This is a genomic window from Opitutus sp. sgz309028 (assembly GCF_059821195.1).
The window spans coordinates 516,704-574,374 of sequence record NZ_JCAMRR010000002.1; the positions used below are offsets into that span (position 1 = coordinate 516,704).

The 57,671-nt window shown below is 65.3% G+C and carries 36 protein-coding genes and 1 riboswitch (2 of these 37 running past the window's edge); of the genes, 20 read left to right on the forward strand and 16 right to left on the reverse strand.

Going from position 1 to position 57,671, the window contains the following annotated elements:
- Window positions 1-289, reverse strand: partial view of a DUF1697 domain-containing protein gene (locus tag AC6RV7_RS07960; protein WP_500093418.1) — the 5' portion only. Its footprint begins 263 nt before the window's first position; the window shows 289 of its 552 coding nt (coding positions 1-289); it begins with the start codon at window positions 287-289; the stop codon falls past the left edge of the window.
- 89 nt (window positions 290-378) lie between these two features.
- On the opposite strand from AC6RV7_RS07960, the gene AC6RV7_RS07965 reads away from it, so the two are divergent.
- Complete coding sequence (locus AC6RV7_RS07965; protein ID WP_500093420.1) at window positions 379-618, forward strand: hypothetical protein; 240 nt, start codon at window positions 379-381, stop codon at window positions 616-618.
- Between the two features lie 32 nt (window positions 619-650).
- Here the strand turns inward: AC6RV7_RS07965 and AC6RV7_RS07970 are convergent, their stop codons facing one another.
- The gene (locus AC6RV7_RS07970) at window positions 651-1,202 is read right to left on the reverse strand and encodes an SET domain-containing protein (protein ID WP_500093422.1); all 552 of its coding nucleotides are present in this window, start codon (window positions 1,200-1,202) and stop codon (window positions 651-653) included.
- An 8-nt stretch (window positions 1,203-1,210) separates the two neighbouring features.
- Complete coding sequence (locus AC6RV7_RS07975; RefSeq protein ID WP_500093424.1) at window positions 1,211-1,942, reverse strand: SIMPL domain-containing protein; 732 nt, start codon at window positions 1,940-1,942, stop codon at window positions 1,211-1,213.
- Window positions 1,943-2,088: 146 nt separating this feature from the next.
- Between AC6RV7_RS07975 and rapA the strand changes: the two genes are divergently transcribed.
- The 3 genes from rapA (at window position 2,089) to AC6RV7_RS07990 (ending at window position 7,106) form a co-directional block, all read left to right on the forward strand.
- The gene (rapA, locus tag AC6RV7_RS07980) at window positions 2,089-4,947 is read left to right on the forward strand and encodes an RNA polymerase-associated protein RapA (RefSeq protein WP_500093426.1); all 2,859 of its coding nucleotides are present in this window, start codon (window positions 2,089-2,091) and stop codon (window positions 4,945-4,947) included.
- A 243-nt stretch (window positions 4,948-5,190) separates the two neighbouring features.
- Window positions 5,191-6,222 (forward strand): aldo/keto reductase, encoded by a 1,032-nt coding sequence (locus tag AC6RV7_RS07985; protein WP_500093428.1) that lies wholly within the window; start codon window positions 5,191-5,193, stop codon window positions 6,220-6,222.
- A gap of 110 nt (window positions 6,223-6,332) precedes the next feature.
- On the forward strand, window positions 6,333-7,106 hold the full coding sequence (locus AC6RV7_RS07990; RefSeq protein ID WP_500093430.1) for a ThuA domain-containing protein: 774 nt from the start codon (window positions 6,333-6,335) through the stop codon (window positions 7,104-7,106).
- A 17-nt stretch (window positions 7,107-7,123) separates the two neighbouring features.
- On the opposite strand, the gene AC6RV7_RS07995 is transcribed toward AC6RV7_RS07990, so the two are convergent.
- On the reverse strand, window positions 7,124-8,671 hold the full coding sequence (locus tag AC6RV7_RS07995) for an NAD-dependent epimerase/dehydratase family protein (RefSeq protein WP_500093432.1): 1,548 nt from the start codon (window positions 8,669-8,671) through the stop codon (window positions 7,124-7,126).
- Window positions 8,672-8,767: 96 nt separating this feature from the next.
- Between AC6RV7_RS07995 and AC6RV7_RS08000 the strand changes: the two genes are divergently transcribed.
- Together AC6RV7_RS08000 and AC6RV7_RS08005 are read left to right on the forward strand one after the other, a co-directional pair.
- Complete coding sequence (locus AC6RV7_RS08000; protein ID WP_500093434.1) at window positions 8,768-10,210, forward strand: phytoene desaturase family protein; 1,443 nt, start codon at window positions 8,768-8,770, stop codon at window positions 10,208-10,210.
- A gap of 227 nt (window positions 10,211-10,437) precedes the next feature.
- Entirely contained in the window at window positions 10,438-11,034 is a 597-nt protein-coding gene (locus tag AC6RV7_RS08005; RefSeq protein ID WP_500093436.1) for a hypothetical protein, read from the forward strand.
- 68 nt (window positions 11,035-11,102) lie between these two features.
- Here AC6RV7_RS08005 and AC6RV7_RS08010 read toward each other — a convergent pair whose 3' ends face one another.
- The 3 genes from AC6RV7_RS08010 to purL form a co-directional block, all read right to left on the reverse strand.
- Entirely contained in the window at window positions 11,103-11,522 is a 420-nt protein-coding gene (locus AC6RV7_RS08010) for a GNAT family N-acetyltransferase (RefSeq protein ID WP_500093439.1), read from the reverse strand.
- 296 nt (window positions 11,523-11,818) lie between these two features.
- Window positions 11,819-13,351 carry a glycoside hydrolase family 26 protein gene (locus AC6RV7_RS08015; protein WP_500093441.1) on the reverse strand — a complete coding sequence of 511 codons (1,533 nt, stop codon included), beginning with the start codon at window positions 13,349-13,351 and terminating at the stop codon, window positions 11,819-11,821.
- A gap of 87 nt (window positions 13,352-13,438) precedes the next feature.
- Entirely contained in the window at window positions 13,439-17,632 is a 4,194-nt protein-coding gene (gene purL / locus AC6RV7_RS08020; RefSeq protein ID WP_500093443.1) for a phosphoribosylformylglycinamidine synthase, read from the reverse strand.
- Between the two features lie 226 nt (window positions 17,633-17,858).
- Between purL and AC6RV7_RS08025 the strand changes: the two genes are divergently transcribed.
- The 3 genes from AC6RV7_RS08025 to AC6RV7_RS08035 all read left to right on the forward strand — a co-directional run bounded on the left by AC6RV7_RS08025 (window position 17,859) and on the right by AC6RV7_RS08035 (window position 21,831).
- On the forward strand, window positions 17,859-19,766 hold the full coding sequence (locus tag AC6RV7_RS08025) for an amidophosphoribosyltransferase (protein ID WP_500093445.1): 1,908 nt from the start codon (window positions 17,859-17,861) through the stop codon (window positions 19,764-19,766).
- 99 nt (window positions 19,767-19,865) lie between these two features.
- Window positions 19,866-20,972 carry an AIR synthase-related protein gene (locus tag AC6RV7_RS08030; protein ID WP_500093447.1) on the forward strand — a complete coding sequence of 369 codons (1,107 nt, stop codon included), beginning with the start codon at window positions 19,866-19,868 and terminating at the stop codon, window positions 20,970-20,972.
- A gap of 136 nt (window positions 20,973-21,108) precedes the next feature.
- Window positions 21,109-21,831 (forward strand): class I SAM-dependent methyltransferase, encoded by a 723-nt coding sequence (locus AC6RV7_RS08035; protein ID WP_500093449.1) that lies wholly within the window; start codon window positions 21,109-21,111, stop codon window positions 21,829-21,831.
- Window positions 21,832-21,870: 39 nt separating this feature from the next.
- Here the strand turns inward: AC6RV7_RS08035 and AC6RV7_RS08040 are convergent, their stop codons facing one another.
- Window positions 21,871-23,826, reverse strand: a complete 1,956-nt coding sequence (locus AC6RV7_RS08040) for an APC family permease (RefSeq protein ID WP_500093450.1) — start codon at window positions 23,824-23,826, stop codon at window positions 21,871-21,873.
- Between the two features lie 196 nt (window positions 23,827-24,022).
- Window positions 24,023-24,206: riboswitch (cyclic di-AMP (ydaO/yuaA leader) on the reverse strand.
- 141 nt (window positions 24,207-24,347) lie between these two features.
- On the opposite strand from AC6RV7_RS08040, the gene AC6RV7_RS08045 reads away from it, so the two are divergent.
- The 3 genes from AC6RV7_RS08045 to AC6RV7_RS08055 all read left to right on the forward strand — a co-directional run bounded on the left by AC6RV7_RS08045 (window position 24,348) and on the right by AC6RV7_RS08055 (window position 27,712).
- A complete protein-coding gene (locus AC6RV7_RS08045) occupies window positions 24,348-26,093 on the forward strand; it encodes a DEAD/DEAH box helicase (RefSeq protein ID WP_500093452.1) in 1,746 nt (581 codons plus the stop codon).
- A 194-nt stretch (window positions 26,094-26,287) separates the two neighbouring features.
- Window positions 26,288-26,905: an HNH endonuclease gene (locus AC6RV7_RS08050; protein ID WP_500093454.1), complete on the forward strand. Its 618-nt coding sequence runs from the start codon at window positions 26,288-26,290 to the stop codon at window positions 26,903-26,905.
- Between the two features lie 282 nt (window positions 26,906-27,187).
- Complete coding sequence (locus AC6RV7_RS08055) at window positions 27,188-27,712, forward strand: glycine cleavage system transcriptional repressor (protein WP_500093456.1); 525 nt, start codon at window positions 27,188-27,190, stop codon at window positions 27,710-27,712.
- A gap of 7 nt (window positions 27,713-27,719) precedes the next feature.
- Here the strand turns inward: AC6RV7_RS08055 and AC6RV7_RS08060 are convergent, their stop codons facing one another.
- The 3 genes from AC6RV7_RS08060 to glnD form a co-directional block, all read right to left on the reverse strand.
- A complete protein-coding gene (locus tag AC6RV7_RS08060) occupies window positions 27,720-27,944 on the reverse strand; it encodes a hypothetical protein (protein WP_500093458.1) in 225 nt (74 codons plus the stop codon).
- Window positions 27,941-29,650, reverse strand: a complete 1,710-nt coding sequence (locus AC6RV7_RS08065) for a GAF domain-containing protein (RefSeq protein ID WP_500093460.1) — start codon at window positions 29,648-29,650, stop codon at window positions 27,941-27,943. The genes AC6RV7_RS08060 and AC6RV7_RS08065 overlap by 4 nt, the downstream gene beginning before the upstream one ends.
- Window positions 29,651-29,846: 196 nt before the next feature.
- Entirely contained in the window at window positions 29,847-32,660 is a 2,814-nt protein-coding gene (gene glnD, locus AC6RV7_RS08070; protein WP_500093461.1) for a [protein-PII] uridylyltransferase, read from the reverse strand.
- 240 nt (window positions 32,661-32,900) lie between these two features.
- On the opposite strand from glnD, the gene AC6RV7_RS08075 reads away from it, so the two are divergent.
- Together AC6RV7_RS08075 and AC6RV7_RS08080 are read left to right on the forward strand one after the other, a co-directional pair.
- The gene (locus AC6RV7_RS08075; protein ID WP_500093462.1) at window positions 32,901-35,609 is read left to right on the forward strand and encodes a valine--tRNA ligase; all 2,709 of its coding nucleotides are present in this window, start codon (window positions 32,901-32,903) and stop codon (window positions 35,607-35,609) included.
- A 100-nt stretch (window positions 35,610-35,709) separates the two neighbouring features.
- Window positions 35,710-37,074 (forward strand): hydroxysqualene dehydroxylase, encoded by a 1,365-nt coding sequence (locus AC6RV7_RS08080; RefSeq protein ID WP_500093463.1) that lies wholly within the window; start codon window positions 35,710-35,712, stop codon window positions 37,072-37,074.
- Window positions 37,075-37,092: 18 nt separating this feature from the next.
- Here the strand turns inward: AC6RV7_RS08080 and AC6RV7_RS08085 are convergent, their stop codons facing one another.
- The 4 genes from AC6RV7_RS08085 to AC6RV7_RS08100 form a co-directional block, all read right to left on the reverse strand.
- On the reverse strand, window positions 37,093-38,973 hold the full coding sequence (locus AC6RV7_RS08085) for an ATP-binding protein (protein WP_500093464.1): 1,881 nt from the start codon (window positions 38,971-38,973) through the stop codon (window positions 37,093-37,095).
- Between the two features lie 103 nt (window positions 38,974-39,076).
- Entirely contained in the window at window positions 39,077-40,246 is a 1,170-nt protein-coding gene (locus AC6RV7_RS08090) for a glycoside hydrolase family 130 protein (RefSeq protein WP_500094193.1), read from the reverse strand.
- Between the two features lie 106 nt (window positions 40,247-40,352).
- Window positions 40,353-41,567, reverse strand: a complete 1,215-nt coding sequence (locus AC6RV7_RS08095; protein ID WP_500093465.1) for an AGE family epimerase/isomerase — start codon at window positions 41,565-41,567, stop codon at window positions 40,353-40,355.
- Between the two features lie 21 nt (window positions 41,568-41,588).
- Window positions 41,589-43,982 carry a glycoside hydrolase family 94 protein gene (locus tag AC6RV7_RS08100; RefSeq protein ID WP_500093466.1) on the reverse strand — a complete coding sequence of 798 codons (2,394 nt, stop codon included), beginning with the start codon at window positions 43,980-43,982 and terminating at the stop codon, window positions 41,589-41,591.
- 347 nt (window positions 43,983-44,329) lie between these two features.
- Between AC6RV7_RS08100 and AC6RV7_RS08105 the strand changes: the two genes are divergently transcribed.
- From AC6RV7_RS08105 to AC6RV7_RS08120, 4 genes are all read left to right on the forward strand, one after another.
- The gene (locus AC6RV7_RS08105) at window positions 44,330-45,313 is read left to right on the forward strand and encodes a glycoside hydrolase family 130 protein (protein ID WP_500093467.1); all 984 of its coding nucleotides are present in this window, start codon (window positions 44,330-44,332) and stop codon (window positions 45,311-45,313) included.
- 143 nt (window positions 45,314-45,456) lie between these two features.
- Window positions 45,457-47,988, forward strand: a complete 2,532-nt coding sequence (locus tag AC6RV7_RS08110; protein WP_500093468.1) for a beta-mannosidase — start codon at window positions 45,457-45,459, stop codon at window positions 47,986-47,988.
- A 116-nt stretch (window positions 47,989-48,104) separates the two neighbouring features.
- Window positions 48,105-49,643: an MFS transporter gene (locus AC6RV7_RS08115; RefSeq protein ID WP_500093469.1), complete on the forward strand. Its 1,539-nt coding sequence runs from the start codon at window positions 48,105-48,107 to the stop codon at window positions 49,641-49,643.
- 381 nt (window positions 49,644-50,024) lie between these two features.
- The gene (locus AC6RV7_RS08120) at window positions 50,025-53,498 is read left to right on the forward strand and encodes a TonB-dependent receptor plug domain-containing protein (protein ID WP_500093470.1); all 3,474 of its coding nucleotides are present in this window, start codon (window positions 50,025-50,027) and stop codon (window positions 53,496-53,498) included.
- Window positions 53,499-53,592: 94 nt separating this feature from the next.
- Here the strand turns inward: AC6RV7_RS08120 and AC6RV7_RS08125 are convergent, their stop codons facing one another.
- Complete coding sequence (locus tag AC6RV7_RS08125) at window positions 53,593-56,022, reverse strand: hypothetical protein (protein WP_500093471.1); 2,430 nt, start codon at window positions 56,020-56,022, stop codon at window positions 53,593-53,595.
- A 138-nt stretch (window positions 56,023-56,160) separates the two neighbouring features.
- On the opposite strand from AC6RV7_RS08125, the gene AC6RV7_RS08130 reads away from it, so the two are divergent.
- On the forward strand, window positions 56,161-57,468 hold the full coding sequence (locus tag AC6RV7_RS08130; RefSeq protein WP_500093472.1) for an FG-GAP repeat domain-containing protein: 1,308 nt from the start codon (window positions 56,161-56,163) through the stop codon (window positions 57,466-57,468).
- A 2-nt stretch (window positions 57,469-57,470) separates the two neighbouring features.
- Window positions 57,471-57,671: the start of a tetratricopeptide repeat protein gene (locus AC6RV7_RS08135; protein ID WP_500093473.1), read on the forward strand. The gene runs 1,227 nt beyond the window's last position; 201 of the gene's 1,428 nt are visible here — the first part of the coding sequence; the start codon lies at window positions 57,471-57,473; its stop codon lies off the right edge, out of view.

Genomic DNA, 57,671 nt, shown 5'->3' on the forward strand with positions numbered 1-57,671 from the left:
GGCCATCGATTTCCTTCGCGAAGGGCTGATCGTCCACGATCCGGGCGAGCTCCTCGCGCGTGCGGAGAAACGTGTCGACCTCATAGCCGAGTTCCTTCTGCAGATGCCGCTCGATCTGCGCGGTGAGCTTGGATTCGTCGCGCGCGGCGCTCTCGAAGGCGACGTTGCCGCTGGCGATGAACGTGGTGACTTGGCGGAATTTCAGCGCTTCGAAGAGGGCGCGGAGTTGCTCCATTTTGAGCCGCCGCCGACCCAGATTGATGCCGCGAAGGAACGCGAGATAGTGCATGGGGATGGCCGCGAGGTTGGCGTGACCGCGGTCGAAGGCAATCCGAGGAGGCGCTTGACCGGTGCGACGGAATCGGGGCGTGTTATCGCATGGCCACGCCTACCGAGGAAAACTTCCAGGACTACAAACGCGCGGAGAAGAAGGCGCTCGAGATTCTCGCGGCGATGAAAGCCGTGACGCCCAAGAAGGTGGACATCGAGCTCGCGCTGCTCGTCGCGATTTTCGAACTGCACAAAGGCTCGCTGCCCCCAGAGACCGTGGGCTCGATCGTGCAGGGACATCTGAAACAGCTGCTGCCGTTTTACGCGGGCAAACCGGCGGCGGGCTGAGTGACCGGAGGCGCGAAGCGATCGGGGCCGGCTCAGGCGGCGCGCAGACGTTTTTCGCGCTGCACGATCTTGCGCACGCGCCAGCGTTGCGGGGCATTCACGATGAAGCCCGGACAATTTTTCGCGCCGCAGCGGCACGGATGCAGCCGCCACTCGCTGAACGAGAAACCGTAATCGAACGTGATCTCCTCGCCGGCGGGAATGTCGCGGTTGGCAAGAATCCAGATCCGGCCGCGAATGATCTCCGAGCGGCTGTTCGGCGCGCAGGAGTGATTGATCATCCGGGCGATATTCTTCGCGCTCCGGCCGTCGATGTCGTGACGCTGGTTCAGCTCGAAGATCGTCACACAGCCGTCCTGACCGCGGCGCAGCCGCTCCAGTCGCGCGTCTTCACGGCGGCGGGATTCGGCCTTCGTGATCCGTTCGCCGATGTATTCGATCAGTCGCGTGCCGGCCGGGATGTCGGTGCGGGCGTAGACGCCGTTGCCGTGTATCCGGGAACGTGCGACGCGGATCCAGGGATTGGTGCGGGCGGCACGCGGCGTGGAGGAAGTGGAAAGGGCGGGCGGAGCGGAGCGCTTCATGCGGGAAATCAATAAGCGACTTCGAGCGTCACCGATCCGTTGACTTCGATCAGGCCGGGTTCCACGGCGGTCGCGGCGGAGTCCTGCGCCTTCGCATACGTCATCATCTCCGCGCGGCGAAACGGCATGATCGGCCCGCTGGAGTTGGCGTTGATGCGCACGACGTCCGCGGGCTGGTAGCCGAGGGCGTCGAGGACGGAGCGGGCATCCTCGCGCGCGCGCACGGCGGCGGCGCGAAGCGCGTCGCGTTGGGCCTGCGCCAGCGCCTCGTCGGTCGCGGTGAACTCGAACGACGCGATGCGGGTTGCGCCGGCCTTCACCAGACCGTCGGCGATTTCCCCCGCGCGTTCGGCGGGCGTCTCGAAGCTGGCGGACCATTGCGCGCGATAGGCGACGACCTCGGGGGCGCGTCGCGCGCCGGACGAATACGAGCCGGAGTCACTGTTGTAGATCGGCTGCAGCGCCATCGTGCCAGCTTGCAGGCGTTCGACCTTTTGGCGCTGGAGAAATTCGAGGACGGATTGCGAGCCCTGGCGCACGGCGTCCTGCGCGGCGGCGGAGGTCTTGGCCTGGACTTCGACCATGGCAGTGAGCCGCGCGCGGGTGGCGGGGATGCGGACATTTTCCTGGCCGGTCACGGTGATGACGCGACGCGTGGCGGCATCGTCGGCGGCGTGGAGGCTCGCGGCGGCGCCGGCGAGGCCGAGGAAGACGAGGCAGAGGCGGAAAGATGCGTTCATAAGGAGAGTGCGAGCTGAAGGTTGGCGAGCATGAGGACCACGGAAAGAAAGAACGGGTTGCGCGGAATTTTGCGTCAAACGCCACGATTTCGCCAGTGGCAGCGGGGATTCGTGTTTGGTTTGAAATGCCGCGAACGTGGGTCCTCATGTGCGCCATGCGTCTTGAGGTGGTTGGACAACGTTGCCTGAGTGAGCGCGAGCCGGAGCTCGGGCTCGGCATCGTCGCGAGCGTGGATGCCGCGGCGAAGCGGATCGCGGTGGAGTTCCCGGCGACGGCGGAGAAACGGCTCTACGCGCTCGGCACCAGCGTGCTGAAACGCGTGCAGTTTCGCGTCGGCGAAACGATCGCGGCGCGCGACGGCGGCAGCCTGGTCGTGGACGCGATCGAGGAATCCGGCGGACTGCTGACGTATCTCGGCGGCGGCCGCCGCGTGCGCGAGGATCAGATTTCGGATGTGACCAGTGTCGCGCTGCCGCAGGAGCGCTTGATGGCGGGCCAGGTGGACGAGGGCGAGGTGTTCGAGCTGCGTTATCGGGCGCTGCAGGCGCAGTGGAAGTTTCGCCAATCGGAGGTGCGCGGGTTTCTCGGCGGACGCGTCGAGTTGTTGCCCCATCAATTTTATATCCTGAACGAAGTGTCGTCGCGGCAGGTGCCGCGGGTGCTGCTCGCCGATGAAGTAGGACTCGGCAAGACGATCGAGGCATGCCTGATCGTGCAGCGACTGCTCGCGATCGGACGGGCGCGACGGGTGCTGATTCTAGTCCCGGAGACGCTCACGCATCAGTGGTTCGTGGAACTGCTGCGGCGTTTCAATCTGTGGTTCGGCATCTTCGACGAGGCGCGCTGCGCGGCGGCGGAGCAGAGCGATCCGGCGCAAAATCCGTTTCTCTCCTCGCAGCTCGTGTTGTGCAGCGTCGGATTTCTCGCGGCGAGCGAGCGGCGTCGGGAGCAGGCGGTGGCGGCGGGCTGGGACATCGTCGTGGTGGACGAGGCGCATCACCTCGCGTGGACGCCGGAGGTGCCGAGCGGCGAATATCGCATGGTCGAGGAATTGGCGCGGCGCACGCCAGGGTTGCTGCTGTTGACGGCGACGCCAACGCAGCTGGGCTTGGAAGGACATTTCGCGCGGCTGCGGCTGCTCGATCCGGATCGTTACGACGATTTCGGGCGCTTCTGCGAGGAGGCAGAAACCTTTGGCGAAGTGGCGGAGGTGGCGGAACGGATCGTCGAGCAAAAGCCGCTGAAGCCAAAAGATCGCGCGACGCTGACGCGGATCTTCGACAAGGATCCGGCGCGGCTGGCGCAGCACCTTGACGCGATGCAGCGCGGCGCACCCGGCGCGCGCGAGGCCTTGTTGCGGACGCTGCTGGATCAGCACGGGACCGGGCGCGTGATGTTTCGCAACACCCGCGCGCGGATGAGCGGATTTCCGCAGCGGAAGTTTTGCCCCGCGCGGGTCGAGTCGAACAACCTCACGCTCCTCGCACGGATCGCGCGCGAACTCGAGGCGGAGGAAACAGGCGCCGACGCGGAAATCCGGTATTCGTTCAAGGACGATCCGCGCGTCGACTGGCTGGTGCAGTTTTTGAAGGAGCACCGGCCGGCGAAGGTTTTGCTGATCTGCAAATCCGCGCGCAAGGCGCTCGCGCTCGAAGCGGCGTTGCAGGAGAAGACGGCGATCAACCGCGCGCTCTTTCACGAAGGGCTGCCGCTCGTGCAGCGCGATCGCAACGCGGCGTGGTTTGCGGAGCCGGACGGCGCGCAGCTGTTGATCTGCTCGGAGATCGGCAGCGAAGGGCGCAACTTCCAGTTTGCGCATCACCTCGTGCTCTTCGATCTGCCGCTCAATCCGGGATTGGTCGAGCAACGCATCGGCCGGCTCGACCGCATCGGCCAGACGCAGACGATCCGGATCCATGTGCCCTACGTCGCGGGCAGCGGCGACGAGTGCGTGGTCGAGTGGTATCACCGCGGCTTGGACGCCTTCGAGACGTCGCTGCACGGCGGCAACGAATATCAGACACGTTTCAAATCGCGCCTGCTTGAGGTCGCGACCGCGTTTCGCGCCGGTGGAAAAACCGGCGAGGCGGAACTCGAGCGCTTGATCGAGGAGACGGCGGCGTTTCGGCGCGAGTTGTCGTTGAAGATGAAAAAGGGGCGCGACCGGTTGCTGGAGTTGAACTCGTTCAATCCCGACGTGGCGCAACGCGTGATCGAGCGCGTGCGGGCGGCGGATGCCGACCGGTTTCTCCGCGACATCCTGCTCGCGCTGCTCGATCATTTCGGCGTGCGCGTAAAGGAGTTCGAGGAAGGCGACGTGCTGCTCGATCCGAGTCATGCCTATATCGAGAGTTTTCCGTCAATCCCGGCGGACGGGATGCTGGCGACGTTCGATCGCTCGCGCGCGACGACGCGCGAAGACATTCGTCTCCTCACGGCCGATCATCCGCTGGTGCAGGATGCGATCGACCTGCTGATCGAGTCGAAGGCGGGCACGACGGCGTTTGGCACCATCATCTCGGATACACCGAATCTGCTCGTCGAGGCGGTGTTCGTGCTGGAGACGATGGCCGATTCGCGCTGGCACGTGGATCAGTTTCTGGCGCCGACGCCGATCCGCGTCGTGGTGGACGCGGCGGGCGCGGATCTCACGGAGGAGCGCGACGCGAAGTCGATCGCGCGCGAGTTTGAGGATGCGGACATCCACCGGTTTCTCGAGCGACCGGGTTTCGATGGCGCGATGTTGAAGACGCTGCTCGAGGCGGCGGGCGAGCAGGCGGAGGCGCGGACCAATGCGATCAAGGCCAGCGCGAAACAGGCGGCGGTGACGGCGCTGGGGGCCGAGATGCAGCGGCTGGTGGCATTGAAGAAAGTGAACGACCACATCCGACCGGAAGAAATCGAACAGGCGCAGGAGCAGCTGGAGCGCGTTCTCGCCGCGATCGAGCAGGCGCGAGTGCGGCTCGATACAATTCGTCTCATCGTCGAAGGCGGAGACGACTAAGGGGAACCACGAACTCCACGAACGACACGAAAGGCTGAAACTTGGCGCACGGAAACCACGGGATCCGATGGGGGGCAATTTCAGCGATCTTTTCGTGTGTTTCGTGTTTTTCGTGGTTTCTGACTCCGCGTTCGTCCGGGTCCGTTTTCCGTGTGATCCGTGTATTCCGTGGGCGATTCTCCGACTCCGTGGTTGGCAGAGCCGCTTGCGCCCCGGGCAGTTCCGGATTCGTGTTTGCGTCCCATGGAATTTCGACAACTCGGACGTTCTGGTTTCAAGGTCCCGGTGCTGAGTCTCGGCACGGGCACCTTTGGCGGGAAAGGCAGTTTCTTCTCCGCTTGGGGTGAGAGCGATGTGAAGGAAGCGACACGGCTGGTCGATATCGCGCTCGAAGCGGGTATGACGATGTTCGACTCGGCGGACGTGTATTCCGACGGCGCCGCGGAGGAGATTTTGGGCGCGGCCATCAAAGGCCGGCGCGATCGGGTGATCGTTTCGACCAAGGGAACGTTTCGCGCTGGAGAAGGAGCCAATGACGTCGGCTCGTCGCGGTTTCACCTGTTGAAGGCGGTCGAGGGCAGCTTGCGCCGGCTCGGCACGGACTACATCGATCTGTATCAGTTACATGGATTCGATGCGACCACGCCGGTGGAGGAGACGCTCGGCACGCTCGACGATCTGGTGCGCGCAGGAAAGATCCGCTACCTCGGCGTCTCAAACTTTTCCGGCTGGCACCTGATGAAGTCGCTCGCGGTGTCGGAGCGGCACGGCTGGTCGCGCTACGTGGCGCATCAGGCGTACTATTCGCTGGTGGGGCGCGATTATGAGTGGGAGTTGATGCCGCTTGGGCTCGATCAGGGCGTCGGCGCGGTGGTGTGGAGTCCGCTCGGCTGGGGCCGGTTGACTGGCAAGATCCGACGTGACGCGGCCCGGCCCGAGGTCAGCCGGCTGAATTCGCCCGCCATGGTCGGCGCCGGACCGCAGGTCGACGACGAGTATCTTTTCCGCGTCGTGGAGGCGCTCGACGCGGTGGCGGCGGAAACGGGAAAAACCGTGCCGCAGGTGGCGCTCAACTGGCTCCTGCAGCGGCCTACGGTCGCCAACGTCATCGTGGGGGCGCGCAACGAAGAGCAACTGCGGCAAAACCTCGGCGCGGTCGGCTGGAATCTCACGCCGGAGCAGGTGGCGCGGCTCGATGCCGCGAGCGCACGGCCGAAGGCGTATCCGTATTGGCATCAGCAGGGATTCGCCGAGCGGAATCCGTTGCCGGTTTGAAATGCCGGCGAGAGGCGCAGGCCGAGATCATCTGCGCCCGCTGCTCTATTGTGCGCGTCGGAGGAACTCTTGCCGGCCGGCGTGCGTCAGGCGGACACTTCGTCACCCCTATGAATACAAAACTGGTTTCGACCCTTCTCCTGGTTTGCCTCGGCCTGTTTGCGGGCACCGCGTCGGCGGCGCAGTTCCGCGTGGCGCTTTTCAGCAAGACGGCGGGCTGGCATCACGAATCGATCAACGCCGGCGTCACCGCGATTCGCGAGCTGGCGGCGTTGCACGATTTCGAGGTCTTCTGGACGGAGGACGCGTCCCGTGTGTTCAACGACAAGGAGCTGCCGAAATATCAGGCGGTGATTTTCCTTTGCACGACGGGCGATGTGCTGAACGACGAACAGCAGGCGGCGTTCGAGCGCTACATCCGCGCGGGCGGCGGTTACGTGGGCATTCACAGCGCGTCGGACACGGAATACGACTGGGAATGGTATACGAAGATGGTCGGTTACATGTTCCACATTCACCCGGCGGTGCAGACGGCGACGGTGCAGGTCGAGGAGCGCAATTTTCCCGGCATGGACCGCTTCGCGAAACGTTTCCTCGCGACGGAGGAGTGGTATGAGTTTGGCGCGCCGCGTTCCAACGGCCTGAAGTTCCTGCTCTCGGTGGACGAGAAAACCTACAAGCCCGCGGCGGACTGGGGCGCGAAGAAGGGCAAGGGCATGGGCGATTTTCACCCGGTCGCGTGGTATCACGAATACGATGGCGGTCGCGCGTTCTACACCGCGCTCGGACATCTGCCTGGCACCTACGGCGACGCGAATTTCATGCACCACGTGTATGGCGGGATTTACTGGGCGGCGACCGGCAACGGCTTCCGCGCGGAGTAATTGCCGTCGCGTCGTCCTCAGACGTCGTCCGGCGTTCGTCGGCGGGCGGCGCGCTCCAGTTCGTCGCGCTGGAGCTCGTCGATCCGCTGCGTGAGATGCGCGGCCAGCGCGTCGGTGTCGTCGGCGGAAAGGTGCTCGCGTTGACACGCGACGCCGTCCGGGGCACTGCCTCCGCTCAACTCCACCACGCGGCGGACGACGGCTCGCCAATTCTGCTGCTGGATCGTCCCGCCGACGGTGTGCAGGGCAAGCCAGTCGAACACGTTTGAGGCTTGGGACACGGTTTCGATGGCGAAACGAATTCCAGCCGGCGAGGCATGGGCGGAAAAGATCAGGACGCCGGCCAGCGGATGTCCGGCAAGGGTGACCAAGGTGACCCGGTCGGCACCGCGTTCGAGGACGCGCACCTGGAAGTGTCCGCGGCCGGGGAGATTGCCCGTCAGCGTGGCGCCGGGCGCGAGCGCGGTTGCCGAACCCGGCTCCGCTGTCATCTCAATCGGCAACAGTTCGGGAAAGTGGGTGCAGACTTCGTCGAGCAAGCGTTCCGGCGTGAAGCGGGAGCCCTGGATGTGCGCGCTGTAGACGCGACGTTCGGTCGCGCCGAGGCCTTCGCCCGGAAGTTGCTCGGGCGTCAAGTCGGTGAGCCGTTCGAGGCCTTCGTGGAGTGAAGTGGGCGTAAGGTGAAAGACCGAGACGATCGCGTTGCCGGCAGGATCGGCGATCACGCTGCCCTCGAGAAGCATTTGGAGTTTGCCAGTATTGAGAGGCGGCTCGAGGCCGACCGTGCGAAGGAGATTGCCCTCCCGGCCACCGAGCGATTCGGCGATTGCCGTGCCGACGCGCGCAACGCTCGAGGGCACGGGAAGTCGCGGCGGATTTCGTCCTGTTAACGAGCCAAAGCGATCGAGCAGATCGAGCGTCGTGGTCGTCTCCGTGCCCGCAAGCTCGAGCGTCCGGCCGGCGAGATCGCGTCGCGCAACTGCGGCGGCGAGGATGGCGCCGAAGTCTTCGAACCACAGCGGCTGGAAAGGCTGGTCGCCGCCATCGACGAGCGGCACGACGGGGAGATTGCGGCTCAGTTTCAGAAGCATGGACACGGTTTCGTCGCCCGGTCCGTAGATGTTGCCCGGACGAAGGATGAGCCACGGCCCCCGGTAGCCGCGCACGATCGTTTCCGCTTCGCGTTTCGACCGGTGATAATCGGATTGGCCGCGATCCGCACCGAGCGAGGAAACGTAAACGAAAAAGGGCGGCGCGGGCGCAGCGGCGGCGAGCGAACACAACGCGCGAGTGCCTTCGACGTTGATCTTATCGAACGTCGCCGTGGGCGGACGCTCCTCTTCGATGCCGGCGATGTGGACGACCGTGTCGCAATCGTCGACGGCGCCGGTCAGCTGCGCCGGATCGCTCAAATCAGCGGCAAAGCGCTCGATCTCAGGCGGGAACCGGGCGGCCTCTGCGTCGATCCGGCGCGAAAGCAACCGGAGGGTGTGGCCCGCCCCGAGCAGGGCGGGAACGGCCGCGGCGCCGATCACGCCGGTCGCTCCGGTGACGAGCAGTTTCATCGTCCGTTCCAGTCCGGCGCGGCGTTGCGTTGTTCCGCGGGCCGGCGGTGCGGGGTCGGAGGTTGCAAATCCGGTGGCGGCGCAAACGGTCTCCGCATGGGCATTACGGGACCCAGCGAGGCTTACGATGCGATCGTGGTGGGGACCGGCCCGAATGGGCTGGTGGCGGGGGTGGTGCTGGCCCGAGCCGGATGGTCGGTCCTCGTCGTGGAGGCGGAGGCGGAGCCTGGTGGAGGGTGCCGGTCGGCGGAGCTGACGCTGCCGGGCTGCGTGCACGACATCTGTGCGGCGGTGCATCCGATGGGCGTGATTTCACCGGCACTGCGGGAAATCGGATTGGAGCAGCATGGTGTGCGCTGGGCAGCGGCGGAGTTGCCGCTGGCGCACCCGCTGCCGAACGGTGCAGTGGCGGTGCTGCGGCGGAGCGTGGCGGAAATGACGGCGGGGCTGGGGAACGACAGCGAAGCCTGGCGGCGGTTGATGGCGCCGCTGGCGCGCGAGGACTTCGTGCAGTCGCTGTTGCATCCGGTCTGGGATGTGCGTGCGGGTTTTTTGGGGACAAAGCTGCGCTTCGGGCTGCAGGCGCTGCGTTCCTGCGCGGGTCTGGCGCGGTCGCGATTCCAAGGCGAGGCGGCGCGGGCGTTGTTCGCCGGATGCTGCGCACATTCGTGTGCGGATCTCGATCGCGCGGGCACGGCGTCGTTCGGCCTTGTGCTGGCGCTGGTCGGTCACCTTGCGGACTGGCCATGCGCGGTGGGCGGATCGCAGGAAATCACGCGGGCGCTGGTGCGCGCGCTGGAGACGCACGGCGGTGTGCTGCGCACCGGCTGGCGCGTCCGATCGCTCGACGAGTTGCCGAGCTCGCGGGCGGTGCTCTTCGATCTCGCGCCGCGGCAGGTGGCGGATCTGTGCGGGAGCGCCTTGCCGGCGGGTTATACGCGGCGGTTGCGCCGCTACCGTCACGGTCCGGGCATCTTCAAAATCGACTGGGCGCTCGACGGACCGATTCCCTGGCGCAACGAGGAATGCCGGCGCGCGATGACGGTGCATGTCGGCGGCAGCTTCGAGGAGGTGCTGCGCGCGGAACACGACGTCGCCGCCGGCCGGGTGCCCGGGCAACCGTTCGTGCTCGTGGCGCAGCAATCGCTGTTCGATTCCCGCCGTGCCCCGGCGGGCGTGCAGACGGGCTGGGCGTATTGTCATGTGCCGAACGGCTGCGATGTGGACATGACGATCCCGATCGAATCGGCGATCGAGCGATTCGCGCCGGGATTCCGGCAGCGTATCCGTGCGCGTTGGACGATGAATGCGCCCGGGCTGGAGGCGCACAACGCCGCGATGATCGGCGGCGACATTGGCGGTGGAGCCAACGATCTGGGCAATTTTCTCTTTCGGCCGGTGCCGCGTTGGAATCCGTATGCGACGCCGAATCCGCGGCTCTTCCTTTGCTCCAGTGCGACGCCGCCGGGCGGGGGCGTGCACGGGATGTGCGGCTATCACGCGGCGCACGCGGTGTTGAAGAAGGCATCACGCCGCTGAGCGTTGGGCGCGGTTCCGTGAGAAAACTCCCATCGCGGGGCCGGACGCCGCCCGGACCGCCTTGGGGCGTGAACTCCCGGGCTTCCTGCTGCGAATTCAAGGACCCGTTACGGGGTTGGATGCCCGGAGCGTGGCTGGGAGGGAATTGCGCCGAGAGGCCGTTGCGTTTGGCGACGTCGCCCGGAGGTTGTGCGGCCAGCGACCTAACCCTCGATAACTACACAAATATGAAAACCACCACTTCTCTGAAGTCATTGGCAGCACTGACTCTGCTGCCCATCGCCGCTCTCGCCCAGACGAGCGCGACGCCGACGGCGGAACCGGCTGCAACCGACCGTCCCGGCTTCTGGGGCACGACGGCCGCCTACACCACCATCCCCGGCACGCGCGAATTCACGATCGGAGCGAGCGGCGCCACCAACAAGGATCTAGACGACTCCTTTGGCGGCGTGGCGTTCAGTTTCGGCCAATACATCAACGAAACGTTGATGGTCGGCCTGCGCCAGTCGCTTAACTACAATAACCCCGACGTGGGCGGCACGGAGTACAACGGCTCGACCAAGATCGCGATCGACCAGCACCTGACGGCGCACGGCATTGTGCGTCCGTTCATCGGCGCGAACTTCGGCCGGATCTACGGCGACAGCGTGCGCGATACGTGGGCGGCCGGACTCGAGGCGGGCGCGAAGTTCTACGTCCAGGAACGCACGTTCATCGTCGCCACCGTCGAGTATGGCTGGCTCTTCGAACACTCCGATCGCATCGACAACACCTTCGACGACGGTCAGCTGAACTGGTCGGTCGGAGTGGGCTTTAACTTCTAAGCAGCGTTCGTGTTGCTAGTAGACGAGGCGCGCTCCGCTCGGAGCGCGCCTTTTTCATTGTTCCCCGCTCAAGCCGCGAGGCGCCGGCACATGGAGATCGAGATGCGGCGGAAACCCTGACGACGGAAGAAGCGGTGCGCCGTGACATTGCGGCCGCCGCTTTCCAGGAAGATGGAGGCTTTCTCTGCCGCCCGCATCTCCGCGAAGATCCAGCGCACGAGTCGGCGTCCCACACCGCAGCCGCGGCGCTGACGCTTGATCACGATGTCTTCCAAGAGCGCGTAACGGCCGAGGTCGACGACCACGGCCAAGCCGACGAGCTCGCCGTCGCGTTCGGCGACCGCGATGCGCTTGGTCCGGTCGCGGAAGGTCTCGCGAAATTCGCGGGCGATGACCTTGTGCAGCTTCGGACTCCAGTGGGCGAAGTCGCGCGCGCGGCCGCTCCAGAGTTCGGTGTGCGAGATATAGCAGGTGGAAACATTGCTCACAAAAAAGTCGGTGAGCCGTGGGATCCACGTTCGGTCGGTGCGCGCCAGCCAGCGCACGTGAGTGGGAGTGCGGCGCGCGGAAGCCGGCGCCGTGATAGAGAAAAGTTCAGTTGAGCACATGACAGCGATCGTTGAGCGATCGAATCGCCGAAGCGGCCCGATCACCGGACGAGCATGACCGACTGCCCGAAAATCCCAAGAGCGATGGCGGCGTTTCCGCGCCGCAAAATTCGCGCGACGGTGTGCAAAAAGTAGGGAGACGCCGAGGGAAGGCCGGCGCGGGCGCCCGCTCAAGCTTAGCGCCGGTCGAAGATCAACGTGGTGCTTTGCGTGCCGTGGGCGCCGGTCACGGTGCGCTCGATCGAGAGCCGCTGCCCCCCGTCGATCAGGTGCCAGGTCTCTTCGATTTGCATCGGAGAGCCTGCGGGCCCCCACGATGGCGTGATCGTGGAAGCGACGGAAATCGCCTGGCCGTCGGGTGTCACGCGGGCGCGAGTCGCGCGCGGCGAATGCACGAACTCGGAGCGCACCTCGGCGCCGTCGAGCGTGAGCCGGTCCTCGGTCACCTGATCGTCGGCAAACTCGAGCACGCGCGTGGAGCGAATGTGCAACGCGTCGCCCTCGTGCACGACGTCGAGCGACGCTGGTGCGGACGACGCACCGCCGCGACCGAAATGGCTCAGCTCTTCGTTGATCACCCAATGCCCCGAGAAATTCGGTCGCGTTTTCTCGACCTTCACGGGCGGCAGACCGCACGCGTCACGGTAAGGCGCGACGATCTTCGCGTAGGCGGGATCGTCGAGATTCACGAGCCGTGGATCGGCCATGAGTTGCGCGTAAGCGGCGCGCGTGGTGTTGCGCACCATGCCGGCCCACACGGCGTAAAAGGTCCATTTCGGCTGGCGCGCGAGCACCTCGAGCGCGGGCGGATTGCCGACCTCGGCGAGCGCGAGCGGCTTGCCGCCGGAGAGTTTTTCGAGGCTCTCGTAGTAAGACTGTGCGAAGTCGTTGCCGTAGACGTCGAGCCCGAGCACGTCGAGGTAGTCGAGGCCGGGGAAGAACTTCTCGTGCTCCATCCCCGGTTTGGAAACGCGATCGACGCTCCAGACCCAGACCAGATTTTTCAGTCCGTGATGATGCACGAGCCGGTCGAAGATCTGCCGGTAGAGCCGCACGGTGCTGAACTCGCCGGTGCGTCCGCCCCACCAGAACCAACTGCCGTTCATCTCGTGATACGGACGCCAGAGCACCGGGACGCGCGCGGTTTCGAGCTGTTTGAGGAACACTGCGATCGCGTCCACCTGTTTGATCCATTGCGCGTGCAACGCCGTGCCGGGGGTGAGGACGTCGCGAAACTGCTCGTCGAGCAACTGGCCCTGCACGCTGGCCAGTCGGTGCGGGTCGCTGCCGGGACGCGGTTGAAACGTCACCGGTTCGTCGGCGGTCGGCGGCACGGCGTGCCAGCAGATCGTGACGAGCGCGCCGAGCCGGTGCTGGCGAATGCATTCCTGCACGAGCTCGGGGCGGGCAAGATACGAATCGGTGTCGCCCTCCGCGGCAAAGCCGAAGTCGGTGCTAAACACCGCGGGCCTGTGGCCGGTGTAGTGGGTGGCGAAGCGGGTGTTGCGATCCTTGATCGCCGGATAGTTGTGCTGGCCGGTGAGCGTGTGTTTTCCGGACAGGTCGTGCAGCAACTGCAGCAACGCGCGCGTTTCCGGCAGCGCGTCAGGGGTAACGGGTTCGATCGCGGTGGGGGTGGCGAACGCGGACGAAACCGCGAAGCTGGCGAGGACAAGCCAGGAGGGGAGAGAGCGGGTGCGGAGGGGCATGGCAAAAAGCGACCGGCCTGAGGCGAGGCCGGTCGGAAAGGCGCTGACGCGCGATGTTGGGGAAAGTTGCAGACCCGCGAACGCGGATCAGCCGACCCACGCGCGGGCGTTGTAGAAGAGCTGCATCCACGGGCTGTCCTCGCCCCACTCGGCGGGGTGCCAGCTCATCGCGTGCGTGCGGAAAACGCGCTCCGGATGCGGCATCATGATCGTGACGCGGCCGGTCGTCGTCGTCAGCGCGGTCATGCCGAGCGGCGAGCCGTTCGGATTGAGCGGATAGTGCTCAGTGATCGCGTGGTGGTTGTCGACGTAGCGCGCCGATACGAGACCGGAGTCGCTGCAGCGCTGCGCGGCCGCGGCGTCCTTGAACTCCGCGTAACCCTCGCCGTGCGCGACCGCGATCGGGATCACGGAGCCTTCCATGCCGGCGAAGAAAAGACTCGGGCTCTTTTCGATCTGCAACGACACGAACCGCGCCTCGTAGCGCTCGGATTTGTTCTGCACGAAGTGCGGCCAGAGCTCGGCGCCCGGGATGATTTCGTGAAGATTGCTCATCATCTGGCAGCCGTTGCAGACGCCGAGGGCGAAAGCATCCTCGCGTTTGAAGAACGCCTCGAACTCGGCGCGCGCGCGCGGGTTGAACAGGATGCTCTTGGCCCAGCCTTCACCGGCACCGAGGACATCGCCGTAACTGAAACCGCCGCAAGCGGCGACGCCACGGAAATCACGCAGCGAAACGCGTCCCGAGATGATGTCCGTCATGTGAACATCGACGGCGCGAAAGCCTGCGCGCGTGAACGCGGCGGCCATCTCGATCTGACCGTTGACGCCTTGTTCACGGAGAATCGCGACGGCGGGGCGGCCGCTGGAACCGGTCGGTTTTGTCCCAGAGGCCACGCGAGGCTGCGCGGAGGTCACGGAGGAGGAACCCGGGGTTCCGGACTCCGTGCTCTTCGTGTCTCCTCTCGTGCTCTCTGTGTTCCCTGGATTGGAAATCTCGAACGTCAGCTTGGGCGTGATGCCGGGATTGTTCGGGTCGAGTTTCAGCTGGTATTCCTGTTCGACGCACGCGGGATTGTCGCGGAGCGCGGCGATGCGGCGGGTGGTGTCGGACCAGAGCGCGCGGAGGGCGAAGAGGTTTTCCTCGAACACGACCTCGCCGCCGCGGCGGACGCGGAAGGTGTGGGTGGTATTGAGCGTGCCGATACGTGAGGTCGCGGTGTCGAGCCCGTGAGTGCGCAGCGTGGCGATGACGGATTCCAGATCCGCGGAGCGGACCTGGATGACGGCGCCGAGCTCCTCGGAGAAAAGCTGCGCGAAGACGTCGGCGGTCGGATCGAGCTGCAGGTCGACGCCGGTGTGACCGGCGAAGGCCATCTCGACGACGGTCGCGAGCAGGCCGCCGTCGCTGCGGTCGTGATAGGCCAGCAGCTTTTGTTCGCGGCCGAGCTGCTGGATCGCGTTCCAGAAATTCTTGAGGTCGTCGGCGCGGTCCACGTCCGGCGGTTCGGCGCCGGTTTGCGACAAGGTCTGCGCGAGGATCGAGCCGCCGAGGCGGTTTCTCCCGCGGCCGAGGTCGATAAGCAAAAGCTGAGAGCTGAGAGCTGAGAGTTGAGAGCTTGAGTGCGGCTCGGCGGTGCCGCCTCGCTCTACCTGGAGCTGCGGCGTGAGCGAGAGGCGGATGTCGGTGACGGAGGCGAAGGCCGAGACGATGAGCGAGACGGGCGCGGTCATGCGCTTCTGCGCACCGTTTTCGCTCCAGACTGTGCTCATGCTCATTGAGTCCTTGCCGACGGGAATCGTGATCCCGAGCGCCGGGCAAAGTTCGAGACCGACGGCGCGAACGGCGGCGTAGAGCGCGGCGCCTTCGCCGGCGATCGCGGGCGCGGCCATCCAGTTGGCGGAGAGGTTGACCTTGCCGAGATCGCCGATCTGCGCGGCCGCGAGATTCGTGAGCGCTTCGCCGACGGCGAGGCGGGCGGACGCGGCGGCGTCGTTGAGCGCGACGGGCGTGCGTTCGCCCATCGCGAGCGCTTCGCCGGTGTAGACGTCGAACGCGGCGGCGGTGACGCCGCAATCGGCAACCGGCACCTGCCACGGACCGACCATCTGATCGCGGCAAATCAGGCCGCCGACGGTGCGATCGCCGATCGAGATCAGGAACGTCTTGTCGGCGACGGTCGGGTGGGAAAGGACGCGGCGGACGGCTTCGGCGATCGCTGCGCGCGAGGCATCTTGCTGGGTTGCATCGTCGCCGGCGGCTCCTCGCAACGACAGCGGTGAAAGATCGAGCGGCGCGAGCGCGCGCGACACCGTGCGATCGGAACGGTGCATCCGCGGCGGTTTGCCCAGCAAGACCTCGAGTGGCAGATCGATGGGCTTGTTGTTGAAATGAGGGTCTTCGACGACGAGCCGCTTTTCCTCGGTGGCCTCGCCCACGATGGCGTAGGGGCAGCGCTCGCGCTCGCAGAGTTGCGCGAAGGTGTCGATCCGGTCGGCCGGAATCGCGAGGACGTAGCGCTCTTGCGATTCGTTGCACCAGATCTCGAGCGGCGTCATGCCGGGCTCGTCGTTGGGAATCTTGCGGAGGTTGAATTTGCCGCCGCGGCCGCCGTCGTTGACGAGTTCGGGCAGCGCATTCGACAGACCGCCGGCGCCGACGTCGTGGATGAACGCGATCGGGTTTTCGGCGCCGAGCGCCCAGCAGCGGTCGATGACCTCCTGGCAGCGACGCTCCATCTCGGCGTTGTCGCGTTGCACGCTGGCGAAATCGAGATCCTCGCTGCCGTGTCCGCTCGCGACCGAGCTGGCGGCGCCGCCACCGAGGCCGATGAGCATCGCGGGTCCGCCGAGGACGACGAGTTTGTCGCCGGGATTGATGGCGCCCTTCTTGATGTGCTCGGCGCGGATGTTGCCGAGGCCGCCGGCGAGCATGATGGGTTTATGATAGCCGCGCAGTTCCTGCGCGGCGGAGATCGGAGATGGGAGATCGGAGATGGGGCCGGAATTGGTGGCTTTGCTCTGGGCACTGGGCTCTGAGCTCTCGGCTGAAGCGGAGGGCACCTCCGCTTCATACGTGCGAAAATAGCCGTTGATCGCGGGGCGGCCGAACTCGTTGTTGAACGCGGCTCCGCCGAGCGGGCCCTCGATCATGATATCGAGCGCGGAAACGATGCGGTTAGGTTTTCCGTTCTCCTTTTCCCAGGGCTGGATCGCGCCCGGAAGTTTCAGGTTGGAAACGGTGAAGCCCGTCAGGCCGGCCTTCGGTTTTGCACCGCGGCCGGTCGCACCTTCGTCGCGGATTTCGCCGCCGGAGCCGGTGGCGGCGCCGGGGAAAGGCGAGATTGCGGTCGGGTGGTTGTGCGTCTCGACCTTGCAAAGGATGTGGATGTCTTCCTCGGACGCGACGTAGTCGTGAGTCGTGGGATCGGCGAAGAAACGCTGGCCGCGCGTGCCGGCGAGGACGGCGGCATTGTCCTTGTAGGCGGACAGGATGCCCTCGCTGTGCAGCTGGTAGGTGTTCTTGATCATCTGGAACAGCGAGCGGTCGCGCGCTTCGCCGTCGATGTCCCAGGATGCGTTGAAGATCTTGTGCCGGCAGTGTTCGGAATTGGCCTGCGCGAACATCATCAGCTCGATGTCGTTCGGGTCGCGGCCGAGCGCGGTGAAATTTTTGACGAGGTAATCGATCTCGTCGTCGGCGAGTGCGAGGCCGAGCGTCTGATTCGCGGCGACGAGGGCGGCGCGGCCCTCCGCGAGCACGGGCACGCTGGCCATCTCTCGCGGTGTGTCGTGGCTGAAGAGCACGGACAAGCTGTCGACGTCGTTGAAAACGGCTTGCGTCATCCGATCATGCAAACGCGCCTGCAGGATGCGGAGCTGGCCGGCGGAGAGGACGCTGAGGGGTTTGGGCAGCGCGGCGTTGTCGAACGCGACGGTGTAAACGATCGCGCGCTCGATGCGCTTCAGCTGGGTGAGGCCGCAGATACGAGCGATGTCGGTGGCCTTGGAGGACCACGGGGAAATGGTGCCGGGGCGCGGCGCGACGACCTGCGTGAGGCCGACGATGCGCTGTCCGGCGCGGGCGGGACCGTAGGTGAGGAGCCGGCCGAGGATTTGCTCCTCGCTCGCGGTGAGCGGTTGGGCGCCCTCGACCAGTTCGGCGACATGGACGAACTCGGCGGTGAGCTCGCGGATGGGCACGCCGGCGGCGGCGAGGTCCTGATGCAGCTTTTGCAGGCGGAACTGGGAAAGGGCGGGCGAACCCCGGAACGTCAGCATGGTGAAGCGCGGATGTTTCGGGAGATCGCCGGGCCGGTCAAGGGGGCGAAGCGTTTTAAGGGAGCGCGCCCGCGAAATCGCCGCCGGTGCACGTGGGGCGTTTGGAGAAAGCCGTTGACCAAACTGGACACCTGCACGAAATCAGCCCCTTTTTACGCGGCATGACCAACCGTAGCACCGAGTATCGGGGAGCGAGTAGCGAGCGCCACTTCGCTACGAAACGACAATGAGCGAACATATCGGCCACGAGTGCGGTATCGCCTTGGTGCGGCTGTTGAAGCCGCTTTCCTATTATCAGGAGAAATACGGCACGCCGCTTTGGGGCTTCGAAAAGCTGTTCCTCCTGATGGAGAAGCAGCACAACCGCGGGCAGGACGGCGCAGGCGTCGCGTGCGTGAAGCTGGATATGCCGCCGGGCGATCCCTATATGTTCCGCGAGCGGAGCACGCTGCCGAACCCGCTCGATCGCGTGTTCGGCACGGTGCTCGGGCGCTACCACGAGCTCGTGAGCGCGGGCACGGTGCATCCGGAGTTTCCGGACACGGTCAAGAAGCACTTCGATTTCGGCGCGGAGCTTTATCTCGGTCATTTGCGTTACGGCACCTCGGGCGGCTACGGCGTCAGCGCCTGCCATCCGTATTTCCGCCGCAGCTCCTGGCCGACGCGCAACCTGGCGTTGTGCGGAAACTTCAACATGACCAACACGCGCGAGCTGAACGACAGCTTGATCGCGATCGGCCAGCATCCGATTTTCGCGTCGGACACGCAGGCGGTGTTGGAGAAGATCGGCTTCTTCCTCGATGAGGAGCACGAGGACGTCTACCGCTACCTGCGCACGCGCGGGCTGGCGGGCAGCGAGATGTCGCGGCGCATCAGCGAGGACCTCGACCTCGCGCGGGTCGTCACGCGAGCCTCGCAGAAATGGGACGGCGGCTATGCGATCGCGGGTCTGATCGGCAACGGCGACGCGTTTGTCGCGCGCGATCCGTCGGGCATCCGGCCCGCGTTCTATTTCCAGAACGACGAAGTGGTGGCGTTTGCGTCGGAGCGCGCGCCGCTCATGACCGTGTTCGACCTCGCGGTCGAGCAGGTGAAGGAAGTCGATCCGGGCCACGTGATCGTGGTGAAAAAACGCGGCGCGGTGACGTCGACGGCGTTCACGCCCCCGCTGCCGCGGACGTCGTGCACGTTCGAGCGGATTTATTTTTCCCGCGGCAACGACCTCGACATTTACCAGGAGCGGAAGGCGCTCGGCGCCAGCCTGGCGGACCAGGTGCTCGAAGCGGTCGGCTACGATTGGGCGAACACCGTTTTCAACTTCATTCCGAACACGGCCGAAGTGGCGTATTACGGACTGATGTCCGCGCTGCGCGAACGCCGTCGCGACGAGGTGAAGGCCGCGATCCTGCAGGCGAGCCAGGAGGGCAAACTCTCCGAGGCGCTGCTCGACGATCTCATCCTCCGCAACTGGCCGCGCGGCGAGAAAGTCGTCAGCAAGGACATCAAGCTGCGCACCTTTATCGGCCAGGAAAACATGCGCAACCAGCTCGCGAGCCACGTGTATGACATCACGTATGGCTCGGTGCGGTCGACGGACAATCTCGTGTGCGTCGACGATTCGATCGTGCGCGGCACGACGCTGCGCAAATCGATCCTGCGGATGCTCGCGCGGCTGAACCCGAAGAAGATCGTGATCGTGTCGACCGCGCCGCAGATCCGTTACCCGGATTGTTACGGCATCGACATGTCGGAGATCGGCAAATTCATCGCGTTCGATGCGGCGGTCGAGCTGCTGAAACAACGCGGACGCGCCGATTTGCTCGAGGAGGTTTACCGGCTCTGCCGCGAGGAAATCGCGAACCGCGGCACGACGAACCATGTGCGGAAAATCTACGAGCCGTTTACGGCCGAGGAGATCTCCGCGCAGGTCGTCGAACGCGTGCGTCCGCGGAACATCGACTGGAAAGGCGAGATTCAGATCATTTTCCAGACGATCGAAGGCCTGCACAAGGCGGTGCCGAATCATACCGGCGACTGGTATTTCACCGGCAAATACCCGACGCCCGGCGGCTACCGTGTCGTGAACCAGGCCTACGTGAACTACTACGAAAAGAGCGAAGGCCGGAGCTACTGATGATTCACCACGAACTACACGAAACACACGAAAACCTGCGGTGATGTGTGATGAGATTTCCTTTCGTGTTTTTCGTGTGTTTCGTGGTTTTTTAATTGGATGAGCCTGTCTTACGAGTCTTCCGGTGTTCGTTACGATCAACTCGATGCGTTCAAGCGCGCGTGTCAGAAGGCCGCGCGCACGACCGCCGGTCTGTTGCGCGACCACGGCTACTCCGAGCCCGCGACGACGCGCGGCGAGAGCGCGTATCTGATCGAGGCCGACGATCACTTCCTTGCACACGTTGAGGAAGGGCTCGGCACGAAGAACCTCGTGGCCGACGCCGTGTATGCGGCGACGGGCAAATGCTTCTACCGCGAAATCGCGATCGATACGGTCGCGACGATCGTCAACGACCTCGTCACCTGCGGCGCGCTGCCGATATCCGTCGCGATGCACGCGGCCGTCGGTGATTCCGGCTGGTTTGCCGACGAGAAACGCACGATGGCGCTGGTCGACGGTTTTGCCGAAGGCTGCCGCGCCGCCGGCGCGGTCTGGGGCGGCGGCGAAACGCCCACGCTGCAAGGCGTCGTGGAGCCGAAGACGATCGTGCTCGCCGGCTCCGCGATCGGGAAGATTTCCCCGAAGCACCTGCGGATCACCGGCGAGGTGAAGGACGGCGACGCGATCATTTTCCTCGCGAGCTCGGGCGTGCAGACGAACGGACTTTCGCTTTGCCGCAAGGTCGCCGCGCAACTGCCGCAGGGTTATCAGACGCCGGTCGGTTTCGGCGATCCGCGGACGTTTGGCGAAGCGCTGCTGGCGCCGTCGGTGATTTACGTCGCGTTCGTGCGCGAGTGTCAGCGGCGCGGTCTGAAGCTCAACTATGTCGCGCACGTGACCGGTCACGGCTGGCGCAAGCTGATGCGGCTCGAGGAACCGTTCGTTTACGAAATCACGAACGTGCGCGAGCCGCTGGCGGTGTTTCGTTTTCTCGAGCAGGCCGGACCGATCGATCGGCGCGAGATGTATGCGACGTTCAACCAAGGCATCGGCTTCGCCGCGTATGTTTCCGCGGACACGGCGGACGCGGTGCTCGCGGCGGCGCAGGCGACCGGTTACGACGCGTGGCTCGCCGGCCGCGTGAAAAAGCAGGGTGCGCGCAAAGCCGTCGAGGTGCCGTCGCTCGGCATCACGTTCGAAGGCGACACGCTGCAGGTGCGGTGAGCGCGCGGCGGGAAAGGCGCAGCGAGGTAGGGACGCCTCTCCGAGGCGTCCGTGGTGTGGGAGAAGGCGTGGGGTTAAGCGGACGGCTCGGAGAGCCGTCCCTACCCGCGAAATCCCTACCGACAGGGCAAACGCCATGACGCGCGAAGAACTGCTGCATCAGGTGGCGGCGCTCCGGTGGTTCCACCGGATCGATCTCGGCGACGGAGTCGTGACGCCCGGACTCGACGACACGCCGGCGAAGCTCCGCCGCGTGAAGCTGCCCGAATCGCTGGCGGGCAAGAGCGTCCTCGATATCGGCGCGTGGGATGGATTCTTCTCGTTCGAGGCGGAGCGCCGCGGCGCGAGCCGCGTGGTGGCGGTGGACTCGTATTCGTGGAACGGTGACGGCTGGGGGTCGAAGGCGAGCTTCGAGCTGGCGCGGCGCGTGTTGAACTCGAAGGTCGAGGATCGCGACCGCGAGGTGCTGCAGCTTACGCCGCAGGATCCCGGGACGTTCGACGTGGTGTTGTTTCTCGGCGTGCTGTATCACATGCGGCACCCGCTGCTCGCGCTGGAAACCGTGTCGGCGCTCACGAAGCAGTTGCTGATTTTGGAGACGAAGGTCGACCTGCTCGCGTGGAAAACGCCGGCGATGGCGTTTTATGTCGGGCGCGAATTGAACAACGATCCGACGAACTGGTGGGCGCCGAACGTGGTGGGATTGCGCGACATGCTGCGCGCGGTCGGTTTTCGCAGCGTGCAGGTGGTGAGCCCGCCGCGGAGCGGCCCCGACCGGTTCTTCCGCGCCTTGAAGCGCGGCCGATTCTCGTGGCGTGAGTTCCAGCGTGGCCGCGTCGCGGTCCACGCGTGGAAATAGGACATTGTCCGCGAGGAGCGCGCGGTCGGCGACTGGCTGCTACACCGGTTCACCGACGCGAATCGGCAGGATGACGAGCGGGCGGTTCGCGAACAGGAATCGTCGCTGCAGTGCAAACGCGGTGGAGTTGTGGAGCCAACGGGTGAGGCGGGTCTCCTTTTCGAAGAGTAATTGCCCGGCGAAGAAGACGTGGTTGTGGAACCGCTCCGCGGCGGTTTGCGCGAGCGTCATGATTTCCGCCACGGGATCCTGTCCGATTGCGGTGAAACGCGCGCTCGGGTAGCCGTGTTGTTGCGCCCAGGCCACGTAGCGATCCGCGCCTTTTTCCGTGTGCGCGCGCAGCGCGGCAATTTCATCGCCACCCTTGAAGTTGCCGGCGTCGACCACGCCGACCTGGATGAAGACGAGGTTGCGAAACGTGTTGCCGAACAGGCGCGGGATCTGAAGGAGGGTGTGCAGGCCGAGGCCGTTGAAGCCGTTGACGAGAAGGATCGCGGTGCGGGCGTTCGGATCCGCGACCGGCGGTGGGGCGGCTGCGGGCCGCTCCGCCGGCTCCAGCACCGCGTCGAGCTGCCGCAGTTGCCCGGCGACTCCCTGATAGTGCCGGTGGATCCCGAAAGCTCCCGCGATCAGCGCCCCGGTCACGAGCAGCGTCACCCAGCCGCCCTCGGAAAATTTAACCAACGTAAGCGACACGAGGATGAAGGAAGTCAGCGCGAGTCCCACGCCGTTGATGGCCAGTTTGCGGTGCCATCGCGGATCGGCGGTCCTCACCTGCCACCAATGTCGCACCATGCCGAGTTGGGAGAGCGAGAAGGTGATGAAGACGTTGATCGAGTAGAGCACGACCAGCAGGCCGACGGAGCCGCGGGTGAGCGCCATGACCAGCAGCGCGGCGCCGCCCATCAGGAGGATGCCGTTCTGCGTCACCAACCGGTCGCTGAGCAGCGTGAAGCGCGAGGGAAACCAGCGGTCGAGCGCCATGTTGGCGAGCACCCGCGGGCCGTCGAGAAAACCGGCCTGTGCTGCGACGAACAGCAGCGCCGCCTCGGAGAGCAGAATGGTCCAGATGAAGCCCTCGGCGGCGGGAACGGACCAGCCGGCGGTGACCCGCTCGAACAGCACGGCATTGAGCGTTTTGCCGGGCTGCGGTTCGACGCGATAGAGTAGATATGCGATCAGCAGGCCGCTGACCGTGACCGCCAGCGAGACGCCCATGTAGAGCATGGTGCGCCGGCCGGTTTGCACCCGCGGCTCCCGGAGGATCGGCAGGCCGTTGCTCACCGCTTCAATGCCGGTGTAGGTGCCGGCGCCCATGCTGTAGGCGCGGAGCAGAACGAACAGGAGCCCCAGCCATCCGAGCTCCGTGCCGGCGGCATGAAGGTCGCGAGCGGTGGAGGTGGCGATCTCCGGCAGGGCCCACGCGTGACTCGCGAGCGCGTAGAGAAGCGCGAAGGCATGCGTGCCAATGAAGACGAAAAAGACCGGCACCCACAGCAGCACCGATTCCCGCACGCCGCGGAGATTGAGCAGGGTCAGCAACGCGATGCCGAGGAGCGCGAACGGCAGTTTCCAGACGAGCCACCCGGACGGCAGGAAGCTGAACAACGCATCGGCGCCGCTCGCGACGGAGATCGTGATCGTCAGCACGTAATCGATCAGCAACGCGCTGCCGGAAACGACGCCCGCGGCGGGGGAAAGGAGCTTGCTGGCGACCAGGTAGCCACCACCGCCGCCGGGAAACTGCTCGATGATCTGCGAGTAGCTCGCGCAGATCGCGAGAATCGTGACGATCGATGCCAGCGCGACGAAGACCGCGAGATACGGGTGCGCGCCGAGCGCGCGAAACGCTTCCTCGGGCCCGTAGCACGACGAGGACAAGCCGTCGGCGCCGAGTCCAACCCACGCGAAAACCGCAACCAGCGAGAGCCGGTGAAACACGTTGCGATCCGTGATCTGCCGTTTGGGGCCGAACAAAAGGGATTTCGCTTTCATCGGCGGACATCGGGAAGGATGGACGCAAAACGCAGGAACAGCGACGACGCATCGAGTGCGTCCGCGAAGACAAAGGCCGGGGCCAATGTGGACATGTGGTGGACTCCAGAATCGCGCGCGCGAACCGGACAACGGTTGCGCCAGCGAGGTTGCGTGGGAGCGACCGACAGGATTTCCCGCCCGAGCGGGAGCCTCAGATCACCCTTCCTTTTGCCGACGAGGTTAGCTGACGGGCTTGGTCCCAGGAAGTGACCTTGGGCGCAGTTACCTGCGCCCGTGCGCCCCGTCCACGTGCGTCCGGCAGGAAGCAGGACACGGCGGAAATTGGGTCCCCCGTGACAACGCCGAGGAAACGGCGCTGCCTTTGGCGGTGAAAGAACGGACGAAATCTGCACGGCGCTGACGCCGACTTCAAATCCGGAATCCGGGCGGCCCGGCCAACCTCCGGGGCCTGCGCGGGATAAGCGAAATTTCCCCGTGTCCGGGCTGGCATAACCGGCAGCGGCGATGCACGTTGGCGCATGGAAAAACGACGCTTTGCCGAACTTGGGCTCTCCCCGGAGCTGTTGAAGGCCGTGGACAAAATGGGCTTTGAGGAGGCGTCGCCGATCCAGACTGCGGTGATCCCGACGATTCTGGCCGGACGCGATGCCGTGGGCCTGTCGTCAACCGGCTCCGGCAAGACGGCGGCGTTTGCGATACCGGCGATCGAGAAGGTGGACCCGAAACAGCGGGCCGTGCAGGTGCTGATCCTTTGTCCGACGCGCGAACTCGCGGTGCAGGTAGCGGAGGAGACGGGCAAGCTGGCGCTCTTCAAACGCGGCGTCACGGGCGTGCCCATTTACGGCGGGCAAAGCTACGAGCGGCAGTTTCGCGCCCTGGCGGCGGGCGTGCAGGTCGTCATTGGCACGCCCGGCCGCGTGATGGATCACATGGAGCGCGGCACACTGAAACTCGACACGCTGAAGCTCGTGGTGCTCGACGAGGCGGATCGGATGCTCGACATGGGCTTCCGCGAGGACATCGAAAAGATCCTCTCCTCGGTGCCCGAGCAGCGGCAGCTGCTGTTTTTCTCGGCGACGATGCCGCGCGCGATCCAGGAGTTGATCAAGCGCTACTCGCGCGATCCGGCGTGGATCAAGATCGAGGCCGTCGCGCAGAACGCGCCGCAGGTCGAACAGATCTATTTCGAAGTCGACCGACGGTCGAAGATCGAGGCGCTGACCCGCCTCATCGACGTGCACGATTTTCGCTACGGTATCATTTTTTGCAGCACGAAGATCATGGTCGACGACCTGGAGGAGCACCTCCACGCCCGCGGCTACCTGACGGACCGGTTGCACGGCGACATCACCCAGGCGCAGCGCAATCGCGTGATGGAGAAATTTCGCCGGCGCGGTTTCGAGTTTCTCGTCGCGACCGATGTCGCGGCGCGCGGCCTCGACGTCGACGATCTCGAGGTGGTGTTCAACTTCGACCTGCCGAACGACGCCGAGGACTACACGCACCGCATCGGCCGCACGGGACGCGCCGGCAAATCGGGCAAGGCGTTCACCTTCGTTTCGGGCCAGGAGATCTACAAGTTGCAGAGCATGGTGCGCTGGGCGAAGCTGAACATCCGCCGCGGCAAGATCCCGTCGCTCGACGAAGTCGAGGAGGCGCGCACGAATGTGTTTTTCGAAAAGATCCGCGCCACGCTTGAGGCGAAGGAGTTCAAGCCGCACGACCGCATGATCGACCGGCTGCTCGATCAAGGTTACGCGAGCACCGACATCTGCTCGGCGCTGATCCATCTGCTGCAGGGCAGCGAAAAAAAGGAGAAGACGCCGGAAACGAAATCCGCCCCCGCGACCAAATCCTTCGAGCCGCCCGCGGCGCCTGCCTGGGCGCAGAAAAAAGCTGCGCATCGACCGGCGGCAGAGGAGGGTGACGCCGGCGATGCGGCCGACGACGAGGCGTCGCGTTCGACCAAAAATAAATACGAGCGCCCCGCGCGCACGGGACGCGAGACGGGCATGAGCACGCTCTTTCTCAATATCGGCCGCAAGCAGCTCGTCACGCCCGCGGACATCGTCGGAAAAATTGCCGGGGTGACGCGGCTCAACGCCAGCGTGGTCGGCGCGATCGACATTCACCAACGCCACACGCTCGTCGATGTCGCGGAAGCCGACGCGCCCCTGATCGTGAAGAAGCTGGCCGGCATCAAAATGAAGGGCGTGGCGCTCGCGCCCGCACTGGCGAGCGAGGATCAGAAGACGGGAGCCTGAGGCGATTGGCCCCACGGAACACACGGAGTCGTGTGAGCGATTTCGTGTGTTTCGTGTATTTCGTGGTTTTTAATTCCGTGCCTTCCGTGTGTTCCGTGGGCTCCTCCTGATCCGTCGCGGCTGCAACGTTCCGGTCACGCGCGGGCGGCGCCCTTGACACTCCGGCGGTCCGGAGATTATTGCCGTGGCCCCGTATGGAAGCGGCGCTCGATCAACCGGTGCTGGTTTTGAATCGCCTGTGGCAGGCAGTGAATGTCATCGGCGCGAAGCGGGCCTTCGGGTTGCTCGCGCGGGGGCATGCGCAGGTGGTGCATCATCTCGACGACGATTTCCGCACGTTTGCGTTGATGGACTGGATCGATTTTTCGGTTCACAACCCGCCGATCGAGGAACTGGAAACCGTGCGCACGCCGAGCCGCACGATCCGCCTGCCGCGCGTGATCCTGCTCACGTTTTTCGACAAGCTCCCGTGCAAGGAGCTGAAGCTCACGCGCAACAACATCTTCGAACGCGACAAGAACACCTGCCAGTATTGCGGCCGGATCTTCGCGCGCGAGCAGCTCAATCTCGATCACGTGATCCCGCGCGATTACGGCGGGAAGACGACGTGGGAAAACATCGTCTGCTCCTGCATCAAATGTAACACGAAGAAGGCGAACCGGCTCCCGCACGAGGCGCACCTGCGCCTGATTCGCAAGCCCGTCCGCCCGAAATGGCGGCCGGTGATCTCGCTCGTGCTGGGCAACCAGCACCGCGAAATGTGGAAGGACTTCCTCGATCTCGCTTACTGGAACGTCGAGCTCGACGAGTGAGGCGTCAGCGGGTGGGCGGGCTTTGACGAGATTGTGACAGATGTTTTCGCAGCCGCGCGCGATTCGTGCCGATCAGAGAGGCGCGCCGCCGGTGCGTTTCGTTGTGAACGGATCGCGGCGCTCGTCTGCCGAATCCCGGCGGACGATGAAACGAAGTCCCGCCTGCGGGGATTTCGGGGCCTCCTGATTGTCTAGCAGTCGCGCCGGCGAGCGATCGCCGGCGCGGCTTTTGGCGGCCACTGCAGCATTGCGACGCGCCGGGCGACGTGCAGCGTGGGTGGCATGCTCACGACTTTGGTGATGACGGTGATCGGTGCAGACCGGCCCGGCCTGGTGCAACTCGTCGCGGCGTGCGTCGCGGATCACGGCGGCAACTGGCTCGAGAGCCGGATGTGCCGGCTCGGCGGGCAGTTCGCCGGTATTCTCCGCGTTGAGGTCGAGCAGGAACGCGCGCCGGAATTGACGCGCGCCCTCGGCGAGCTCGAGGCGAAGGGACTCAACGTGATCATTCACGCCGAGCCCGTGGCGGTCGGGGCGGGTCGCGGATCGGTCGCGACGCTCGAACTGGTGGGCAACGATCGTCCCGGAATCCTGCGGAGCATTTCTGGCGTGCTCGCCTCACACGGCGTCAACGTCGAGGAACTCGCGTCCGAACGCGTGAGCGCCCCGATGGGCGGCGGCACGCTGTTTCAGGCACGCGCGCTCGTGCTGGTGCCCGAGGACGTGAAGCTCGCCGCGGTGCGCGCGGATCTGGAAAAAATCGCCGGCGACCTCATGGTCGACCTGCGGCTGCAGCCGAAAGTCTGACCGCGTTTCATTTCGCGGAAAAGTTCTGGCGCAGGACGAGCCAGAGAACGGAGGCCAGGATCAGATCGGTGAACGCGACCAGCAGTCGCAGCGGGAGCGCGAGCCGGGGCACGACCGTGAGGGCGAGCACCGCCATCACGATCAGGGCGACGATGACGACGCGCAGGATCAGACGCTGGCGCGCAAGCTGGGCGGAATTTCCCGACGGAGGTGGAGAGGGAGGCGTGTTCATTTGGCCAGGGGAAGACTGACGCGCATGGTGGTGCCCTGCGGTCCGGTTGATACAAGCGCGATGTCACCGTGATGGCTTTCGAGGATCCGTCGCGCGATCGCGAGCCCGAGGCCGGTGCCGCCGGGACGGCCGGAGAGAAACGAATCGAAGATCCGCGGCGCGAGTTCGGCGGGGATGCCGCCGCCGGTGTCGGTTACGTCGAGCGTGACGAATGGCGTGGCCCCGCGCAGCTGTTCGCCGATGAGGAGGGAGAGCTCGCCACCGCCGTTCATCGCCTCGGTGGAGTTGAAAATCAGGTTGAGCAGCACCTGCTGGATCTGGCCCTTGTGCGCGTCGATCACGAGCGGGCGGGCGGGCGGTTCGTAGCGCAGTTGAATCTGCAGTTGGGCGAGTTTGGGACGGACGAGAACGAGCGTGTCGCTGACGACATCGGCGATGGACCAGCGCGAGTGGAGCGCGGCCGGCGCTTTGGCGAAATTGAGCACGCGCAGGACGATGGCCTCGAGCTGGTCGAGTTTTTCGTTGATGACGCGGAGATCGGTGCGACGCGGATCGTCGGGCGGGAAATCGAGTCCGAGGCCGCCGTGGAGGAGCTTGATCACGGTGAGCGGATTGCGGATCTCGTGGGCGATTTCGGCGGCGAGGAGACCGAGCGTGGTGAGCTGCTCGTTCTTGCGAAGCGTTTCCTCGCTTTGAAACACGCGCGCGTAGAGGCGGGCGTTTTGGAGCGCGACGGCGCCGAGATTCGCGAGCGTCGCGCAGGCACGCTTCTCGTCGTCGTCGAAGCGGTGCAGCCGGTCGAGATAAACGGCGAGCACGCCGAACACCTCGCCCTCATACATCAAAGGCGTGAACAAGGCGGAGCGGAGCGCGAGATCGGCGGGCAGATCGGCGAGGGCCTGGAAACCGGGTGTCTGGATGTTCGCGAATTCGACCGGCCGCTGCGTGTGGAGGGCGGCGGCGAGCAGGCAGTTTTCGAGCGGCAGATCCTCGTCGGGTGCCGGCGTGCCGTTGGGCGGCGGCGGATGCGCGGCGGCGCAGCGGACGGACCGGCGCGGCGCATCGTGGAGGTAAATCGCGCAGAGCTTCGCCTGCATCATGCGGCAGGTGTCGCGCGTCAAGGTGGCGAAGAGCTCCTGCACCTCGAGCTTGGCGACGACCGACTGGCCGGTGGTGAGCAGGGTTTCAAGCTGACGGGCCTTGGCCTGCAGGTGACGCGTGCGCCAGAGCTGGAGGACCATGCCGGCGGTTTCCGCGGCGAGCTGTTCCAACAATGCCAGGTCCGCCGAGGTGAAGCCGCCCGTCCGATCGCTTTCGAGATCGATCACGCCGATCACGCGGTCGCCATCGACGAGCGGCGCCGCCATTTCGCACCGGGCGCCGGGGCGAACGGCGATGTAGCGCGATTCGACGGAAACGTCGGGCACGAGCAGCGCGCGGGCGTTGAGGACGCACCAGCCGGTGACGCCGTGGCCGAGCTTGAGGCCGGCGGTATCGGCGGTGTCGGGGAGCCCGACCTGGACTTCCTGTTCGAGGCGGCCGCTGCCGGGATTGAGCAGGGAAATCGCGCCGGCATCCGCGCCGAACGTCGCGATCAACTCGTCGAGCGCGCTGCGAAGTGCGCTGCGCGGATCCGGCGCGCGACCGGCGAGGGAAGCGAGCCGGTAGAGGATCGGAAGCGCGCGCGAATCGGCAGGCGAGGACATGCGCGGGAGCGTGAGCGCTGCGCGACGGGGCGGAAAGTCGGAAGTAGGTGGGGGAGTCGCGCGGTGCGCCACGGCGAGACCGCGCGGAGAAGCTGGAGGTAGGGCGGGGTCGCCTGGCCCCGCCGTTTGCCTTCGTGAGTCTTGCGATCGGCAGGGTCGGGAGACCCCGCCCTACAAAGGCGGCGTTTGTCCCCGCTCAGCTGGCGCCGGCGGTGGGGGCGGGCGCCGACGGACGGATCACTTCGGTCAGCGTGTCGCGCAGCGCCTGCAGGCGTGGCGTGTCGATCGGCTGGCTGGGCTCCGAGCTCTCGATATAAAACGTGTCGATGGCGACGCCGCGCTCCGTGCCGATGCGGGCGAAGGTGATGTCGAAGCCCTGATCCGAAATGATCTTGGCGAGCCGGTAGAGCAGGCCGATCTGGTCGCGCGCCTGGATTTCCACGATCGTCCGCTGCATCGCCAGTTCGTGGTAAACCTCGACGGTGGGCGGAAAGGAGTTGTGCAGGGCCTCGCCGTTGTTGACGCCGGTGTAGCGGCTGGCGGCGTGTTTCTTCGCCTGCGCGACGATCTCGGGATAGAGGTCCTTGTTGGAGACGAGCGCCGCCTCGATCGTGCGTGCAAACGTTTCCTGGGCGCTGGCGCTCTGGACGACGCCGCGGCCAGGCTCGACGACGTAAAAGGTGTCGATCGCGATGTGGTCGGAGCGCGAAATGATCTTCGCGCCAAGGATACTGAGACCCGCGACGCTGAAGGCGCCGGCGAGTTTGTAGAAGAGGCCGGCGCGATCCCAGGTGACGACGTCGACCACGGTGAGCGAGCGGTTGAGGTCGTCGTGCCAGTCGATGATCGGTTTGAGCGAGCCGACGGATTCGGCGTTCGCGATCGATTTGAGCAGCCGGTTGACCATCTGGATGTGCAGCGCGATCTCGTCGCCGTCCGTCTGCACGAAATACCGTTCCGGGAGCAGGCCGAAGTGAGCGACGATCTCGTCGGAGCTGATGCCGGGGATCTGGCGGGAAATGAGTTCCTGCTGGGTCATTTGCTTCTTCTTTTCGTAACTGGCGTGAACGGCTGCGCCAAGACTGAGGTGTTCTAGCGTAGCACGAAAAAGGCTCGTGTGAAGGGTGTCCTTGTAGCTGTTCCACAGGCCCGCGGCGGTGCCGCGCGCGTCACAGAACGTGTGCACGTAAAGGTGGCGGAGTTTCTCGGCGTCGCCGACGAGTTCGGCGAAGGCAGCGGCGGTGTTGGGATCATCGACGTCCCGCTTCTGCCAGAATCGTGCCATCGCCAGGTGATTTTTGATCACGAAGGCGACGAGCTCCTGGCCTTCGGGAGCCACGCGGAGCCGCGTCATGATCGGCAGCGCCACCTCGACGCCGCGATCGGCGTGGCCCTTGATGCCGTCGGCCTTGCCGATGTCGTGCAGCAGGAGCGTGAGGTAAAGCAGCGTCGGTTCGGACGTTTCGTGCAGCGCCTCGCGATATTTCAACGTGATCGGCTCGGCCTCGGTGTAGATCAGGTCGAGCTGCCGAATCGCCTCGAGCGTGTGCACGTCCGCGGTGTAGCGGTGGTAAAACTCGTGCTGCACGAGGCACGTCAGCCCCTCGAATTCGGGGATGAGTTGCGCGAGCATGCCGAGTTCGTGCATCGCGCTGAGCGTGGGAAACACCGCGCCGGCTTCGGACAGGATCGCGCGGAACGTGATGTTGGCGTCGTGGGAATCGCGGTAGGCCGGCGTGAAGAGCGGGAGCGACTCGCGGATGAGCGCCGCAAGATGGAAATCGAGGGAGCAATCCAGCTGCTGACGATGGCGGAAAACGCGGATCAGCCGGATCGGGTCTTCGCGGAAGACGTCGGGGGTCTCCGCGGCGAGCTCACGGCCGCGGAGCACGAAACCATCGAGCCGCTTGCTGCGGCGCAGGCGCGAGGCGAGGAGGCTGTCGCGGAGCGAGACCTTGGCGCCTTGCGCATCGCGGCCGATCGACAGCGCCAGCCGGCTCTCGACGAGCTTCGAAATGCGGAAGATCGACTGCGCCGCGCGATAGTAGTCCTGCATGAAGTGCTCGACGCGGACGAGCAGGTCTTCATCGCGATAGCCGAGGTGCTCCGCCACGCGGGGTTGCAGGCCGAGGTCGAGGACGTCGGTCGGATGCGAGCTGAGGAAATGGACCTCGTTGCGGACGCGGAAAAGGAAGTCGTAGGCGCGGGTGAACTCGGCGAGCTCTTCCGGGCGGAGGTAGTTTTGCGTGCCGAGCTCCTCGATCTTCGAGATGCCGAGTTTCACGCGCGCCATCCAGAGGGTGTTCTGGAAATCGCGCAGGCCGCCGACGCCGTTTTTCAGATCCGGCTCCTGGAGAAAAACCGTGTCGCCATACTTCGCGCGTCGCTGCGCCTGGTCGTCGAGCCGGGCGGCGATGTAGCCTTTCGGGTTCTCCGAAGTGGAAAACGCATAGTAGGCCTGCGCGAACGTCTCGTAGAGCGAGGCGGAGCCGGCGACGAGCCGCGCCTCGAGCAGCGAGGTCAGCGTCTGGATGTCGTTGCGAGCCTCGGCAAAGACCTCGTCGACGTTGCGGGTCGAGTGGCCGACCTTCAGGCCGCAATCCCAGAGCGGATAAAGGATCTCGTTGGTGAGGTGTTCGAGAAAGCCGGTGATGGCCGCGTGCTTGGTCTTGGCCGGCAGCAGGAACATCACGTCGATGTCGCTCAACGGACTGAGCTCGCCGCGGCCATAGCCGCCGAGCGCGACCAGCGCCACCGGCACCGGCGGTTTGCCGTGGAGGCGCGTGTAGCCTGTGATGGCGCCATCGAAAAGCCGGATCAGCATCCGGTCGAGCGTGGCGGCCCGCTCGTGGGCGATCTCCAAGCCGGACGCGCCAGCGGCGTGACGGGCGCGCAACGCCGCACTTTGCGCCTGCAGATACGCTTTGCAGGCTGCGAGCCGTTCCGCCGGAGCGGCGTTCTCCGGGAAGGCGAGCGGATCGACCGGCAGGTCAGTGTGAGTGACGGACATGAAAAGCGCGGAAGAGAACGGAAATCGGCCGGCGGCGCGAGGGGGAAGTGGCGCGTCCGGCCGGACGCGCCACTTCGGTTTTGAGTTTTGGGTTTCGGGTTTTGAGTTTTCCCGCCTCCCGGCTCTAGGCGCTCAGCTCTGGGCTCTTAGCTCTTAGCTCTGGGCTCTCGGCTCCTTTTAACCACTTGCCTCTCGGGTCGGCGGGGGGTTTTCTCCCGCGTTTCAGCACCTGCAAGCACCATGCCCGAGATCACCAAGAGCTACGAAGCCCGCGACGTTGAGCAGAAATGGTATGCCGCCTGGTTGGAGGCCAAAGCCTTTCGGGGTGAAGTGGATCCGTCACGCGCGCCCTACAGCATCGTGATCCCGCCGCCCAATGTCACCGGCGTGCTGACGATGGGGCACGTGTTGAACAACACGATCCAGGACATCCTCATCCGCCGCGCGCGGCTGGAGGGCTGCTCGACGATGTGGCTGCCGGGCACGGATCACGCCGGCATCGCGACGCAAACGGTGGTCGAGCGCGAGCTGCGCAAGCAGAAGAAAACGCGGCACGATTTCGGGCGGGAAAAGTTCGTCGAGAAAGTCTGGGAATGGCGCCACGAAAAGGGCGGCATCATCCTCGAGCAGCTGCGCCGGCTCGGCGCGTCGTGCGACTGGGATCGCACCGCGTTCACGATGGATCCGGGGTATTCGAAGCGCGTGCTGCACGTCTTCGTGGAGCTGTTCAAACGAGGCTACATTTACCGCGGCAAGCGGATGGTGAACTGGTGCCCCGTGTCGCTCACTGCGCTCTCCGACGAGGAAGTGATCATGAAGCCGGTCAACGGCACGCTCTATCGCGTGCGTTACGAGCTGGTCGACCAGCCGGGCCGTTTCATCGAAGTGAAGACGACGCGGCCGGAAACGATTCCGGGCGACGTCGCGATTGCGGTGCATCCCGACGATCCGCGTTACGCCGATGTGATCGGTAAAAAGGTGCGCCGGCCGATCGGACCCGCCGCAGAAATTCCGATCATCGCCGACACCGCGGTGGACAAGGAATTCGGCTCCGGCGCGCTCAAGATCACGCCCGCGCATGACAAGGTCGACTACGAGATCGGCCTGCGCCACAAGCTGCCGGTCATCGACGTCCTCAATCCCAACGGCGTGCTCAACGAACTCGCCGGACCCGAGCTCGACGGCGTGGAGCGTTTCGCCGGCCGCAAGCAGGCGGCGGAATTGTTGAAAGCCGCCGGCGCGCTCGTCGACGAGGAAGCTTATTCCAACAACGTGGGTTTCTCCGAACGCGCCGACGTGCCGATCGAGCCGCGCCTCACCGAGCAATGGTGGCTGCGTTATCCGAAGATCGAAGAGGCGAAGGCGGCGGTGCGCGACGGACACATCCGTTTCCACCCCGAGCGCTGGTCGAAGGTTTACCTGCACTGGCTGGAAAACATCCAGGACTGGTGCATCAGCCGCCAGCTGTGGTGGGGCCATCGCATTCCGGTGTGGTATCGAAAAGGTGGAGACCGCTCCGATCCGCAAAACTGGCACGTGTCGGTCGACGGTCCGGCGGATCCGCAAAATTGGGAGCAGGAGGAGGACGTGCTCGATACGTGGGCGTCGTCCTGGCTCTGGCCGTTTGCGACCATGGGCTGGCCGGACGAAGCCGAGATGAAGCAGGCCGGATTCGATTATTTTTATCCGACGAGCACGCTCGTGACCGGACCGGACATCATCTTCTTCTGGGTTGCGCGCATGATCATGGCCGGACTCGAGTTCGTGCGACCGGGCGAGCCGATCGAGCGGCGGATTCCGTTCAAGGACGTTTACTTCACCGGCATCATCCGCGACCAGCAGGGCCGCAAGATGTCGAAGTCGCTCGGCAACTCGCCCGATCCGCTCGACCTGATCGCGAAATACGGCGCCGACGGGCTGCGCTTCGGCATCATCTCGATCGCGCCGCAGGGCCAGGACATCCGTTTCAACGAGGACCGGATCGAAGGCGGTAAGAATTTCTGCAACAAGCTCTGGAACGCCTGCCGCTTCCGCCAGATGAGCGGCGAGGCCGGCGACAACTCCAGCCTGGCGACGATCATGGCGCGACTCGAGCCGGCGAAATTCGACGCCGACGACCACGCGATCCTCGACCGCCTCTTCGCGACCACGCGCGAGGTCGACCGCTGTTTCGCGGCGTTCGAGTTCAGCGCGGCGGTGCAGGCCTTGTATTCATTTTTCTGGAACGATTTCTGCGACTGGTATGTGGAGGTCTCGAAGGCGAAGATGCAGGCGGCCGACACGAAGGCCAACTGCCTCGCGATCCAGGACCTCGTGCTGCGCCAGACGCTGCTGCTGCTGCATCCCTTCATCCCGTTCATCACGGAAGAACTCTGGAGCCTGCTCGGCTACGGCGCGCCGGGAACGTTCATCCAGGACGCCCGTCTGGACAACGCGTCGCAACTCGCGACGAGCTCGCATGCGCGCGGACTCGTGCTCGATCGCTCGCAGATCGAGGCGGTCGAGTCGTTGAAGGTTTTTATGTCGCAAGCCCGCGCCTTGAAGGCCGAGCACAACCTCGCGAGCCGTCGCGACGTGAAGTTCTTCGTCACCGCGACCGATGCGCAGTGGGCCACGCTCGAGACCAATCTGGCGAAGGCGCTGCGCATGGCGGGTGCCGCGGAGATCACGCGGCGGACGTCAGTCGAGGGCGCGCCGGCGGTCGTGACGCCGCTCGGCACACTGTATCTCGATCTCGCGAGCACGGTCGACGTGGCCGCGGAAAAAGTGCGGCTGAAAAAAGAGCTCGATCAGATCACGAAGCACATCGCCGGCACGGAAGCGCGGCTCGGGAACGAGGCGTTCGTCAGCAAGGCGCCGCCAGCGGTAATCGAAGGCGCGCGCAAGCAGCTCACCGAGCAGCAGGCGAAACGGACGGAGCTCGAACGACTCTTGCAGTCGCTCGGTTAAGTCTCTGGCGTTTCCCGGATTTTCCCCATCGCGCATCGGGGAAAAGGAGCGTCGCCGCGCGCGGAGCGAACCGCGTTGCGGCGCGGGTGTCGCTGCGCGGATGAACGGAAACGACCTCATTCCGAACGTGGACGCGATCGTGGTGGGCGCCGGGCTGGCGGGCTTGAGCGCTGCGTTGGAATTGGCCGAACAGGGTTTTGGCGTGCTCGTGCTTGAAGCGAAACCCTGGACCGGCGGTCGCACGGCGTCGTGGACCGATCCCGACGGCATGCGCGTGGAGTCGGGGCTGCACCGCGTGATCGGCACGTATCGCGCGCTGCCAGAGCTGCTGCGACGCGCGGGTGTGGATTGGAACGAGATCGTGATCTGGGAAGACGAGGTGGAGTTTCGCCAGCCGGGCCCGCAGCCGTCGGCGGTATTTTCCGCGGCGCCGCTGCGGAATCCGCTGCAAACGCTGGCGGACATCGCCGGGCACAACGATTACCTTTCGCCCGGCGCGAAACTTTCGTTTTCCCGCTTTCTGACGCGCGGCGTATTGGATTTCGCGAACGAGCCGGCGATGCTGGATCGGCGGTCGGTGCTCGAATACGCACGGGAACTCGACGTGCATCCGGACGTGATCTCGAAACTCCTCGAGCCGTTGACGGCGGGGATCTACTTCGTGCCGGCGAGCCGGTTGTCGGCGTTGGTGTTCATGGCGCTGATCGCGCCTTATCTCAACAACGCCGCCGCGATGCGCATCGGGGCGTTCGCCGGCGGGATGACGGACGTGATGACCGAGCCGCTGGCGGAAGCGATTCGGGCGCGCCATGGCACGGTGCTGACGAACGCGCCCGTGGAGCGGCTGCTGGTCGAGAACGAACGCGTGGTGGGCGTTGTCGCCGCGGGCGTGACGTATCGCGCACGCCATGTTGTCCTCGCGAGCTCGTTACAGGCGACGCAGCGCTTGGTCGCGGCGCCCTTCGCGGACGCGGCGTGGACGGAGCCGCTGCGGCGTTTGCCCACGATGCCGGCGGTGACGCTGCAACTCGAACTCGAGGAACCGTCGATGGCGGTGGATCGCACGACGTTCGGCGTTGGCACGGCGCTGGCGTGTTTCAGCGAACAGCGGCGCACGACGTTTCGCGGTTTACCGGGGCGGCTCTCAATCATCATAGCGCCGGCCGATGAGTTGATCGATCTGCCGGTGGATCGCGTGCTCGCGATTGCGTTGGAAGATGCGGACAAGCTCGGGCTCAACGTGCGCAATCGCGTCACGCGTTATCGCCTGGTGAATCACCGCGACGATTTCTATTCGCTCGCGCCGGGCAACGATCACTTGCGGCCGTCGCAGGACACGCCGGTGCGCGGGCTGTCGCTGGCGGGGGATTTCACGCGCCAGCCGTTTGTCGCGACGATGGAAGGCGCGGTCGTGTCAGGTCAGCGCGCCGCGGAAGTGGCCGCCCGCGAGCTCCGGAGCGCGTGAGGCGCGCTGCTCCGGCGATCACGGCGTGGGGTCGGCGAGCGGAGTGGAGTTTGCCTCCGGTGTCGGCGCAAAGCGGGCGAGGGCCGCGTGCAGTTCGGCGAGCTTCACCGGTTTGGCGACGAAATCGTTCATGCCCGCGGCGAGGCAGCGCAGGCGTTCTTCCGGCAGCGCCGCCGCGGTGAGGGCGAGGACGGGAATCCGCGCGGCGGCGCGGCGGTGCGGGAGCGGATCTTCCGACCAGGCGCGCAGCCGGCGGGTGGTTTCCCAACCATCGAGATTCGGCATGTGGCAATCCATCAGCACGGCGGCGGGCAGCGGATCGCGTTCGAGGGCGGTGAGGGCTTCGGCGCCGTCAGTGACCATGGTGAAGTCGCAGCCGAGGTAGGCGAGTTGGGACGCGAGGATGCGGCGGTTGATTTCGTTGTCCTCGGCGACGAGCACGCGCAACGCCAACGGTTGCTCGATCGGCGGAGCGGCGAGCGCGGCCGGGGTGACCGGATCGATCGCGGGAAGGGCGATCGTGAAGTGAAAGCACGAGCCGGCCGCGGGTCGGCTCTCCACTTCGAGCCGTCCGCCCATCATTTCCACGAGATGCCGGCTGATCGCGAGGCCGAGTCCGCTGCCGCCGTAGCGGCGGGTGGTGGAGGAATCGGCTTGGGTGAACCGCTCGAAGATCCGCGCGAGCGTAGCGGAGTCCATCCCGATGCCGGTATCGCGCACGGCGAAACGGATTTGATCGGAGCCGAGTAATTCCGCCGAGATGCGCACCTCTCCGCCCGGCGGGGTGAACTTCAGCGCATTCGAAAGGAGATTGAGCAGCACCTGTCGCAGGCGATAGCCGTCGCCGGCGCGGTAGCCAGAAAGCTCCGAGGCGATGGCACCCTCCAGTCGGACCGACGCGAGCACTGCCCGCGGCGCGAGGAGGGCAAGCGTGTCGCGCACCGTCGCGGCGACGTCGAAGGGATGCGTGTCGAGCACGAGCTGGCCGGCTTCGATTTTCGAGAGGTCGAGGATGTCGCCCAACAAACGCAGCAGGAGATCGCCGGATTTGGAAATGATCCGCACGTGCTCGGCGGCGTCGGCGGGCAGGTCGGCGCGGCGCAAAAGCAGATCGGAGGAGCCGATGATACCGTTGAGCGGCGTGCGGATCTCGTGGCTCATGTTGGCCAGGAATTCGCTTTTCGCGCGCGACGCGGCTTCGGCGCGGTGACTCGCCTCCTCGAGCTCGACGGTGCGCTCGGCGACGAGACGGTTGAGGTTGGCGTTGTGCGCGCGCGTCTCGGTCAGCGCCTGTTCGCTCCGTTGCTGCACGGCCTGGATCATGCGCAGCAACGCGAGTCCCAAGCCGAAAACGATGGTGACGGCGAGCAGCCCTTCGCGGAGCACGCTGTCGGCCACGAGGGAAAGCTGGTTCCGCTCGTCGATGAGGCGGAGCACGCGCAGGTGGAAGTCCAGGTGGAAGCCGACGACCAGAACAAACAGGAGCGCGGCCGCCCGCGGCGTCGCGAAGGTCACGGCGAACAGCAGGAACACCATGTCCATGGCGAACAGCTGAAAGCCCAGCGCGACGGGATACGGGATCTCGACGGCGAAGAGGACCGAGAGATGCAGCGTCAGGATGACCCCAAGCGAAAGGCCGTTGGCGGCGCGCTGCAGCTGTCCCCGCCACACCGCGCGTAGCGCCCAAGCCGAAATGACGGCGAGGAAAATGCTGTAGCCGATCCGCACGCCGACGGCGTGAGGCTGGAGCCAGAGCAGTTTGAGAATGTTGAGCGGCGCAAGGACGGTCAGTGCGCCGACCAGCACGGCAAACAGACGCGCCTTCAGCCGGACGAAATACGGCATCTGGCCGTAGATTTCGTCGAGGCGGGAAAAGAAAGCGGCCAGGGAGCGGCTCATCGGGGCGGGCACACTGAGCGATCGCCCGCTTGGCAGCTATCTCAATTTCGGAGAAGCAAAGCGAGAGGTTTGCAGTCCGCACCCCCCGGCCGTTCGAAGCGGCTCAGCCCCGCAGCGCCCGGTTGGCGCGGATCAGCGCGAGGCGCTGATCGACCGCGAGCCGGGTGGTGTAAGCTTCCTCCGGCGTGTGCAGGCACCAGTCGACGAGCTTGGCGACGGAGGAACGCGCCACGTAGCAACGCGTGTCGGAGGCGCCGTAGTAGATCAGCACGGTGCCGTCGGGCAACTCGACCCAGCCGTTGGAGAAGGTGACGTTGGAGACGTCGCCGATCCGCTCGCTCTCATACGGCGCGAGGAAATGCCCACCCGGACGCGCGATGACCTTCGACGGATCGTCGAGCGACGTCATGAACATATACAGGACGTAACGCAGGCCTGCCGCGCAGGCGCGCACGCCATGCGCCAGGTGCAGCCAGCCTTGCGGCGTCTTGATCGGCACCGGGCCCTGGCCGTTCTTCACCTCCTTGATCGTGTGATAGGCGCGCGCATCGATGATCTTCTCGGGACCGGTCACGCCGGTCGTGATGTCCTCGCACAAAGTCCAGCCAATGCCACCGCCGGAGCCGACGTCGATGAACCCGTCCATCGGCCGCGTGTAGAACGCATATTTTCCGTCCACGAATTCGGGGTGGAGGACGACGTTGCGTTGCTGGGACGCGGGCGTCTTCAGATTCGGCAGGCGCTCCCACTCCTTGAAATCCCTCGTGCGGACGATGCCGGCCTGCGCGACCGCCGACGACAGGTCGCCGGGCGCGGCGTCGGGATCCTTCGCTTCCGCGCAGAACACGCCATAGATCCAGCCGTCCTGGTGAAACACCACGCGCATGTCGTAGACATTCGTCTCGGGCGCGACCTCGGGCAGGTCGACGGGTTCGTCCCAGAAGCGGAAGTTGTCGATGCCATTGGGCGATTCCGCGATCGCGAAGAAGCTTTTGCGATCGTAACCCTCGGTGCGCACGACGAGGTGAACCTTGCCCCGCCAGTAAAACGCGCCGGGGTTGAGCGTCGCGTTGATGCCAAGCCGCTCCATGAAAAACGGGTTCGTCTGCGGGTTGAAATCGTAGCGCCACTCGAGCGGCGTATGGCGGTCGGTGACGACCGGATAGAGGAAACGCTCGAACACGCCGTTATCCCAGACGGGATCGACGGGGTTGCGGCGCTTGAGAAACGCCTCGTGCGATGCGCGAACTTTTTTCACGCGCGCGGCGAACATACGGGGGATGGCGGCGGCTTTCGACGAGCCGCGCGCGGCGGATTTCTTTTGGGGAGAAGACCTGGTTTTCATGTTGGAAGAAGGTGCGGAGTTGAAAAACGGGCGCTCACATCCGGGCTGCGATCGCCCGCAAACGGGCCGGCGCTTCGAGGCCGGTGCGACCGTTGTGATACGGGCATTTCCAGAAACCGAGTTTCAGCTCCCCGGCGAGGACCTGGCCGTCGCGCGTCACGCCGCGCAGCCATTCGCCGTGGGTGCGATCGATCAGGCGGGATTCGATAAACTCCCAGGTGCGCAACGCGGCGCGGAGATGGCGCTCGTCGCCACGAAGCTGATACGCGTTGAGGAAGCCGACCACCGCCTCGGCCTGCGGCCACCATTCCTTGTTGGTGTTGGTCAACCCGCGGGGGCCGCCTTCGTTGAAAATCGCGCCGTCGGCATCGACGCCTTCGGCGAGCGTGACATCCGCGATGCGCACCGCGAGGGCGTGCACGCGCGCCAGCAATGACGGATCGCCGATGGCTTCGGCGGCATCGGTCAGCAGCCACGCGGCCTCGATGTCGTGGCCGTAGGAAACACGGTCGTGACGCAGCGACCAGTCGTTGGCGAAGAAGAGCCCGAGGTGGGCCGTGCGCGGATCCACGATCCGGTCGAGCATCACCTGGACGAGCTCGCCGAGCGCGCAGCGCAGCTCGGCGTCCGGCCAGACGCGGAGCAGGTTGGCGTAAGCTTCCATCACGTGCAGGTGCGTGTTCTGCGACTTGGGTTCGTTGAGATCGACGGGACTGAGCCGCTGGTCGGCGATCGGCTGCCAGGTGCGCGAGAAGGCCTCGACATAGCCGCCGAACTCCGGCTCGCGCGCGTGGTCTTCGAGCAGCCGGTAAACGGCGATCGCCAGGTCGAGCGGTTCGCGACGGCCGGACGCGCGGTGGTATTCCGAAAGCGCGTAAATCGCGAACGCCTGCCCGTAAACCTGCTTGCGGTCGCGCAGCACGCGGCCGTCGGCGGCGATCGACCAGTAGAATCCGCCGTATTGCGGGTCGTGAAAATGCGCGAGCAGGTCGGCGTAGGCGCGGTCCGCCATCGCCAGATAGTCCGCCTGACCGTAGTGGTGGTGGGCGGCGGAAAACGTCCACAGGATCCGGCACGCGAGGAGCGCGCCGCGTTCGGCGGCGGGATCAACCTGCAGGTCGTTGGTCAGCGAACCGACGAAAGCGCCGGTCGCCGGATCGACGCCGTGGCGTATCCAGAAAGGCAGGATGTTGCCGCGCAGGTCGGCTTCGATCCGGTCGGCGCAGGTCAGGAGAGCGGTGCGGTCCATGCAGGAAACGCGGGCGGCGGTTCAGCCGAGAATCGCGACAATCTTCGCGCGGTTCCGAAGCTTGCCGGCCGGAATGAGATTCCCCTCGATCGCTCGTCCGTCGACCGTCAGCGATCGGATGCCGCGACAAACGCCGGCGGGATTCCTGACCTCGATGTGGAGCGTCTTGCCGCGAAACACGCGCCGTGCGGTGAAGCCGGGCCAGTCGCGCGGGATGCACGGATCGATGCGCAGGCCTTCGACTTCCGGGCGCAGCCCGAGAATGTGATGCGTGGCGGTGTAGTGCGACCACGACGCGGTGCCCGACAGCCAGGGCACGCGGGAGCGGCCGAACTTCTTCGACGTCGGCGCGTGCGTGCTCTGACAGTGCGCGAACGGCTCGATCTCGCGGAGCTCGGCGCGGTCGTTTTGCGCCGCCGGCATGAAGGCGCGGTAGTAGGCGTAGGCGGCGTCGCCGTCGCCCCGCGCAATCTCGGCGAGCACGATCCAGCTTTGCGTGTGGCTGAAGATGCCGCCGTTTTCCTTGGTGCCGGGATTGAACAGCACCGCGCGCATGACTTTCACAGGCGTGCGGGCGAACGGCGGATGACACAGGGCCGCGCCGTATTCGGAGGATAGATACTTTTTAACTGCGGCGAGAGCGCGCTCGGTCTGGTCGGGCGAGGCGGCGCCTGAGAGAATTGCCCAGCACTGGGTGTTGAGATAGATCCGGCCCTCGGCGGCGTCCTTGGTGCCGAAGACGGTGCCGTCCTCGCCAATCGCCCAGATAAACCAGTCACCGTCCCAGCAGACCTTGGCAATTTTGCGGTCGAGTTTCGCGAGCTCGGCGAGCGCCCAGGCTTTCTCCTTCGGCTTGCGCAGGGTTTCCGCGATCTCGGCGTAGGTTTTCAGACCGAGGCGGACCTGAAACGTGACGAACACGGATTCGCCTTTGTAGCCGAGTTTCAGGCAATCGTTCCAGTCGGCGAGCAATCCGCAGGGCAGACCGTGACGGCCGGTGCGGGCGAGATTGAACTCGAGGGCGCGACGGAGGTGCCCGAAGACGGTGTCGCGGCCGCGATCCGCGTAAGGAACCACCTCGCGATAGAAATCGAGGTCGCCGGTTTCGGCGACGTAGGCCGGGACGGCGTTGAAAAACCAGAGGCAGTCGTCGCTGCGATAATGCTGCGGCGGCGTCGGCTTCATGCGGCCGGGCGTGTGCGACCAGGGCCGGATCTCGGGTTGCGCGCCGCCGGTGGAATCCTGGCCAGAGAGCATCAGGATCATCCGTTCGCGGACGAGTTGCGGGATCATCGCGGAGACCCCGAGGAAGTCCTGCACGGTGTCGCGGAAACCGAAACCATCGCGCTGATCGCCGGTATAGACGAGCGAGCAGGAGCGCGACCATTCGAACGTCACGAGCGCGTTATAGGCCCCCCAGACGTTGGTCATGTGATCGAACGCCGGATCGGGCGTCTGGACGTGGATCGAATCGAGCAGCCCGTGCCAGTGCTTTTTCAGACGGCCGAATTCGCGTTCGCAGGCGCCGATGCTGCCGAATTTTTGGCGGAGCTTTTTCGCGGCGGCGTGCTGGCCGATGCCGAGGAGAACGAGGACGTCGGTCGACTCGCCGGGGACGAGTTCGAGATCGCTCTGGATCGAGCCGCAGCCGTCGTCGGAGGAATGCTCGTGATTGCCGCACGCGCCGCGCTCGACGGTTTCGGGCCGGTCGTAGCTGCGGTAGGCGCCGAGGAACCGGTCGCGTTCGCACTCGAAGCCGGCGATCCGGCCGCCGAGCTGGGTCATCCACCACCAGCGGGATTGGTCGCGGTTGGCGAAGTTGGCGGCGTCGACCGGGAGACGACCGCAGGAGGACGCGAGGATGAAGCCGTCGCGCCAGACGGCTTCGGAGATATACTGCGCGTATTGGAGATTGAGGGTGTCGTTGAGCAGGTTCCACTCGGTGGTGAACTCGCAGAACGAAAACACGCTCAGGCGCCGCGGGGTGTCACCGGTGTTGGTGAGCTTGAGACGCCAGTATTCAAACTCCTGATTCAGCGGGATGAAGTAGGTCGCCTCGGTGCGGATCCCGCGCCAGGCGCTCTCGATCGTGGCGTAGCCGGGACCAAAACGCGTGGTGGTGGCGAATTCGGCGAGGGGCTTGGCCACGGGCTGCCAGGCGGCCGACCAGAAATCGCCGGAGTCGCGATCGCGCAGATAAAACTGCCGGCCCGGCAGGTCCGCGGGCACGGAGTTGTAACGATGCCGCAGGATGCGGCCGTCGGCGGGCGAGCGGGTGAAACTGTAGCCGCCGGCCTGGTGCGTGACGATGCCGCCGTAGCGGCGCGAGCCGAGGTAGTTGGACCAGGCCCGCGGGGTGTCGGGCCGGGTGATGACGTATTCGCGAGCTGCGTCGTCGAAATGTCCGTAGTTCATGGGGCGCTGCGCAGCTTCAGGACGGGCGGACCGGCCGGCAATCGTGCGCCGTTGAGTTCTGTTGCACGGGTGATGAGGTCCCGCCGCAGCCGATGACGGTGGCGCGGGGGGGCGAATCCGTTGGGGCGAAGTGCGGGAGGTATCAATTTCGGGGACAGCTGACCGCAACGCTGCTCGCGACGGCCAACGTGCGGAGAAGCGCTCTCAAAGACGATCCAACCAGTCTCCTTCCCGCTGACGCCGGGATTGGCTAGGGTGGGGTTCCGCGGCCGCCCTCTAATGGGAGAGCGCACAGAGCATTGTTTTGAACCGTAGGGCCGGCGGCCATCGGCGATCCCCTTCACCTCATGAAACTCACCATCGCGGGTCCCGCGATTCCCAACCTTCCGTGGCAGCCCCGCCCGTCGGGAAACTCCGACCTGGTCTGGCGTTACGATGCCAATCCCGTCATCGGTCGCCGGCCGCTGCCGCGCGTCACCGGCATCTACAACAGCGCCGTGGTGCCGTGGCAGGGCGGCTTCGCCGGGGTGTTTCGCACCGAAGGCATGGACCGCGTGCCGCACCTCCACGTCGGCCGCAGCGCGGACGGGTTTCGGTTCACGTTCGAGCCGAAGCCGATCGATTTTAAATGCGAGGATCCGGAGGTCCGCCGGCACGAGTTCGCCTATGATCCGCGGGTGACGCCGATCGACGGCGTTCACTACATCACCTGGTGCAACGGGTATCACGGCCCGACCATCGGCGTCGCGCGCACGACCGACTTCGTGAATTTCGAACAGCTGGAAAACGCCTTCCTGCCTTACAACCGCAACGGCGTGCTGTTTCCCCGCAAGTTCAACGGGAAGTTCCTGATGATGAGCCGGCCATCGGATACGGGGCACACGCCGTTCGGCGACATCTTCGTGAGCGAAAGCCCCGACCTGGTTTATTGGGGCAAGCACCGTCACATCATGGGCCGCGGCTGGCCGTGGTTTCAGGGCACGAAGATCGGCGCCGGCCCGTCGCCGATCGAGACGAGCGAAGGCTGGCTGTTGTTTTATCACGCGGTCACGCAGACGTGCAATGGCTTCGTTTATTCGATGAGCGCGGCGCTGCTCGATCTCGAGCAACCGTGGAAGGTGATCGCGCGCTGCAAGGAGGCGCTGCTCTGCCCGGAAGCGCCGTATGAGCTCAGCGGTTTCGTGCCGGGCGTATGCTTCCCGGTCGGCTGCCTCTGCGATTCGGCGACGGGGCGAACCGCGATCTATTACGGGGCGGCGGATACGTTTTCGGCGCTCTGTTTCTGCAACGCGAACGACATCGTGTCGTTCGTGAAGGAAAACGCGCTTTGATCTTTTTTCTCTCGACGTCCGGCGGGGCGGCTTTCGCTTCGCCGGACGTTTTTTCTCTCTCCCGACCGGTGCATTCACGCGCGGGCAGGCCTCCCCGCGGGAATGAAAGCCGGGCGCCCCACTGACCAATCTTCGATCGATTCATGTTTTCCCACTCCCTTTCCGCGGCGTCGTGGCAGTTTCGCGACGCCACCGTTCGTTCGCGATGGCGGGCTGCCGTCGTCCCGGGTTGCGTCCACCGCGACCTGCGGCGTCACGGGCTGATCCCGGACCCGTTTTGGGGCACGAACGAGCTGCAGCTGCAGTGGATCGAGGAACGGATCTGGGAGTATCGCGCGAGTTTTCGCGTGTCGGCCGCATTACTGGCGGAGGAAAAGCTGGAGCTCGTCGCCGACGGCCTCGACACGGTGGCGACGGTATGGGTGAACGGCCGCGAAATCGCTCGGACCGACAACATGTTCGTCGGCCATCGCTGGGACATGAAGGACCTCGTAAAGCCCGGTCGCAACGAGATCCTCGTGCGGTTCGATCCGGCGATGGACTACATCCGCCGCGAACGCCGCGACCACCAGCCGCGGGAGTTCAACGATCCCGTGGGCCGCTGTTCCGTGATCCGCAAACAGCAGTGTCAGTTCGGCTGGGATTGGGGGCCGCGTTTTGTGACGGCCGGCGTCTGGCGCGATCTGCGGCTGGAAGCGTGGACGGGCAACCGGCTCGACAGCGTGCGCGTGCGGCAGACGCATCGCGACGGCCGCGTGACGCTCCTGCTCGAGCCCGAGCTGGCGCAGCACGATCCGGCGGCGCGTTGCCGTTGGACGTTGCAATGGGAGAACCCGGCGGCCGCACCGGTTTCAAAACCGGCGAAACGAAACACCGGCGCCCAAAAAGTCGCCGCGCTCGCGCTGAGCGGCGAGGGCACGGAGATCGTCGTCGAGACGCCGCAACTCTGGTGGCCTCATGGCCACGGCGCACAGCCGCTTTACCGGCTCGATGTCGAGGTGCTCGGCGCGCGCGGGCAGACGATCGGTCGCTGGTCGCGGCGGATCGGGCTGCGCACGATCAAGCTCGACCGGCACGCGGACGAGTGGGGGGAATCGTTTCAATTCGTGGTGAACGGTCGGCCGCTGTTTGCAAAAGGCGCGAACTGGATCCCGGCGCACAGCTTCGTGGCGGGCCTCTCGCGTCGCGATTATGAGCGCGATCTGCAGAGCGCCGCCGAGGCGAACATGAACATGATCCGCGTCTGGGGCGGCGGGATCTATGAGAGCGAGGAGTTTTACGATCTGTGCGACGAACTCGGCCTGCTCGTGTGGCAGGACTTCATGTTCGCCTGCACGATGTATCCGGCGGACAAGACCTTCCTTGCCAGCGTGGGCGCCGAGGCGGAGTATCAGGTGCGGCGGCTGCGGCATCGCGCCTGTCTGGCGTTGTGGTGCGGCAACAACGAGATCGCCGCGCTCAATGCGCCGGCGCTGGCCAGCGAGGATGCGCACGCGGGCTACGAGGCTTTGTTTCACGAGACGCTGCCGGCCGCGGTGCGCGAGGCGGGCGCGGACACCGATTACTGGCCGAGCTCGCCATGGCGCGGGAATTACGACCGCGATCACGCGGCCGGCGAGGCGCGCGGCGACACGCATTTCTGGGATGTCTGGCACAGCCGGCATCCGGTGAGCGATTACGAGAAGTATGCGTTTCGCTTCGTGTCGGAATTCGGCATGCAGAGCTTCAGTTCGCCGGCCACGCAGGCGACCTTCTGCCCGTCGGACGACACCAATGTATTCGGCCGCTCGATGGAGACGCATCAGAAGCACCGCGCGGGCAACCAGCTCATTCTCGATTACGTCTCGCGGCTGTATCGTTTCCCCAAAAACCAGGAGGCGCTGATCTATCTGTCGCAGATCAACCAGGCCTACTGCATGGAAACCGGCGTCGAGCACTGGCGCCGCAACATGCCCCGCTGCATGGGCGCGCTGTATTGGCAACTCAACGACTGCTGGCCGGTCGCGTCGTGGAGCTCGATCGAATTCACCGGCCGGTGGCGCGCGCTGCATCATCTCGCGCGGCGCTTCTTCGCGCCCGCGCTCGTGTCGGCGCAGGTCGTCGGCGAGGAAACCACCACCATCGGCAACTACCGTCGCAACACGGTGAGCGCGGTGCACGTCTACACGGTTTACGATGCGCCGGAGGCGCGGCGCGGCGTGCTGCGTTGGGACGTGTTTCACCTCGATGGTCGCGTGCTGCAACGCGGACGGAAGGCGGTGGCGCTGCGCTACGGCGAAAGTGTGCGGCAGACGACGGTGGACCTCGCGCGCGTGCTGAAGCGTCATTCGCAGGATCGCGTTTACCTGCGCCTGGCGCTCGATCTCGACGGCGCGTGCGTGAGCGAAGAGACGGTGTTTCTGACCGCGCCCCGCTTCATCGACCTGCCGAGGGCGAAGACGAAAGTGACGATGAAGCTCGACGCGCCCGGTCGCGCGACGCTCACGTTCGAGTCGACGGCGTTCCAGCACCGGTTCGCCTTCGATCTCGCCGGCCTCGATTTCCGCAGCAGCGACAATTTCTTCGATCTGTATCCGGGCGAGCGACGCGTCGTGAGCGTGCGCTACGAAGGCCGGGCGGACCTGCGCCGGTTGCGGCGCGCGCTGACGTATCATTCGCTGATCGACACGTATTGAACCCGCCGGTCGCCACCAGATTTGCGATGGGAAAGACAAAAAACACGCCGGATTTTTTCCATTGCCTCCACCGGTGACTCCGCGCGGGCTTCTGCTCGCCCCAATTCAGCCCCTCCATGCAAGACGCCCCGACCCCCGTGACCTCTCCGGAGGTGACTGCCCGCGCTGACAAGGTCCCGACCGGCCAGAAACTCGCCTACGGCCTCGGCACGTTTCACGACATGTGGGGCCACTGGCTCTACCCGAACATCGGGTTCCAGGTGTTCAACATCTTCCTCGGCGTCGCGCCGTGGCTGATCGGGCTGGCGCTGTTCGCGAACCGGGTGTTCGACGCGATCGCGGATCCGCTGTTCGGCTGGATCTCGGACAACACCCGCACCCGCTGGGGCCGCCGGCGGCCCTTCATCCTCGTGGCGGGCGTGCTCGGCGGATTGTGTTTTCCGCTGCTGGTGGCGGTCGGACCGGGGTGGGGCACGACCACGATCTTCGGTCACGAAATCTCCAATTATTTCTGGTTCATGATCGGTTCGTCGGCGCTGTTCCTGCCGATCATGAGCGCCTTCAAGGTTCCCTTCGACTGCCTCGGCGCCGAGCTGACGCCGGACTATCACGAGCGGACCAGCGTCTGGTCCTACCGCAACGGCGTGCAGAAATTCGCGGAGCTCGGGTTGTTCTTCGCCGCGCAGTTCATGACGATGGCGGTGTGGGTCGGCGCGACGAGCGACGATGTGTGGAATCGTATCCATTTGTTGCTGACAACCGGATCGGCCTGGCTGGCCGCGCCGGAAGGCACGAAGCCGAACATCCTGCTCGGCGCGCAGGTTTACTGCACCGTGCTCGGCGTGCTGATGGCGGTCGCGTCCGTCGTCATGTTTTTCACCGTGCGCGAGCGTTATTACGCCAAGGTAGTGGCGAAGCAGGAGAAGGTGAAGCTGCGCGAAACCCTGTGGCAGACGTTGAAATGCCGGCCGTTTCGCATGCAGCTGCTGATGAAGTTGCCCTATGCGATGGGCACGAGCATGGTGGGCGCCCTCGGTTACTACGACACGGTTTACTACGTGTGCCGCGGCAGCCTCGGCGAAGGCGCGGTGTGGAATTTCCGCATGGGCATCTCCGGGATGGTGTTCGGATTCCTGGGGATCCCCGTCTTCGCCTTCATCGCCCGCCGGCTCGGCAAACGGCACGCCGTGATGTTCATCCTCAGCACGGCGATCGCGGTGTTCGCGGCGACGTGGTGGTTGTACAATCCCTCCATGCCGTGGCTGCAGATCTTCGCGTCCGGACTCATCGCCTTCACCGGCGCGGGCTTCTGGATGATGGACGGATCGATCCGCGCGGATGTGATCGACTACGACGAATTGCAGACCGGCAAGCGCCGCGAAGGCGCGTTCACCGCCTGCGATTCGTGGATATCCAAAGTGGGCATGGCCGTGGGCGCGGGAGCCTCGGGCATTATCCTGAGCCTGACCGGATTCGACGCGGACCTCGGCGGGGCGCAGAGCGAGCGCACGCTGTTCATGATTCGTTTCCTGCTCGCGGCGGTCCCGATTGCCGGCATCTCCGTCGGCTTGCTGATGATCTATTTCTTCCCGTTGACGCCGCAGAAGATGGCGGAGATCCGCCGTCAGCTCGAAGCGCGCCGCGGCGCCGTCTAGGATTCGACTTCCGCGCGGTCGCGCGCGATCCTCGGCGCGGAAATGCAGGCATGTCGCCCGGGAAATCATCCTTAAGCGCCGCGCGAAAACCTCGCGCGCATAGGGGCAAATATGCCGGTTTTACCTCTGAAAAGAGCCGAAAACCGAGCGAAGCGGTTCGGCAATGTAACTCAATCACGGGGTAACTGAACTCATTCCCATTAGTTATCTCACCAGCTATAGTCGCCGCGCTTCTGGGCGGCCCCCCGCTGGCCTGAGGCGACGCTTCCTAGAGGCGTCAAGTCCCCACCCTAACACCCTAAATCCCCCATGAAACGCGTATCCGCGTGGACGTGTGCCGTCATGGCTACGTCCACGGTTTGTCTGATCGCAGCGCCCCGAATGCTTGCTCAAGCGGCGCCGGCTGGCAGCGAAACCGACCAGGAGGCGGTGCTGCTGTCTCCCTTCGTCGTCGAAGCGTCCGAGGACTCCGAAGGCTACTCCGCCAAGGCCACGTTGGCCGGCACCCGTGTGCGCACGGAACTGAAAGATGTCGGTTCGGCCATTTCGGTGATCACACCGAAGTTTCTCCAGGACACGAACTCGAGAAACAGCGCCGACCTGCTGGTCTACACCACCGGCACCGAAGTGGCCGGCCAGGGCGGCAACTTCACCGGCGCCGGCGATGCCGCCGTGCTGGACACGACCGCCTATACGAGGCCCGTGGCCAACACCCGCGTCCGCGGTCTCGCCGAGGCCGACAATGTGCGCGACTTCTTCCTCACGGACATCCCGTGGGATTCCTACAACGTCGGTCGCGTCGACCTGCAGCGCGGCCCGAACTCGATCCTCTTCGGCATCGGCTCGCCGGCCGGTATCATCAACAGCAGTACGAACTCGGCGGCGTTCAAGGATTCGAACAAGGTCGACGTTCAGGTTTCGTCCTTCGGTTCGTATCGCGGTTCGCTGGACCTCAACAAGGTCATCCTGAAGGACCAGCTTGCGATTCGTTTCGCCGCCCTGCGCGACGATACGAAGTACAAGCAGGAGCCGGCCTATCGCGACGATCACCGTATCTATGGCGCGGTGCGTTTCGATCCGCAGATCTTCAACAAGGGCAGCGCGCACACGTCGTTCCGTGCGAACTTCGAGCAGGGCACCGTGCACGCGAACTATCCGCGGCTCACGCCGCCGATGGACGCGATCACACCGTGGTTCACCTCGATGAACAAGCTGACGCACACCTATCAGGACATCAGCAACATCACGAACAACACCCGGCCCGACTTCAGTCCGTGGGTCGGCAGCGCGGGCAACCGCATTTACGACGGCGTGATTTCCATCTTCGACAATCAGGATGCGAGCGAACAGAGCCGCATGATTGGCGCCGATGTGAAAAACGTCCCCGCCACCACCGATTCCTCCGCCAACAACACCATCAACGGCTCATGGCGCGGCATCGTGTTGTACAACTCCTACGCGCAAAACGTGCGCACGCCGGGCTATGCGATCCAGCCGTTCAAGGCGAAGTCGCTGACCGATGCCTCGATCTTCGATTTCTACAACAACCTCATCGAGGGCGACAACAAGAAGAACTTCAACCGCTTCAAGGCTTACAACCTCAACCTGTCGCAGACCTTCCTCGACAACAAGATCGGCTTCGAACTCGCCTACGACAACCAGTGGTCGCAGTGGGGCTGGCGGAACTTCATTTCCGGCGACGCCGCGGCGATCACGGTCGACATCATGAACACCTATGTCGACGGCACGCCCAACCCGAACGTCGGCCGCGCCTACATCGTCGGCGGTGGCGGCTCCGCGGGACAGGGCATGCAGGAAAACCGTCGCGAGTCGTTGCGTGGCACGGCGACCGCCGAGCTGAATTTCGGCGATGTTCTCGACCGCAAGGACACGCTCACCGAAATCCTCGGCCGTCACGTGTTCACCTACAGCGGCGCCAAGCAGCAGCTCGATGCCCGCCAGCTGAGCACGGTCAATTGGTACACGACCGGCTTCGCGCCCACCGACGGCAATTCCGTCAGCCAGGCGAGCCGCGACGACACCACCATCACCTATCTCTCCGGCGACCTTCGCAGCGTCGGTTCGCCCGCCGGCCTGCACCTTGGCCGCATCAACGCCATCCAGGCGCCCACCGGCGGCACCATCCAGCAGTGGAACACGACCAAGCGTGCGATCGACAACTACACCGTCGGCATCAAGAACACCGGCGACATCTCGGTCGACGATCTGTCGCGGGATTACACCCAGGCCAGGAAGTTCCGCGATATCATCAATTCGGATACCTTCGTCTGGCAGGGTTACTTCTTCGGCGGTAACATCGTCCCGATGATCGGCTGGCGGCGTGACATCGCCGAGAACTTCGATGCCGGCAACCCGGCGAAGGACCGCGGCGTCGTGACCAATCTCAACGATCCCGAGTGGCGCCTGCCTACCGGCCAGCTCGAGAACGCGACCGGCGCCAACGGCGAGCGCATCTATAACATCGTCTCGGGCCAGACGCACACCTGGTCGATCGTGGCGCACGTCCCGCAGGGCTGGCTCCGCCATGTCCCGGGCGGCTGGGGTGCGCGCGTGTTCTACAACGAGTCGCAGAACTTCCAGCCCGACGCCTCGCGCCTCGATCTCGAGGGCGGCCACATCCCGTCGCCGACCGGCGAGACGAAGGACTACGGCGTCGCGATCAGCGCGCTCAACGACAAGATCATGCTCAAGGTCAACCGCTACGAGACGCGCGTGAACAACGCCACGCTCAACGGCGGCGGCATCGGCAACATCTACCTGATCGGCGCCGGTGAGGCTTGGGGCCAGCAGGCAGCGATCAACTACCGCAATGCGATCAACGCCAACACCGTGGGCACCGGCCAGGCCGGCACCGTCTACGGCACGATCCAGTCCGGCACCTACGCCGGCAAGGTCGTGCACTGGGAACCGCACGCGTCGGAACACGTCAACCCGAACGACTTCAGCGTCGTCGATCCCGCCAGCGGCAGCGTTTACACGCAGGCCGGTCTCATCCGCGTCTACCAGGAGGAGCTCGCCGCCGTCGACGACTGGTTCAAGCACCAGGTCTCCGAAGGCTTCCAGCGCGCCTGGGGCATGAGCGACTACGGCAAGGCCGCGACGGTCACCAGCCCCACCGTTGATCCCGGCAGCAGCTGGAGCCAGAACACCGTGGCCGTCACCGGCGACACCTTGTCCAAGGGAACTGAATACGAGTTGATCGCCAGCCCGCTGCCGGGCCTCGACATCTCGTTCAACGCTTCGAAGACCGACGCCCGCCGCCTCAACATCGGCAAGGCGTATTCGGACTATCTCGACCAGCGCATCAAGGACTACGCCGGCCCGATGGGCGACATGCGCATCTGGGGTGGCGGCAACTGGTTCGAGGACGCGAAGACCGACGGCACCACGCGCTACAAGTTCAACAACGAGGTGCTCGGCAACTACAAGCTGGCCCTCGCGCTCAACAACAGCACCGTGCCCGAACTGCGTCCGTGGCGCTTCAACGTCACCGCCAACTACGCCTTCCGCGACGGCCTCTTCAAGGGCGCCAACGTCGGCGGCAGCTATCGCTGGCAGGATCGCCAGGTGGTCGGCTTCCAGCTGAACGACACCCTCGACGGTTACGACGTGAACAAGCGCTGGTATGGCCCGACCGAAGACGCGTTCGACTTCTGGATCGGCTACGGCCGGAAGCTCACGACGCGCATCAACTGGCGCATCCAGCTCAATGTGCGCGACCTCTTCGCGTCGAAGACGCTCATCCCGATCACCGTCCAACCCGACGGCTCGCCCGGCACTTACCGAATACCGGAACCCCGGGTGATCACGATCTCGAACACGTTCGAGTTCTAAACCGGGATTCCTCGCTTCGTTTCTTCGTCCGGCGGCTTCGGCCGCCGGACTTTTTTGTGCCGCGAAACCGCGCCGGCGGCGCTCGCGCCAGACGTCACAACCGCTGCCGCAGCTCGGGCGGCAGCAGCTCGCGAGCGAGCGATCGCAGCGTGGGATCGGCGACCTCGAGGCCGGCGCTTTTGCAGAAAATCTGGAAGCGCCACAGCGTTCCCGTCGTCAACGTGCGGATACGTTCCGCATCGATCTGCGCGAGGCAGCGTTTCGCTTCCTCCACCGCGCGCTCCCGATGCCGCGCCTGCGCCAGCACGAGCACCAGGCTGATCCGTCGATCCCATGGGAGCTGCCGGAGCGCGGCGGGCGTCGCGCGCGAGAGAAGTTCGTCGGCCGCGCGCGCGAAGCCCTCCCGGTCGCCCGCGATCGCTGCGATCTGCGCCAGCGCCGTCAACGCACTCAGATTCGCCGGGTAACGACGAAGTTCCGCCGCCATCGCGTCCGCGGCGGCGGCACGTCCCGTTTCGAGAAAGTATTCCGCCATCCGGCTCGCCGCAATCGGCTCCGGTTGCTCCGTCGTCACCGCAAACACCGACACCGACAGCCCCTCGCGCCCGGAGATTTTCGGCAGGCCGTAAGGCCACGGTCGCAGCCAGTTCGGCAGTGCGAAGCGGTGCAGCACTTCGACGAACGCATTTTCCGGCATGCCCGTGCCCATCCGCGCAAACTCGTCCAGAAACGGATCCCACGAGGGCACCACGATCGCGTCGAGCCCGCGGCTGCGGCAAAGTTCGAGCGTTTCGTTGCGCGACGTCGCACTCGCGATCCGCACCGCCGCGGCGACGCCGGCGTGATTTTCCGGAAACAGCGTGACCACACCGCGCAGGCCGCCGTGAAAAATCAGCGACATCGTGAGGTCCGGCGGCGCGAGCACGACGCTGCGGTCCCCCGCGGCGCGCTGTGCCAGCCAGTGCGCCAGATCGCGTTCCACGAGTCCCTGCACCTCCAGGTCGGAAAGCGTGAGCTCCGCGCCGGAATCCCGCACCGGCCGCTGCTGCCAGAAACCGAAGAGCAGCGCGACCAGCCACGCCATCCCCAACAACAACGGTCGCCACCGTCGGCGTGACGACGCAGCGGACGGTGCCAGCAGCACCGGCACGAGACAGAGGAGAAGCGCATCCACCACCGTCCAGGCTCGGAGTTGGAAACAGGCGATCGTCGTGACGGCGAGCAGCGGCCCCGACCCGATCAGCAACGCCGCGCGAGTCGATGGATCTTCCTGGCGACGCACTGCCCGCCAGAGCGCCACCGGCACGAGCACGAGCCAGGGAAGAATCGTCGCCCAAAATGCTCCATCGCTGCCCGATCGCGTCAGCCAAGCCGCAAAACTCGGCGCCGCAATGCCGCCCTGCAGCAAGGTCAGCCGGGTCGCAATCGGATCGTCCGCGAGCCAGCGGTGGTCGCCCGACCACACGAACGCAACGGGCGCGAGCGCGACCAGCAACAGCGCCAAGCCTCCGCGTCCAAGTAGTCGGCCGCGCGGCGGAGCTCGGACCGGAGACAACGCCACGGCGAACACATCCAGCAGTTCACCCGCGCCCCACCACGCGAGTGCAAAAACCGGATGATGAGGCCCGAAGTCCCAACCGATGCGATCGGGGTAGTTTTCAGCCGAATACGTCAACAGCGTCGCTGCACAGCCGACGAGTCCCCACCAGCGCCAGGGCAACGCGCGCCCCTCGCGACCGCGGGAAAGCCACGCCGCGTTACCTGCACCCACGACGATACCGGCCAGCACCGGCCATTGAAGGTCGGCATTGGTCCACAGACCGATCGCGCCGGAGATCGCCGACAATAGGAACCAGACCCGTTTCCGTCGTGGCGACCACAGGGCTCCGGCGTGCACGACCGCGACCAGCGGCAGCACGGTCATCGTGACGCAGAGCAGAGCAAGCGCCTGACGATCGGGGGCGCCCGCGAGAAAGGCGCCGCCCAGCGGAAACAGCGCCACCGTGCCCAGCGCCACGCACGCTGCCGCCCCGCGCCCGAAAGCGAGCGCCGCTAATCCCGTCGCGCCGAGCAGCAGGATCAGTTGCAGCAGCGGATCGGACCAAAGCGCGGCGCGTTCCGCGGCGAGCGGAAGCGCGCGTCCGGAGAGCAGGTGATCGCCCCAGGCAACCGCGGCCAGCCACCCGCGGTAGTTGGACGGCTGCCGCACGTCGCGTCCCCACGGCGCGTTGTCGTAATCGACGCGCCGCACGCGCCATTCGCCGTTCGCGAGCAGCTGCTGCGTTTGCAGGATCCATTGATAACTTTCGTTGGCGTGCTCGGGAATCAACAGCGTGCGAAGGCCGTTTGCGTAGCCGGTCGGCGAACTGGCGTCCCTGGCCGGCGGATCGACGGACCAGAAAGGGAGCTGTGTGAGCTGCTCGATGCGTTCGACGCGGCTGACGGTGATCCAAAGCGACAGAACAATCGCGAGCGCCGGAGCCAGCAGCCAGACATGTCGCGGAAACCGGAAGGGAAGGCGCATGAGCGGGCGGGGCGGGGTGCGCGGAATCAACCGGTAGCGCCGGGCGGATGCAAGCGTCCTTCGGCTCTCACCCGAGCCTCGTTCACGACTGCGCCGGAGTTGCCATTTGCGGCGAGGCTCGCGACAAAAATCGCGTTCATGAGCTTCGTCGCCGGCCCCTCCGCGTTGCGCCTTCGCTTCTCGTTTCCGTTCATCGCGACATCGTTCGCGGTTCTCGTCGGATTCAGCGGTTGTGAGCGATCGCAACCGGCGACGAGTTCGCCGCGCGCAGCCGCGAGCGCACCGGTCGAAGACCTCGGACGTTTCACGCCACAGCCGATCGGCGCGGGCGTCGAAGGGAAACCGTGGATCTCTCACGTTGCGATCGCCGACCTGGATCGCGATGGCTTGCCCGACGTCCTCGCGTGCGACGATCGCGCGCGGGCGGTCACGTGGCTGCGGCAGGTTTCGCGCGGCAAGTTCGAAGAGAGCACGCTCGCCGACAACCTCCCCGCGCCGGTGCATGTCGACGCCGTGGATTTCGACGGCGACGGCGACCTCGACCTGCTCGTCGCGTGCATGGGCGAGGTGTTTCCCAACAACGACAAGATCGGCTCAGTGGTGGTCCTCGAAAACGACGGCCGGCAGGATTTCACCCGGCATGTCCTGCTCGAACAAGTCGCGCGCGTGACGGATGTCCGCGCGGGAGATTTCAACGGCGACGGCCGACTCGATCTCGCGGTCGCGCAGTTTGGTTATGACCAGGGCGAAATCCGCTGGATGGAAAATCTCGGTGATTGGCAGTTCAAGAGCCACAACCTGCTGAACCTCTCCGGGACGATCAATGTGCTCGTCACAGACTTCACGGGCGATGGCGCGCCGGACATCGTCGCGCTCGTGTCGCAGCAGTGGGAGGAGGTGTATTTGTTCGAGAATGACGGCCGGGGAAACTTCACCAACAAGATCATCTTCGGCTCGACCAATGAGGACTACGGCAGCAGCGGGATTTCGCTCTGCGACCTGAATCGCGACGGCCGCCCCGACGTGCTCTACACCAACGGCGACGGCTTCGCCTACGCCGATCCGGGACAGCGCCCGTGGCACGGCCTGCAATGGCTGGAGAATCGCGGCCACGGTCTGTTCAAGTTTCACCGCATCGGCAACGTGCCGGGCGCCTACAGCCCGGTGGGCGTCGATCTCAACGGCGACGGTGCGACGGATATCGTCTGCACCAGCGGTTTCAACGACTGGACCAAGCCGAAGGCCGTCGCGCTCGTCGGGTTCATCAACGATGGCGCGATGAATTTCACGCCGCACCTCTACGCCTACGAACCGACGCAACTGATCGCCTGCGCCGCGGGCGACCTCGATGGTTCGGGTCGCATCTCGATCGTGACAGGCGGATTCTATTCGTATCCGCCGTTCGATCGCATGAGCCGGATCACGTTGTGGCGGCCGCAGCCCTGAGCATGAAAACGAAACCCGTGCTCGTTGGTCTGGGAGCGGTCCTGGTCGCGGCGTTGCTGGTCGTCGCGGGCGCGAAGTGGCGCGAGCACACCCGGATCGCCGCCAGTCTGCCGCCGCGGCCCGAACTGACCGGTAAACCCGCGGACCTCGTTGAACGTATCGACGAATCGGATGCAGAAGCGCGCGACTTTACGGGCGCGCGC

Bases quoted from the DNA above. Each gene is read 5' to 3' on its own strand.
- AC6RV7_RS08015 (WP_500093441.1), bottom strand. From the start codon at position 13,351: ATGCCCCTCCGCACCCGCTCTCTCCCCTCCTGGCTTGTCCTCGCCAGC.
- AC6RV7_RS08100 (WP_500093466.1), bottom strand. From the start codon at position 43,982: ATGAACTACGGACATTTCGACGACGCAGCTCGCGAATACGTCATCACC.
- AC6RV7_RS08110 (WP_500093468.1), top strand. From the start codon at position 45,457: ATGTTTTCCCACTCCCTTTCCGCGGCGTCGTGGCAGTTTCGCGACGCC.
- AC6RV7_RS08085 (WP_500093464.1), bottom strand. From the start codon at position 38,973: ATGAGCCGCTCCCTGGCCGCTTTCTTTTCCCGCCTCGACGAAATCTAC.
- AC6RV7_RS08040 (WP_500093450.1), bottom strand. From the start codon at position 23,826: ATGAAAGCGAAATCCCTTTTGTTCGGCCCCAAACGGCAGATCACGGAT.
- AC6RV7_RS07995 (WP_500093432.1), bottom strand. From the start codon at position 8,671: ATGAAACTGCTCGTCACCGGAGCGACCGGCGTGATCGGCGCCGCGGCC.
- AC6RV7_RS07975 (WP_500093424.1), bottom strand. From the start codon at position 1,942: ATGAACGCATCTTTCCGCCTCTGCCTCGTCTTCCTCGGCCTCGCCGGC.
- AC6RV7_RS08080 (WP_500093463.1), top strand. From the start codon at position 35,710: ATGAACGGAAACGACCTCATTCCGAACGTGGACGCGATCGTGGTGGGC.
- AC6RV7_RS08055 (WP_500093456.1), top strand. From the start codon at position 27,188: ATGCTCACGACTTTGGTGATGACGGTGATCGGTGCAGACCGGCCCGGC.
- AC6RV7_RS08000 (WP_500093434.1), top strand. From the start codon at position 8,768: ATGGGCATTACGGGACCCAGCGAGGCTTACGATGCGATCGTGGTGGGG.
- AC6RV7_RS08090 (WP_500094193.1), bottom strand. From the start codon at position 40,246: ATGTTCGCCGCGCGCGTGAAAAAAGTTCGCGCATCGCACGAGGCGTTT.
- AC6RV7_RS08005 (WP_500093436.1), top strand. From the start codon at position 10,438: ATGAAAACCACCACTTCTCTGAAGTCATTGGCAGCACTGACTCTGCTG.
- AC6RV7_RS07985 (WP_500093428.1), top strand. From the start codon at position 5,191: ATGGAATTTCGACAACTCGGACGTTCTGGTTTCAAGGTCCCGGTGCTG.
- AC6RV7_RS08030 (WP_500093447.1), top strand. From the start codon at position 19,866: ATGAGCCTGTCTTACGAGTCTTCCGGTGTTCGTTACGATCAACTCGAT.
- AC6RV7_RS08035 (WP_500093449.1), top strand. From the start codon at position 21,109: ATGACGCGCGAAGAACTGCTGCATCAGGTGGCGGCGCTCCGGTGGTTC.
- glnD (WP_500093461.1), bottom strand. From the start codon at position 32,660: ATGTCCGTCACTCACACTGACCTGCCGGTCGATCCGCTCGCCTTCCCG.
- purL (WP_500093443.1), bottom strand. From the start codon at position 17,632: ATGCTGACGTTCCGGGGTTCGCCCGCCCTTTCCCAGTTCCGCCTGCAA.
- AC6RV7_RS08075 (WP_500093462.1), top strand. From the start codon at position 32,901: ATGCCCGAGATCACCAAGAGCTACGAAGCCCGCGACGTTGAGCAGAAA.
- AC6RV7_RS07990 (WP_500093430.1), top strand. From the start codon at position 6,333: ATGAATACAAAACTGGTTTCGACCCTTCTCCTGGTTTGCCTCGGCCTG.
- AC6RV7_RS07970 (WP_500093422.1), bottom strand. From the start codon at position 1,202: ATGAAGCGCTCCGCTCCGCCCGCCCTTTCCACTTCCTCCACGCCGCGT.
- AC6RV7_RS08115 (WP_500093469.1), top strand. From the start codon at position 48,105: ATGCAAGACGCCCCGACCCCCGTGACCTCTCCGGAGGTGACTGCCCGC.
- AC6RV7_RS08065 (WP_500093460.1), bottom strand. From the start codon at position 29,650: ATGTCCTCGCCTGCCGATTCGCGCGCGCTTCCGATCCTCTACCGGCTC.
- AC6RV7_RS08130 (WP_500093472.1), top strand. From the start codon at position 56,161: ATGAGCTTCGTCGCCGGCCCCTCCGCGTTGCGCCTTCGCTTCTCGTTT.
- AC6RV7_RS08095 (WP_500093465.1), bottom strand. From the start codon at position 41,567: ATGGACCGCACCGCTCTCCTGACCTGCGCCGACCGGATCGAAGCCGAC.
- AC6RV7_RS08050 (WP_500093454.1), top strand. From the start codon at position 26,288: ATGGAAGCGGCGCTCGATCAACCGGTGCTGGTTTTGAATCGCCTGTGG.
- rapA (WP_500093426.1), top strand. From the start codon at position 2,089: ATGTGCGCCATGCGTCTTGAGGTGGTTGGACAACGTTGCCTGAGTGAG.
- AC6RV7_RS08120 (WP_500093470.1), top strand. From the start codon at position 50,025: ATGCTTGCTCAAGCGGCGCCGGCTGGCAGCGAAACCGACCAGGAGGCG.
- AC6RV7_RS08125 (WP_500093471.1), bottom strand. From the start codon at position 56,022: ATGCGCCTTCCCTTCCGGTTTCCGCGACATGTCTGGCTGCTGGCTCCG.
- AC6RV7_RS08060 (WP_500093458.1), bottom strand. From the start codon at position 27,944: ATGAACACGCCTCCCTCTCCACCTCCGTCGGGAAATTCCGCCCAGCTT.
- AC6RV7_RS07965 (WP_500093420.1), top strand. From the start codon at position 379: ATGGCCACGCCTACCGAGGAAAACTTCCAGGACTACAAACGCGCGGAG.
- AC6RV7_RS08025 (WP_500093445.1), top strand. From the start codon at position 17,859: ATGAGCGAACATATCGGCCACGAGTGCGGTATCGCCTTGGTGCGGCTG.
- AC6RV7_RS08105 (WP_500093467.1), top strand. From the start codon at position 44,330: ATGAAACTCACCATCGCGGGTCCCGCGATTCCCAACCTTCCGTGGCAG.
- AC6RV7_RS08045 (WP_500093452.1), top strand. From the start codon at position 24,348: ATGGAAAAACGACGCTTTGCCGAACTTGGGCTCTCCCCGGAGCTGTTG.